The 57,671-nt window shown below is 59.9% G+C and carries 55 protein-coding genes (1 of these 55 running past the window's edge); 23 read left to right on the top strand and 32 right to left on the bottom strand.

The window, feature by feature from the left end:
* The first annotated feature begins 259 nt into the window (after positions 1-259).
* The 5 genes from IEV53_RS05830 to spt all read left to right on the top strand — a co-directional run bounded on the left by IEV53_RS05830 (position 260) and on the right by spt (position 5,073).
* Complete coding sequence (locus IEV53_RS05830; protein WP_188425877.1) at positions 260-496, top strand: hypothetical protein; 237 nt, start codon at positions 260-262, stop codon at positions 494-496.
* 12 nt (positions 497-508) lie between these two features.
* Positions 509-1,639 (top strand): sensor domain-containing protein, encoded by a 1,131-nt coding sequence (locus tag IEV53_RS05835; RefSeq protein ID WP_188426262.1) that lies wholly within the window; start codon positions 509-511, stop codon positions 1,637-1,639.
* A gap of 81 nt (positions 1,640-1,720) precedes the next feature.
* On the top strand, positions 1,721-3,454 hold the full coding sequence (locus IEV53_RS05840; RefSeq protein WP_188425878.1) for a fatty acyl-AMP ligase: 1,734 nt from the start codon (positions 1,721-1,723) through the stop codon (positions 3,452-3,454).
* A gap of 171 nt (positions 3,455-3,625) precedes the next feature.
* Positions 3,626-3,883, top strand: coding sequence for an acyl carrier protein (locus IEV53_RS05845; RefSeq protein WP_188425879.1), 258 nt, complete (start codon positions 3,626-3,628; stop codon positions 3,881-3,883).
* Complete coding sequence (gene spt, locus IEV53_RS05850; protein WP_188425880.1) at positions 3,880-5,073, top strand: serine palmitoyltransferase; 1,194 nt, start codon at positions 3,880-3,882, stop codon at positions 5,071-5,073. Before IEV53_RS05845 ends, spt begins: the two co-directional genes overlap by 4 nt.
* 69 nt (positions 5,074-5,142) lie before the next feature.
* Here the strand turns inward: spt and IEV53_RS05855 are convergent, their stop codons facing one another.
* The gene (locus IEV53_RS05855) at positions 5,143-6,087 is read right to left on the bottom strand and encodes a hypothetical protein (RefSeq protein WP_188425881.1); all 945 of its coding nucleotides are present in this window, start codon (positions 6,085-6,087) and stop codon (positions 5,143-5,145) included.
* Entirely contained in the window at positions 6,080-7,039 is a 960-nt protein-coding gene (locus IEV53_RS05860) for a diacylglycerol/lipid kinase family protein (RefSeq protein WP_188425882.1), read from the bottom strand. The genes IEV53_RS05855 and IEV53_RS05860 overlap by 8 nt, the downstream gene beginning before the upstream one ends.
* Before the next feature lie 167 nt (positions 7,040-7,206).
* On the opposite strand from IEV53_RS05860, the gene IEV53_RS05865 reads away from it, so the two are divergent.
* The 6 genes from IEV53_RS05865 to IEV53_RS05890 all read left to right on the top strand — a co-directional run bounded on the left by IEV53_RS05865 (position 7,207) and on the right by IEV53_RS05890 (position 13,039).
* A complete protein-coding gene (locus IEV53_RS05865) occupies positions 7,207-8,109 on the top strand; it encodes a metallophosphoesterase family protein (protein WP_188425883.1) in 903 nt (300 codons plus the stop codon).
* Positions 8,109-9,299 carry an LptF/LptG family permease gene (locus tag IEV53_RS05870; RefSeq protein WP_188425884.1) on the top strand — a complete coding sequence of 397 codons (1,191 nt, stop codon included), beginning with the start codon at positions 8,109-8,111 and terminating at the stop codon, positions 9,297-9,299. The genes IEV53_RS05865 and IEV53_RS05870 overlap by 1 nt, the downstream gene beginning before the upstream one ends.
* Positions 9,296-10,390, top strand: coding sequence for an LptF/LptG family permease (locus IEV53_RS05875; protein WP_188425885.1), 1,095 nt, complete (start codon positions 9,296-9,298; stop codon positions 10,388-10,390). Before IEV53_RS05870 ends, IEV53_RS05875 begins: the two co-directional genes overlap by 4 nt.
* A gap of 104 nt (positions 10,391-10,494) precedes the next feature.
* Positions 10,495-11,214: a sterol desaturase family protein gene (locus tag IEV53_RS05880; RefSeq protein ID WP_229719762.1), complete on the top strand. Its 720-nt coding sequence runs from the start codon at positions 10,495-10,497 to the stop codon at positions 11,212-11,214.
* Positions 11,211-11,969 (top strand): nucleotidyltransferase family protein, encoded by a 759-nt coding sequence (locus tag IEV53_RS05885; RefSeq protein ID WP_188425887.1) that lies wholly within the window; start codon positions 11,211-11,213, stop codon positions 11,967-11,969. Before IEV53_RS05880 ends, IEV53_RS05885 begins: the two co-directional genes overlap by 4 nt.
* Positions 11,966-13,039 (top strand): glycosyltransferase family 4 protein, encoded by a 1,074-nt coding sequence (locus IEV53_RS05890; RefSeq protein ID WP_188425888.1) that lies wholly within the window; start codon positions 11,966-11,968, stop codon positions 13,037-13,039. Before IEV53_RS05885 ends, IEV53_RS05890 begins: the two co-directional genes overlap by 4 nt.
* On the opposite strand, the gene IEV53_RS05895 is transcribed toward IEV53_RS05890, so the two are convergent.
* Positions 13,013-13,339 (bottom strand): hypothetical protein, encoded by a 327-nt coding sequence (locus IEV53_RS05895; RefSeq protein ID WP_188425889.1) that lies wholly within the window; start codon positions 13,337-13,339, stop codon positions 13,013-13,015. The two genes, IEV53_RS05890 and IEV53_RS05895, sit on opposite strands and share 27 nt — an antisense overlap.
* A 50-nt stretch (positions 13,340-13,389) precedes the next feature.
* On the opposite strand from IEV53_RS05895, the gene IEV53_RS05900 reads away from it, so the two are divergent.
* The 3 genes from IEV53_RS05900 (at position 13,390) to IEV53_RS05910 (ending at position 15,706) form a co-directional block, all read left to right on the top strand.
* Positions 13,390-13,941 (top strand): MmcB family DNA repair protein, encoded by a 552-nt coding sequence (locus tag IEV53_RS05900; RefSeq protein WP_229719697.1) that lies wholly within the window; start codon positions 13,390-13,392, stop codon positions 13,939-13,941.
* Positions 13,942-13,952: 11 nt separating this feature from the next.
* On the top strand, positions 13,953-14,747 hold the full coding sequence (locus IEV53_RS05905) for an inositol monophosphatase family protein (RefSeq protein WP_188425890.1): 795 nt from the start codon (positions 13,953-13,955) through the stop codon (positions 14,745-14,747).
* A 104-nt stretch (positions 14,748-14,851) separates the two neighbouring features.
* Positions 14,852-15,706: a lipid-binding SYLF domain-containing protein gene (locus IEV53_RS05910; protein WP_188425891.1), complete on the top strand. Its 855-nt coding sequence runs from the start codon at positions 14,852-14,854 to the stop codon at positions 15,704-15,706.
* Between the two features lie 52 nt (positions 15,707-15,758).
* Here IEV53_RS05910 and mltG read toward each other — a convergent pair whose 3' ends face one another.
* The 12 genes from mltG to IEV53_RS05970 form a co-directional block, all read right to left on the bottom strand.
* Entirely contained in the window at positions 15,759-16,766 is a 1,008-nt protein-coding gene (mltG, locus tag IEV53_RS05915; RefSeq protein WP_188425892.1) for an endolytic transglycosylase MltG, read from the bottom strand.
* A 30-nt stretch (positions 16,767-16,796) separates the two neighbouring features.
* The gene (fabF, locus tag IEV53_RS05920) at positions 16,797-18,059 is read right to left on the bottom strand and encodes a beta-ketoacyl-ACP synthase II (RefSeq protein WP_371869840.1); all 1,263 of its coding nucleotides are present in this window, start codon (positions 18,057-18,059) and stop codon (positions 16,797-16,799) included.
* Positions 18,060-18,228: 169 nt separating this feature from the next.
* On the bottom strand, positions 18,229-18,468 hold the full coding sequence (locus IEV53_RS05925; RefSeq protein ID WP_023978090.1) for an acyl carrier protein: 240 nt from the start codon (positions 18,466-18,468) through the stop codon (positions 18,229-18,231).
* Positions 18,469-18,708: 240 nt separating this feature from the next.
* Entirely contained in the window at positions 18,709-19,449 is a 741-nt protein-coding gene (gene fabG / locus IEV53_RS05930; protein WP_188425894.1) for a 3-oxoacyl-[acyl-carrier-protein] reductase, read from the bottom strand.
* 19 nt (positions 19,450-19,468) lie between these two features.
* Positions 19,469-20,440: an ACP S-malonyltransferase gene (fabD, locus tag IEV53_RS05935; protein ID WP_188425895.1), complete on the bottom strand. Its 972-nt coding sequence runs from the start codon at positions 20,438-20,440 to the stop codon at positions 19,469-19,471.
* A 74-nt stretch (positions 20,441-20,514) separates the two neighbouring features.
* Positions 20,515-21,279, bottom strand: coding sequence for a hypothetical protein (locus IEV53_RS05940; RefSeq protein WP_188425896.1), 765 nt, complete (start codon positions 21,277-21,279; stop codon positions 20,515-20,517).
* The gene (locus IEV53_RS05945; protein ID WP_188425897.1) at positions 21,276-22,154 is read right to left on the bottom strand and encodes a class I SAM-dependent methyltransferase; all 879 of its coding nucleotides are present in this window, start codon (positions 22,152-22,154) and stop codon (positions 21,276-21,278) included. The genes IEV53_RS05940 and IEV53_RS05945 overlap by 4 nt, the downstream gene beginning before the upstream one ends.
* Before the next feature lie 245 nt (positions 22,155-22,399).
* Positions 22,400-23,119 (bottom strand): glycine betaine ABC transporter substrate-binding protein, encoded by a 720-nt coding sequence (locus tag IEV53_RS05950; protein ID WP_188425898.1) that lies wholly within the window; start codon positions 23,117-23,119, stop codon positions 22,400-22,402.
* Positions 23,120-23,263: 144 nt separating this feature from the next.
* Positions 23,264-25,168, bottom strand: a complete 1,905-nt coding sequence (locus IEV53_RS05955; protein ID WP_188425899.1) for a sensor histidine kinase — start codon at positions 25,166-25,168, stop codon at positions 23,264-23,266.
* A gap of 179 nt (positions 25,169-25,347) precedes the next feature.
* Positions 25,348-27,432, bottom strand: coding sequence for a M13 family metallopeptidase (locus IEV53_RS05960; protein WP_188425900.1), 2,085 nt, complete (start codon positions 27,430-27,432; stop codon positions 25,348-25,350).
* A 96-nt stretch (positions 27,433-27,528) separates the two neighbouring features.
* A complete protein-coding gene (locus tag IEV53_RS05965; RefSeq protein ID WP_188425901.1) occupies positions 27,529-28,176 on the bottom strand; it encodes a Dabb family protein in 648 nt (215 codons plus the stop codon).
* Positions 28,177-28,265: 89 nt separating this feature from the next.
* Positions 28,266-29,090: an acyl-ACP desaturase gene (locus tag IEV53_RS05970; RefSeq protein WP_188426264.1), complete on the bottom strand. Its 825-nt coding sequence runs from the start codon at positions 29,088-29,090 to the stop codon at positions 28,266-28,268.
* 119 nt (positions 29,091-29,209) lie between these two features.
* On the opposite strand from IEV53_RS05970, the gene bioB reads away from it, so the two are divergent.
* Positions 29,210-30,241 (top strand): biotin synthase BioB, encoded by a 1,032-nt coding sequence (gene bioB / locus IEV53_RS05975; protein WP_229719699.1) that lies wholly within the window; start codon positions 29,210-29,212, stop codon positions 30,239-30,241.
* A gap of 463 nt (positions 30,242-30,704) precedes the next feature.
* Here bioB and IEV53_RS05980 read toward each other — a convergent pair whose 3' ends face one another.
* Positions 30,705-32,963 (bottom strand): TonB-dependent receptor, encoded by a 2,259-nt coding sequence (locus IEV53_RS05980; RefSeq protein ID WP_371869841.1) that lies wholly within the window; start codon positions 32,961-32,963, stop codon positions 30,705-30,707.
* 131 nt (positions 32,964-33,094) lie between these two features.
* On the opposite strand from IEV53_RS05980, the gene IEV53_RS05985 reads away from it, so the two are divergent.
* The 3 genes from IEV53_RS05985 to IEV53_RS05995 are packed head-to-tail and all read left to right on the top strand — an operon-like array spanning position 33,095 to position 35,156.
* Positions 33,095-33,373 (top strand): hypothetical protein, encoded by a 279-nt coding sequence (locus tag IEV53_RS05985; protein ID WP_188425902.1) that lies wholly within the window; start codon positions 33,095-33,097, stop codon positions 33,371-33,373.
* Complete coding sequence (locus IEV53_RS05990; protein WP_188425903.1) at positions 33,373-34,851, top strand: PepSY-associated TM helix domain-containing protein; 1,479 nt, start codon at positions 33,373-33,375, stop codon at positions 34,849-34,851. Before IEV53_RS05985 ends, IEV53_RS05990 begins: the two co-directional genes overlap by 1 nt.
* Complete coding sequence (locus IEV53_RS05995) at positions 34,848-35,156, top strand: hypothetical protein (protein ID WP_188425904.1); 309 nt, start codon at positions 34,848-34,850, stop codon at positions 35,154-35,156. Before IEV53_RS05990 ends, IEV53_RS05995 begins: the two co-directional genes overlap by 4 nt.
* Positions 35,157-35,230: 74 nt before the next feature.
* On the opposite strand, the gene IEV53_RS06000 is transcribed toward IEV53_RS05995, so the two are convergent.
* Genes IEV53_RS06000 through IEV53_RS06020 form a run of 5 tightly spaced genes read right to left on the bottom strand, consistent with a single transcriptional unit; the run spans position 35,231 to position 40,743 of the window.
* Positions 35,231-36,034: a hypothetical protein gene (locus IEV53_RS06000; protein WP_188425905.1), complete on the bottom strand. Its 804-nt coding sequence runs from the start codon at positions 36,032-36,034 to the stop codon at positions 35,231-35,233.
* Entirely contained in the window at positions 36,031-36,996 is a 966-nt protein-coding gene (locus IEV53_RS06005; protein ID WP_188425906.1) for an MlaD family protein, read from the bottom strand. Before IEV53_RS06005 ends, IEV53_RS06000 begins: the two co-directional genes overlap by 4 nt.
* A complete protein-coding gene (locus IEV53_RS06010) occupies positions 36,996-37,697 on the bottom strand; it encodes a P-loop NTPase family protein (protein ID WP_188425907.1) in 702 nt (233 codons plus the stop codon). The genes IEV53_RS06005 and IEV53_RS06010 overlap by 1 nt, the downstream gene beginning before the upstream one ends.
* The gene (locus IEV53_RS06015; protein WP_229719702.1) at positions 37,694-38,500 is read right to left on the bottom strand and encodes an MlaE family ABC transporter permease; all 807 of its coding nucleotides are present in this window, start codon (positions 38,498-38,500) and stop codon (positions 37,694-37,696) included. Before IEV53_RS06015 ends, IEV53_RS06010 begins: the two co-directional genes overlap by 4 nt.
* Positions 38,497-40,743, bottom strand: a complete 2,247-nt coding sequence (locus IEV53_RS06020; RefSeq protein WP_188425908.1) for a cache domain-containing protein — start codon at positions 40,741-40,743, stop codon at positions 38,497-38,499. The genes IEV53_RS06015 and IEV53_RS06020 overlap by 4 nt, the downstream gene beginning before the upstream one ends.
* A 217-nt stretch (positions 40,744-40,960) precedes the next feature.
* Between IEV53_RS06020 and ygfZ the strand changes: the two genes are divergently transcribed.
* A complete protein-coding gene (gene ygfZ, locus IEV53_RS06025; protein ID WP_188425909.1) occupies positions 40,961-41,758 on the top strand; it encodes a CAF17-like 4Fe-4S cluster assembly/insertion protein YgfZ in 798 nt (265 codons plus the stop codon).
* Positions 41,755-42,177 carry a phosphoribosyl-AMP cyclohydrolase gene (gene hisI / locus IEV53_RS06030; RefSeq protein ID WP_188425910.1) on the top strand — a complete coding sequence of 141 codons (423 nt, stop codon included), beginning with the start codon at positions 41,755-41,757 and terminating at the stop codon, positions 42,175-42,177. Before ygfZ ends, hisI begins: the two co-directional genes overlap by 4 nt.
* A 7-nt stretch (positions 42,178-42,184) precedes the next feature.
* Here hisI and lpxB read toward each other — a convergent pair whose 3' ends face one another.
* The 5 genes from lpxB to rpmI form a co-directional block, all read right to left on the bottom strand.
* Entirely contained in the window at positions 42,185-43,405 is a 1,221-nt protein-coding gene (gene lpxB, locus IEV53_RS06035) for a lipid-A-disaccharide synthase (RefSeq protein WP_188425911.1), read from the bottom strand.
* Between the two features lie 6 nt (positions 43,406-43,411).
* Positions 43,412-45,874 carry a phenylalanine--tRNA ligase subunit beta gene (pheT, locus tag IEV53_RS06040; RefSeq protein WP_188425912.1) on the bottom strand — a complete coding sequence of 821 codons (2,463 nt, stop codon included), beginning with the start codon at positions 45,872-45,874 and terminating at the stop codon, positions 43,412-43,414.
* A gap of 4 nt (positions 45,875-45,878) precedes the next feature.
* On the bottom strand, positions 45,879-46,949 hold the full coding sequence (pheS, locus tag IEV53_RS06045) for a phenylalanine--tRNA ligase subunit alpha (RefSeq protein ID WP_188426268.1): 1,071 nt from the start codon (positions 46,947-46,949) through the stop codon (positions 45,879-45,881).
* 118 nt (positions 46,950-47,067) lie between these two features.
* Positions 47,068-47,454, bottom strand: a complete 387-nt coding sequence (rplT, locus tag IEV53_RS06050; protein WP_147094196.1) for a 50S ribosomal protein L20 — start codon at positions 47,452-47,454, stop codon at positions 47,068-47,070.
* Positions 47,455-47,466: 12 nt separating this feature from the next.
* Positions 47,467-47,670, bottom strand: a complete 204-nt coding sequence (gene rpmI / locus IEV53_RS06055) for a 50S ribosomal protein L35 (RefSeq protein WP_023978115.1) — start codon at positions 47,668-47,670, stop codon at positions 47,467-47,469.
* Positions 47,671-47,957: 287 nt separating this feature from the next.
* Between rpmI and IEV53_RS06060 the strand changes: the two genes are divergently transcribed.
* A complete protein-coding gene (locus tag IEV53_RS06060) occupies positions 47,958-50,378 on the top strand; it encodes a glucose/quinate/shikimate family membrane-bound PQQ-dependent dehydrogenase (protein ID WP_188425913.1) in 2,421 nt (806 codons plus the stop codon).
* A 156-nt stretch (positions 50,379-50,534) separates the two neighbouring features.
* A complete protein-coding gene (locus IEV53_RS06065; protein WP_188426308.1) occupies positions 50,535-50,777 on the top strand; it encodes a hypothetical protein in 243 nt (80 codons plus the stop codon).
* A gap of 68 nt (positions 50,778-50,845) precedes the next feature.
* Here IEV53_RS06065 and IEV53_RS06070 read toward each other — a convergent pair whose 3' ends face one another.
* The 6 genes from IEV53_RS06070 to IEV53_RS06095 form a co-directional block, all read right to left on the bottom strand.
* Positions 50,846-51,292: a SufE family protein gene (locus IEV53_RS06070; RefSeq protein ID WP_188425914.1), complete on the bottom strand. Its 447-nt coding sequence runs from the start codon at positions 51,290-51,292 to the stop codon at positions 50,846-50,848.
* Positions 51,289-52,605 (bottom strand): ATP-dependent protease ATPase subunit HslU, encoded by a 1,317-nt coding sequence (gene hslU / locus IEV53_RS06075; protein ID WP_188425915.1) that lies wholly within the window; start codon positions 52,603-52,605, stop codon positions 51,289-51,291. The genes IEV53_RS06070 and hslU overlap by 4 nt, the downstream gene beginning before the upstream one ends.
* Positions 52,605-53,183, bottom strand: a complete 579-nt coding sequence (hslV, locus tag IEV53_RS06080) for an ATP-dependent protease subunit HslV (protein WP_188425916.1) — start codon at positions 53,181-53,183, stop codon at positions 52,605-52,607. The genes hslU and hslV overlap by 1 nt, the downstream gene beginning before the upstream one ends.
* An 88-nt stretch (positions 53,184-53,271) precedes the next feature.
* The gene (locus IEV53_RS06085) at positions 53,272-55,197 is read right to left on the bottom strand and encodes a response regulator (RefSeq protein WP_229719704.1); all 1,926 of its coding nucleotides are present in this window, start codon (positions 55,195-55,197) and stop codon (positions 53,272-53,274) included.
* Entirely contained in the window at positions 55,194-57,065 is a 1,872-nt protein-coding gene (locus IEV53_RS06090) for a response regulator (RefSeq protein WP_188425917.1), read from the bottom strand. The genes IEV53_RS06085 and IEV53_RS06090 overlap by 4 nt, the downstream gene beginning before the upstream one ends.
* On the bottom strand, positions 57,062-57,271 hold the full coding sequence (locus IEV53_RS06095) for a hypothetical protein (RefSeq protein WP_188425918.1): 210 nt from the start codon (positions 57,269-57,271) through the stop codon (positions 57,062-57,064). Before IEV53_RS06095 ends, IEV53_RS06090 begins: the two co-directional genes overlap by 4 nt.
* Between IEV53_RS06095 and IEV53_RS06100 the strand changes: the two genes are divergently transcribed.
* A protein-coding gene (locus tag IEV53_RS06100) for a hypothetical protein (protein ID WP_188425919.1) crosses the window boundary here: on the top strand, positions 57,270-57,671 show its 5' portion. The gene runs 9 nt beyond the window's last position; 402 of the gene's 411 nt are visible here — the first part of the coding sequence; its start codon is at positions 57,270-57,272; the stop codon falls past the right edge of the window. The genes IEV53_RS06095 and IEV53_RS06100 overlap by 2 nt on opposite strands.

Here is a 57,671-nt window from a genome sequence, read left to right on the forward strand (position 1 = left end):
AACCTTACCCTAACTCACTGATATCACTCAGTTCCCAAGGCAGTCACCGCGGCGTGTTCCGCTGCGGTGAACGGGCTTTTAGACCCCACACCCACACCCGTCAATCACAAAATTTCAAAAAAATGAAAAAACCGCCCCTCATCCTTCTTTGCAAAGATGCGTCATAAATTGTGTATTGTGCGGCAGCGCGTCGCTCTCCTTATAGATGGCCATGACAGCGCGATGCGTTATCCCGCCCTTCAAAGCTCTCAGCCTGCCAATGAAGCTGATCGCAATAATGGCTCCGGGTTTCCATCGATTGCGAAAAATTAAGCTCTCCCAGCATCACGTTTATAATACCTTGCCTTGTAACTTGCTGGGGAAAGCACAAAAAACAGCCTCAGGACGATACCGGATGCGTGTTTCTCCAAGTGACGGCGACATCAGGCGATTGGCACAGATCGAGGCACAGGATTTGAGGATACTTTCGATGACCATGCAGCGTATCGGTAATTGACCCTCAACCATGATGAAGATTGCATTTCCCTATATCGCGCAGCCTCACCAGACGCTGCACTCCTTGCCCATCGCCATGGAAATCGCCTCGCGGCACGCCGATACAGAGGTGCACGTCGCCTGCACGACGGAAGCCCATCTGGATTATGCGAAGACACTCAGCGCGCTTTACCCCCAGGCGCGGGCACGCTTCGATCTCTTGAAAATGCCCGAGATGCTCAGACGTCGTATCGAGCAATCCGGGCCAGGTGTTCTGGGCAAGATGGCCAGCCTGTTTTTCAACCGTGAGTATTTTTCACGTTTCGAGGCGATTGTGGTGCCGGAGCGTACCTCACTCTATCTGCGGCGGATGGGCATTCGCAAACCCCGGCTCATCTGGACGCGTCACGGTGCGGGAGATCGCGCCATCGGTTTTGCGCGCGACGTCAAGGAATTCGATTTCGTGCTGCTCTCAGGCAAGAAGATCGAAGAGCGGCTTCTCTCGCAGGGCGCGATCAGCCCCGGGCGCTATTATCGCGGTTCTTATGCGAAATTCGATATCGTGAGAAAAATGGCGCGCGCGCGCCCTGCCCTCTTCGACAACGGCAAGCCAATCGTTCTCTACAACCCGCATTTCTCGTCAAAGCTCTCTTCGTGGCCACTCATGGGCGAGCAGATCCTTCAGTATTTCGCCAATCAGGACAAATACAATCTGATATTTGCCCCCCATTATCGCCTGTTCGACAAACATCGGCAGGAAGGCGAGCAACTCGTCGCCCGGTTCGCCCACCATGATCATCTTCTGATCGATCCCGGTAGCCCGCGCAGTATCGACATGACCTACACCATGGCAGCAGATTTCTATCTGGGCGATGTGAGTTCGCAGGTTGCAGAGTTTCTTGTCCGCCCGAGACCTTGCGTCTTTCTCAATGCACACCACGTTCCGTGGCAGTCAGACAGGAATTACCACTTCTGGAATCTCGGCCAGGTGCTCGACAGCGCGGACGGGCTTTCCTTGGCTCTCGATGCTGCGGTAACAAAGCATGACGATTTTCTTGAGGCGCAGCGCCAATATATACTAGAGACCTTCGAATTCACCGGTGACGGCCCGACTGCCCCCGGAGCGGCAGACGCCATTGTCGATTATCTACGTAGCGCAGCCTAACCCATTACGCAGGGACGTGGCCGGGGTTTCTCCGGATTTCGCGGTCCATGACAGATTGAAAAGCAGAGCAGACCTATCAACATGACGCCTAACCAAACGCCCGTCCCCACTGCATCGAACCAGAAGCGCCGTCACGGTGACTTTCCGACGTTCAGCGCTGCCCTGGACTACGCGGCGCGGGGAACGGCGGGCTTCAATATCTATAATGGTCGAGGTCAGCTTCTCGAGGCGCTGCCCTATAAGCTTCTGCGCGAGCAGTCGCTTGAGACGGCCCGGCGTCTGCTCGGTGCGGGTCTCTCGGTCGGTGACCGTGTCGCCATCGTTGCCGAAAGCGACGGCGATTTCGCTCGCATCTTCTTTGGCTGTCAATATGCCGGGCTCGTACCCGCGCCATTGCCCCTGCCAATCGCGTTCGGTGGCCGGGAAGCCTATATTTCCACGCTGCGTGGCATGGTCTCGGCTTCGGGCGCCCGCGCTGTCGTCGTGCCGGAACTGATCGGATCATGGACAGCAGATATTGTTGCCGGACTTGATCTCGCTTTCGGCGGTTCGCCTGCCGAGTTGCTGGCCCTTGCCCCATCCGACCAGCCCCTCCCGTCGATTGGCGCTGAAGACCTCTCTTATCTTCAATTCTCATCAGGCAGCACGCGCTTTCCGATGGGGGTTGCCGTCACTCAATCGGCAGGCATGGCCAATGCTCGGGCAATCGCGCGTGACGGCCTCAAGGTCAGAGAGACCGGGGATCGTTGCGTCTCCTGGCTGCCGCTCTATCACGATATGGGGCTCGTCGGGTTCTTCCTGACGCCCATGACCTGTCAGCTGACGGTAGATCTTCTTCCGACGCGCGAATTCGCCCGACGCCCGCATGTGTGGCTCGATCTGATCAGCCGCAATCGCGGCACGATCGCCTATAGCCCCTCATTCGGATACGAACTCTGCGCGCGTCGCCCTGTTTCGGGCGATCTCGACCTATCCTGCTGGCGCATCGCCGGAATCGGCGGTGACATGATCCGCCACCATATCCTCGAGACCTTTGCCGAGCGCTTTGCCGCCTATGGTTTTGATGGCCGCGCCTTTGTGGCGAGCTACGGAATGGCGGAAGCCACGCTCGCGATCAGCTTTGCTCCGCTTGATACAGGCATCGTCACCGATACAATCGACCTGCGCAAGCTTGAGACCGACGGTGTTGCGATCGCCTCGAATGACCCCTCTCATGCGCTGCGCACCTTCGTCCTTTGCGGCGTCGCTCTTCCGGAGCATGACGTGCAGGTGCGCAATGCCGATGGCGCCCTTATGCCGGAGCGCCATGTGGGCATGGTTTATGTTCGTGGCCCCAGCCTGATGCGCGGCTATTTCGGCCGCAGCTCCGAGACTGACGAGGTGCTGGACAGCAAGGGCTGGCTGAATACGGGCGATCTTGGTTACATGCTTGACGGTCAGGTGGTCATCACCGGGCGCGCCAAGGACCTTATCATCATCAACGGTCGCAATATCTGGCCGCAGGATCTCGAATGGTCTGCCGAGCATGAAATTGCTTCGCTGCGCTCACGTGACGTCGCCGTATTTGCCGTCGAAGGCAGCGAGGGTGAGCGCGTTGTGGCGCTGGTGCAGTGCCGCGCCACCAATGACGATGATCGCGCAAAACTGCGCGAGGAAACCATGGGTCTGTTCCGCCGTCAGCATGGCATCGACGTTGATGTCATTCTGGTGCCGCCGCATACCTTGCCGCAGACATCGTCAGGCAAGCTGACACGCGCCCGGGCCAAGGCAATGCTTCTGGCAGGTCAGTTCGAAACCAGCCAGACCGCCGCCTGATGCTCGCGGGAGGGACGGCCGTGACGAACTGCTTCCTTCCCTGGTTTCCCGACAGACCCGCATGAGAAGCAGCCGAAGGGTCGCCCTCTGGCCATAAGGCCCACGCTGTCGCATAAGACCCACCATCACGGGGCGCCCGGCGCCCCAATGCCTCTACTCGGAGACCTTGAAATGGCCGATACGGTCGCCTCCATCGCCTCGATGATCATCGACAAATTGCTTGCTAATCCGAAAGTCCCCCGCGACATCACCGGTGAAAGTAAGATTGTGGAAGATCTCGCCTTCGACTCACTCGCCGTCATGAATTTCGTGATGGAGATCGAAGACGAACTCGATGTCTCCGTACCTCTCGACAAGCTGGCCGACATCCGCACGATCAACGATCTTGCAGCCTGTCTCGCGTCTCTCAAAGCCGGTACCGCCTCGTGACCGATATCTTCGCCAAATATGCGGGCCTCAAGACGGCAGCAGCCGGACTGACGGCGCATTCGCCCCGCAATCCGTTCGGGGTGGTGATCGATCATCCGGTTTCGGCCACGGTCGGTCTGATCGAGGGACGTGAAACCCTTCTTTTCGGCACGAACAATTATCTCGGCCTCAGCCAGTCGACAGCTGCCGCCGAGGCAGCCATCGGGACCGTGCGCCGCGAAGGTGTTGGCACAACGGGCTCGCGCATCGCCAACGGCACCTACGCGCTTCATCGCAAGCTCGAAACCCGTCTGGCTGAAGTCCTCCGCCGCCGTCACTGCATGATCTTCTCGACGGGGTATCAGGCCAATCTCGGGGCAATTTCCGCCCTGGCCGGCAAGGATGACGTGCTGCTGCTCGATGCAGACAGCCATGCCAGCATCTATGACGCAAGCCGTCTGGGCTATGCTCAGGTCATCCGCTTCCGCCATAACGACCCGGCCGATCTCGATCGTCGCCTGTCCCGGCTGAAGGATCATCAGGGTGCCAAGCTGATCGTCGTTGAAGGCATCTATTCAATGACCGGCAACGTCGCACCGATGCGCGAATTTGCCGAGGTCAAGAAGAAGCATGGCGCTTATCTCCTCGCCGATGAGGCGCATTCCTTTGGCGTTCTGGGCGAGAACGGCCGCGGTCTGGCCGAGCGCGACGGCTGTGAGGACGATGTCGATTTCGTCGTTGGCACATTCTCCAAAAGCCTCGGTACGGTTGGTGGATATTGCGCCTCCAACCTTGATGGGCTCGAACTGATCCGCCTCTGCTCACGCCCGTATATGTTCACCGCATCGCTGCCACCGGAAATCATTGCCGCGACGCTGGCTGCACTTGATGAGATGATCGCACGTCCCGAGCTTCGCACGCAGCTCTACGCCAATGCAAAGCAGCTCAACCATGGCCTGCATGCGCTGGGTCTGAAGACGAGTGCGCATGTCAGCCCGGTTGTGGCCGTCACGCTCGACAATGTCGAGCAGGCTCTTGCTTTCTGGAATCGCCTGCTGGAACTCGGCGTTTACGTCAATCTGTCGCTCCCGCCTGCAACACCTGACGAACACCCGCTGCTGCGCTGCTCTGTCATGGCAGTGCACACGCCGGAAGAAATCGACCGTGCTCTGGGCATTTTCGCCCAGGTGAAGAAGGACGTTCTGGGGTAATCAGCCGGTCAGCGACCACAGAAAAGGCGAGAGGTTCTCCGAACCCTCGCCTTTTTTTATGCCTGTTTCTTAGCCCTGCATCCCGCTGAGAAAGATCCTGCGGGCTCGCCAGAGCAGTCTCGGCAGGCAGATCAATGGATGTCGCGCCTCAAAGGGAGAGAGCTTCAACACGAAGCCACTATGGCGTTCGATTTTCCAGGCAAGATAGGCAGCCCCATTCTTGAAGGTGAAGGCTGCCTTGATAAGCCGGGCAACGTTGCGCCACCGCCCCTTGCGAGCCATGCGTTCCCATCGACGCTCTGCCCGCAGGCGCTGGGCTGTCGACAGCCTCGGGGCCACACAGCCGCCCGTCTCATCAAAAGCAAGGCCTGCACTTTGCCATGCCGGGCGGGTAAGCGCGGCGTAACGCGCGTCTTGACCCTGCATGATTACAGAACCTCGTGCCGATTGCTCGACACGCAATTCGGCGCGATAGGTACGCCTGAAAAGTGCCTCCCACCATTTTTCGGGGGGATGCGCTCCCTCTTCCAGACGTGCCGCCCAGCCAGCCGCTGTCGTCACGCAAGAGCGGATGATCGAGAGAAGGGTATCCGCAGCTTCAGGGTTTCTCACCCAGACGAGGCGCACCGGCTGGCAGAACCGTGCCCACAGCGTTGTGTCGGCCGAGCGCGGAGACGCCCCGGCACGAAGCTGCTGCATAGTCAGTACGGCAATTTTTGCCCGTAGAACCTGCCCGTCGATTTCATGCTCGGCATAAAAGACATTGGGGGGCAACAGATGATTGGCCAGCATCGCTGCGGGCGACGCCGGCCAGTCGGACAGACGCTCGAGCACGATATAAAAATCGAAAAGCCCTTCGGGGTCGAATTGTCTCAGACCGGAGCCGTAGAAAAGCACACCAAGTGGTCGGGCAATGCCAAGAATCTGCGTGACCAGCGTATGCAAACGCGGGTCGACCGGTGTCGTCAGTTCACCGATCAGGATCTGATCAAGCGCAGAGTCGGCCTCAGTCATGCACAAAACCGAATTCCGGCCCTTCGGAAAGCACAATGCGATGGCTGGCGCCCGGCGAGAAGCGTTCACCGTCCAGCACGAAATCGCCTTGGCAGGTCAGGACGAGCTCACTCGCCTTGCCGCTCGTATAATCGGGACTCTCACGCAGCCAGGCCGGCGCACGACCACGGAGCAGCGCCCAGGTCGCCTGCAGCAGCTTTCTGGGATGATCGGCAACGCGCAGGAAATGCAGGTCGCCGGTTCTCACCTTGCCGGTGTTCCAGAATGGCCAGATACCGAGATTGAGCTTCTGCAATGCGGTGGAGAGAAAAAGAAAACTCAGTCCATCGACCAGCGGCGTGCCATCCACCTCAAGGGTAAGGCGATCTCCCGCCAGCCAGGTCTCGCGCTGTCGTCGCCAGAGCAGGCTGCCAAAAGCACCAACCAGAGTCGCAGCTACCGCCAGATTATGCGGCGCGTAGCGCAGCACATGCGGCGAATGGGCTATGGCAATGGCGCGTGCGTAACCCGAACTGCCCTGAAACATGCCAAGACGCGTCTCATGCTCACCCTCAGGCCAGGAAATCTTGAGAGGACGGCGGGTCTTGCGCGGCAGAACCGCACTGTTTCGATACAGAAGCTTGAGCGCCTCGATACCGCGTGTGGAAAAACCGATATCCTGGGCAATCAGATTGGTATTGCCTGAAGGAAAGATCGCGATATCGGGCAGCGCATCCTCGGGATAGATACGCGCAATGGCGGTCATGACATCGCTGACCGTACCATCGCCGCCGTTGATGGCGACCAGCGGGACATTGCGCCGGGCGAGTTCCGTCACCATCTCCTGCATCTCGTCATGAGAAGAAGGCACGAGAAACCCGTCACCAAGAAGGTCACTCGCCTGGCGCGCGAATTTTCTGCCATCCCGACGGTTCTTACGACTACGCGGGTTATGGATCAGGGCTAGGCGCACGGCAGTATCATTTATGTTACGGTAATCCCTTCAGCCCGACGGAACATCGGGGGTCCGCCTTGCGCGGCGCCATAGCATGACTTAGGCAGCGGGACCAGAAACCGATTGGTCATTTTTAACTTTTGCCGTTACCGGCCTTTGACCTGTCGCTAGGAAGAGAAAGGTTGATGACCCTGACCGAAACCCCCTCTGTGGTTCTGGCGCATCTTTCCGACGTGCATCTTCCACCCCCTGCTTCCCTGCCCTCGTGGCGCCATTTCACCAATAAGCGGGCCCTCAGCGTCGCCTCATGGAAGCGCCATCGCGTCCATCATCACCTGCCCGCGCTTTCGGATGCTGTCCGCGATGACATGCATGCCGCCCGGCCCGATCTGATCCTCAATACCGGCGACCTGACGAATTTCGGCCTGCGGGAAGAATTTTCGAATGCTGCCTCCTGGCTTGGGACCATGGCGGCCCCCTGCCTCGTGGTGCCGGGCAATCATGACGCCATGGTACGCGAACCATGGCACGACACCGCAGCCAAATGGGCGGACTGGACGGAAAAGACGGCCGAGGGCGCCTTTCCCTATCAGCGCGAAGAAGGCGATCTCGCCATTATCGGCGTAAACAGCGCCATACCGACCCCGCCCTTCATGGCCTGCGGGCGTGTCGGCGCAGCGCAACGCGCGCGTCTGGCCGAAATTCTGGATACGACACGAGACAAATGCCGCGTGGTCATGATCCATCATCCCCCACGCGCCGGACTTGTTCCTTGGCGAAAATCCCTGCTCGATCTCAAGGCAGTCGCTGCCATTATCGCGCAGCACGGTGCCGCCTTGGTGCTGCATGGCCATTCGCATGACGCCACACTCTCGACGATTCCAGGCACATCCATTCCGCTTATCGGCGTGCCATCGGCCTCTTTGCAATCATCCAGACCTTGGCGCCATAGTGGCTGGAACCGGATAGCGATTGCCCGCCAGAGTGCCGGATGGGAGATCGACCTGACGACACGCCAATTCACTCAGGCAGAGGGGTGGCGCTGCAGCCGTCATCGCAACTGGCTCATTCGGGATGGACAAGGCTGATGCGTCTTCCCCATTTTCCGACGCTGGACCGCTATCTTCTTGCCCAGCTTCTTCCCCCCTTCGTCGTCTCGCTGGCTGCCGTTCTGGCGGCCCTTCTGCTGGAACGCCTGCTCGTCCTGTTCGACGATCTCGCCGCAGAGGGGAGCTCACTGGCCACTTTCGTCTCGCTGCTGACCGACCTGTTGCCGCATTATCTTGGCCTGGCGCTGCCCGCGGCTCTTTGCGTCAGCGTTTTCCTGATCATCCGGCGAATGAGCGACAATAACGAGATCGACGCGCTTATGGCGAGCGGCGTCTCGCTGCTTCGTATCGCCCGGCCTTATATGTGGTCAGGTGTGGTGCTGGGGCTCGGCAGCATCCTGCTCTATGGCTATATCCAGCCCGTAGCGCGTTACGATTTCCGATCCGGATTTTACTATGCCGCCCATTCGGGCTGGGCACCTCATCTGCAGGCTGGCATGTTCGCCACGACGTCAGGCGACTCGATGCTCACAGCCGACCGCGTCTCGCGCAACGGGACGGTGTTGCATGAGGTCTTCATCCGGCAGCGTGAACCCGACGGCGCGGTCCGGATCATCACTGCGCATCGTGGGCTGATTACTGCCGTCCCCTCTCTCAAGCAGACCCGCCTCGATCTGTGGGATGGGCTGATCGTCTATGATCCGCGCGACGAGAGCAACAAGGCCAATCAGACCCGCTTCGAGCACAGCATGCGCACTTTCGATCAGAGCCATGATACGGCGGCGTTCCGCTCCCGCGGGATCGACGAACGCGAACTGACACTGGTGGAGCTGGCAACCCGTCTCGAAGCCTCTCATCAATCGGATGCGCCTGCCGGCGACGGCGTCATTACCCGCTCCAGCCTGCGTGCAGAACTCGATTTCCGCCTGGCACGCGCACTCGCCATTCCCTTCATACCGCCCCTTGCCGTGGCACTAGCCATTGGCGCCAAACGACGTCGCCCGATCATGGGTCTCATCGCGCTCGCGCTCGTGCTGGTGGGCTTTGACCACACACTGCAATTCGGTCACGGCCTGATCGCGACCGGCAGGATGAAGGGTCTTTATGCCATCTGGCTGCCTGAAATCCTTTTCTGCACGATCTGCATGGCGTCCATCTTCAGACGCTCACGCGGGTCGTGGCGCCGACGTCAGGCGATCCCCCTCAACAAGGCGAGGCGCCCGGCATGAGCGAGACCCAGGCATCACGCGCGGTGCTGCGCACCCATCTGACACGCTCATTTCTGAGCCGGACCCTGATCTGTGGGGCAATTCTGGTGTCAATGATGGAAATTCTGGGCCTGCTCGAAATGACCACGCCCATACTCGAGCGCCATCTCGGTGCCATGGGCATGGTGCGCTACGCCCTGCTCAGACTGCCAAGCCTCATTTATCAGACGCTCCCTCTGAGCACGCTGATCGGCGCGCTTTTTCTGCTCATGCAGATGACGCTCAACAGCGAGACAGCAAGCCTGCGTGCCGCCGGGCTCTCGACAAGACGACTGCTTCTGCTGCTCCTGCCTGCAATCGGGATCATCAGCCTGGTCGGCATCGCGACGCAGGAAGTCGTTGCTCCACGCGCCGAACTGGCTCTCGCCAAATGGTGGAACAGAACCGACCCTCACGCCGCAGGCAGCGGCCACGGCTTCTGGTTTCACGCGGCGGGTGACGTCGTGCATATCGACAGCTTCAGCGATGGCGGGCGGCGTATCACGAAGGTTGCCGTCTATCACCGCATCCCTGGCGGCGATCTGGTCGCCGCCGATACGGCGCCGGAGCTGCTCTACGACCCGAAGACCGGATGGCAGGCAACCCATGTGCGCAGCCTTGCGCTCAGAAGTAACCGTGTCGACATCGACCAGCGCAGCAACATCACGCTTCTGCCTGCGAGTGTGACACCCGATACGCTGATCCAGCTTTCGCAGAATTATCCGGTGCTGTCTTTCTGGTCACTCTGGAGCATCCTGCATCGTGGTGGGGCCTCAAGCCTGCCGAAAGCGACGTATCGCATGGCGCTTTTTGCGCCGTTCACTTTGCCGGTCTCACTCTGCGCAATGCTGTTCCTGGCCTTGCCGGTCATCTATATTCCCCCGCGCACAGGGACGCGCAGCCTGCTGCCGATTGCGGCGCTGGCTGCCGGTTTTGGTTTCATAGTGCTTCAAGGCCTGATACAGGCACTGGGCAATGCGGGAACCCTGCCTGCGTTAATTGCCGTCACGGCGCCTCCCGCCCTGGCATTCCTCCTCGGAGGGGCATGGATAGTGAAGATGGAAGAAAAATGAGCACGTTCAGTGGTGAACAGGCCGAAGGCTTCTGGAAAGCCTTCTGGAATGCCCGGAAAAACCAAGGCTCCCTTCGCACCGGCAGAAGCTTCGACCTTGGCAAGATGAGCCTGCCGCAGCTCTGGATGGCCTATCTCACCTACCCGACCATTCTGTTCTATTTCACCCTGATCGCAATCTCGACCGGGGTCGCCCTGGCTCTCGCGCCGAAGCTCGGGCCGACCCTGATCACTATCCTGCTGGTGGTGGGGATCTATCCCTTCGCCTGGTACGCCATCCATCGCTTCATTCTTCATGGCCGCTGGCTCTATCGTAACCCGGTCACGGCCTCGCTGTGGAAGCGCGTCCATTTCGACCACCATCAGGACCCGCATCTGCTCGACGTGCTGTTCGGCTCGCCGCTCAATACGCTTCCGACAATCGCAATTATTGTCATGCCTATCGGATGGGGCATCGGCGGGGCCAGCACGGCTTTTGCCGCACTGGCGACAGGCCTGGTCATGACCTGCATCTATGAATTTTTCCACTGCATCCAGCATCTGGCCTACAAGCCACGCTGGGCATGGGTCAGCAAGATCAAGCAGTTGCATGTGCTGCATCACTTCCATGACGAGGACGGTAATTACGGCATCACCAATTATGCTGCCGACCGTCTTTTCGGCAGCTTCTACAAAGATGCCCGCGCCCGCGCCCGCAGCGCCCATGTCTTCGATCTCGGCTATGATCTCGACGAGGCAAAGCGCTATCCCTGGGTCATGAAACGCACAGGGGCACCGCCCAAGCAGCGTCCGGACGGCGCGAGAAGTGGCAGCAGCGCACGGTGAGTCTTCCCGTTCTGGTTCTTGCCGGGTCACGCGACGGCGCGCAGGACCCGCTGGCCCGCCATGGAAACGTTGCTCATAAGGCCCTTCTCCCTGTCGCAGGCCGGCCCATGATCGATCGCGTTCTTGAGACGCTTTCTGCAACGCCGAGTCTTGGCCCTGTCTACGTCAGTATCGAGACACCCGAAGCGCTTGATGCGCTCGACAGGGCGTTTACCTGCGTCCCCACGGCCAAAGGCCCGAGCGGCAGCGTTGCCCTTGCGCTTGACCGTATCGGCGCACCCCTACTGATAACGACGGCGGATCACCCGCTTCTTCAGCCGGTCTGGATCACCGACTTCCTTCGCGATGCCGACTTGTCAGGTTGCGACCTGGCGGTGGGCGTTGCCTTGCGTGCCGTCATAGAACGCGACGTGAAGGGAACGAAGCGCACCTATATCCCGCTGAGCGACATGAGTTTCTCGGGCTGCAATCTCTTCCTGCTGCGCACCGATCGTGCCCGCGCCGTCATCGAGCTGTGGCAGAAGCTCGAACGCGACCGCAAGCATCCACTCAGAATGGCCCGCACTCTGGGCTTTGGCACCCTGCTGCGGGCATTGTTCAGGCGCCTCGACAGCGCGACACTCACGTCACGCATTCATGCCCTGACCGGTGCCCGCGTCAGCCTCGTGCCCATGGCCCACGGACGGGCGGCGGTCGATGTCGACAAGCCAGAGGACTTGGCTCTGGTGGAAAAGCTTTTGGCTGAAGCGCCATGAAAATTGCCTATGTGATCAACTCGGTTGAAGGCGGTGGTGCCGCCCTTCCCGTGCCCGCCATCACGCAGGTCATGCGTGAAAACGGTCATGAAGTGATTGTACTCGCCCTGACACGCCGCGATGGACGCGCCATCAAGCCCATGCTGCAGGCCGGACTGACCGTGCATGTGCGCGAGGGCAGCAAGACAGATCATCTGGCAGCCCTACTCTGGCTCAATCGGGAAATAGGCGAGCAGAAGCCCGATCTGATCTGGACCTCACTGACGCGCGCCACCCTTCTCGGACAATTGGTCGGTCTTCGACGCCGGCTGCCGGTGGTAAGCTGGCAGCATTCTGCCCGCCTCAAACCCGCCAATGCCAGACTGTTGCGCCTTATGCGCAGTCTTTCGAAGCTCTGGATTGCCGATTCCACCTGTGTGGAGCAGGAAACAGAGCGCAAGCTTGGCCTGAGTGGCGATAAACTGACCTGCTGGCCGATCTTTCGCGCCAGTGACAGCTTTCCTGTGGCCGTCCCCGGGTCTGAGGCCGCACCGATCCGTATCGGCAGTCTGGGGAGACTGCATCCGGTCAAGGGATATGACACGCTGTGCGAGGCGGTGCGTCTTCTTGGCAAAATCGCGAATCTGCCGGGATACGAGTTCCATATCGCTGGCGAGGGCGAGGAACGTGACCGTCTGGCGGCACTGATCGCTCGCGACAAGCTGCCGATCGTTCTCGATGGCTATAACGCCGAGCCACGACAGTTTCTCTCGACGCTGCAGATCTACGTCCAGCCTTCGCATTGGGAAGGGCTTTGCCTGGCCGCTCATGAGGCCTTGCTCTGCGGCGTTCCTGTGATCGCGTCAGAGGCAGGAGAACTGCCTCATACGATCACCGAGGCCTGCGGCCGTATCGTGCCCCCCAAAGACCCCGAGGCTCTGGCGCTCGCTCTGGCAGACCTGCTGCGTCAGCCAGAACGCCTTGCCACAATGGGTCAGATCGGGCGCAACCGCGTTCTTTCACGCTTCGACGCCGCATCCTTCGACCGGCGGGGCGCAGAAATCCTAGCGCGCCTCGAAAGAACTCTCTGAACGGGTCTGGGTCAGGTGGCTCGAGAGACGAAAATCCATCTGCGCAAAAACGACTGACGCCGCCAGAAGCAGTATCCAGACCATGCGCGCCGCTGCCTGATGCTCAAGCCAGGCAGCAGCACCGAAAGCGATGACGGCAAGCATGTCGAGCCCGAAATGCAGTCGCTCATCGAGATGACCGCACAGAAACCCGATCAGAAACAGAACAATTCCGAAAATGGCGCAACTCAGAGCCTTTTCCCGACGCATCCAGTCAAGAACAGGCATAACCCGATCGGTTGTGTCGCGTTTGTCAGACAAGAGTTTCTCCAGACAGGTGAAAGCAGGGTGCCTTCGATGAGTAACCACAAGTGAGCGACAGGCAAAGTTACGAAGACGACAAGCGGGGCATGACCGATGCGACACCCCCGCCTCTGAGCCTGCCGGAAAACCAGTTTGCCATCAGGCGCGCCATGCTCGGTCTGGCCCGGAATCTCAACTGGGCATGTCTGAACGAGTTCTCCCTGCCCGCTGCCGGTCGCCGGGCCGATATCATGGCCCTTGGCGCCGATGGGCAGTTGCACTGCATCGAGATCAAGTCAGGACCACGCGATTTTCTGACAGATCGCAAATGGCCGGAATACCGCGACTGGTGCGACAGGCTGTATTTCGCAGTCGATCAGCATTTCCCTCAGGCCCTCATTCCGGACGATGTTGGGCTCTTCGTCGCGCATGTGATGGAAAGCCCCTCAACCATCGTGCCGGAATGTGCCATGATCCGCGAAAGCCCGCTTGCCAAGCTGGCAACGGCCCGCAGAAAGACCCTGATGCAGCTTTTCGGCCATAACGCCGCGCTGCGTCTCATGGCTCTGGAAGACCCTGCCATGACAGCGTCTCTCCGTGCGGCCCGACGTGTCGAATAAGGAGTGTCTGCATGACCGATCAACGTCTCATCGCCCAACGCCTGGAGGTTGCCCGCGCCGTCGTCGCCGATGCCGCCGCCCTGGCTATGGCAATGAGGCCGCCGCCGGGTGGACCGGTCGGCAGCATGAAAGGCGTGCAGGATTATGTCACTGAAGCCGATATGGCAGTCGAGGCCCTTGTCTCGAAACGGATCGAGGCCCTTTTCCCTGAAGATGGCTTTATGGGCGAAGAGGGAGGACGCCAGCGTGAGGGTGGGCTGACCTGGGTTATTGACCCGATCGACGGCACATCGAACTACGCTCGCGGACGCGAGCGCTGGTGCGTCTCACTTGGCCTGATGGATGGCGCAGTGCCAGCTGCGGGTGTGATCAATGCCCCGGCTCTGGGCGAGGTCTATACGGCCCAGCGCGGCGTGGGTGCCTGGCTCAATGGCAGGAAGCTTACCGCCTCCCCCGTCACAGACCCGAAAAATGCCATGGTGGAAACGGGATGGAGCGCGAAAGTGTCGCCGGAAACCTATGCCAGCCGTGCGAAGGCGTTTCTGGAGCTCGGTATTGCGCCGCGAACAGGCGCCTGTGGCGCTCTGGCTCTTGCTGACGTCGCCTCGGGTCGCAGTGACGGCTATCTCGAAATCGCCATCAATCTCTGGGATGTTGCCGCCGCCCTCGTCATGATTGAGGAAAGTGGCGCGCGCGTCTCACCGTTCCTGCAGGATGGCGGGCTGACCGGATGCATTTCCATTCTCGCAGCAGCACCGGGTGTCGCCGAGCCAATCGCTGCGGCTGCCGGAATGCGCCTTCTCTGACATCCGGTCCGGTTGCCTGATGACAACCATTCTCACGCCATAATTTCCCGTCAGGGCTGGCAGCTCCTGCCCCCTGACGGTTCACGATACGAGGCCCCTCATCCATGGTTTCTCTCTCACGCCGACTCGTCGCTTCCACGGTCTTGCTGGCCGCAGGTCTGACGGCTGTGCCTGCCATGGCGACGCCAAAACAACAGGCTCTGGTCGACCGGGCGACGCTCGCGGTTCAGGATATCTTCCAGGGTACGACACCGAATTCGCGCGCCCAGCGTTACCTGGCCAAGGCGCGCGCCGTGATGGTGTGCCCCTCGGTCTTTCGCATGTCGATCGTTTTTGGTGGCGCAGGAGGCGGCTGCCTTCTGCTGTCACGCGATGCCCGCGGCTCGTGGTCAGACCCGGCCTTCTATACGCTGAGCTCTGCCTCAATGGGACTTCAGCTCGGCGTTGAAAGCTCTGAGCTGATGTTTTTCGTCATGTCCGATCGTGGTCTTCAGGCCCTGCTCGACAGCCAGTTCAAGTTCAGCGCCGGGGCTTCGGCTTCATTCGCCAATATGGGGAGCGGTATCGAAAGCGGCTCTGCCGGTGCCTCAAACACCGATATTCTCGCGCTTCAGAAATCATCCGGACTTTTTGCCGGCGCCTCGCTCGGTGGTTCCAAGCTGACTATCGACAGCGCCTCCAATCGCGCCTTTTACAATCAGCCCGTCGGCCCGGAAGATATCGTTATCTCGATGCGCGTGAACAATACTGGCGCTGACCCGCTGCGACGCGTCCTGATGCAGGTCGTGCAGCAGCAAAGCGCAACACCGGCCCAATCAGCCATCACGGGCGCTGCAACCTCCGCCGCAAGCGGAACGGTAGGCAACAGCCCCTATCCGGCAAATTACGACAGCAGCAAATCATTCACCAGCCAGTCGCATGGCGCCGTGAAGAGCGAAACACTCTCGGCACCGAAGTAAGACGCAAGCGCCAGGGCGGATTTCCTGCCGTCCTGAGCCTGGCCTGTTGACCTCAGGGATGATGGGAGGGGGTCTTGCCCTGGCCAGTTTGCCCCGCCCTGAGGGCTCTCAGAGCCTCGATCCGCGTGTTATGCTCATGCAGATCATGTGAAAATCCGTGCTTGCCTGTACCGTCAGCCACGAAATACAGCATGTCTCCGGTGGCAGGATGCGCAACCGCATTCAGGGCAGCAAGGCCGGGGGAACAGATAGGGCCTGGCGGCAGAGCCGCAATCTCATAGGTATTATGCGGGCCTGCCACATGCAGGTCATCATGGGTCACCGGATGATCCAGCACACCCAGCCCCTCGCTCAGATCGTAGATCGCTGTTGGATCTGATTGCAGCTTCATGCCGAGCGCCAGACGATTGAGGAAGACGCGCGCCACTTGCGGCCGCTCGGCGTCGTCACCTGTTTCCCGCTCGACAATCGAGGCCAGAACCAGCAGATCCCTCGGTGTGTTCAAGACAGGGTCAGGCTCCCTGCCAGCCCAGACGCGGGCGAGAGCCTGCGTCATGAGCGCTTCGAGACGATGCACGATCTGCGCACGCGGCTCACCACGCTCATAGGCAATAGTCTGGGGAAGCAGCGCGCCTTCCTCAATCGCGGGCATGGGACCGGTAAGCAGCGGGTCCTGCGCGATGAGCGTCGCAATCTGCCGCGCCGTGCGTCCTTCGGGAATGGTGAGATGATGGCTGACTGGCGTACCGTGACGCAGCACATCAAGAACATCGAGTATAGAGGCGCCCGTAGCAAAATGCAGTTCTGCAGCATGGAGGGCACCATGCGATCTTGTCAGCCTGGCTATGAGCCTGAACTGACGTTCAGACATTGAACCACCTGGGATAATCCCGGCAGAGGCCAGATCATGGGCGATCATGACGGTGCTGCCGTGAGGCACGACATGATCGACAGGGTTCTGGAGAGGCCCGGGGCGATGTGCGAACAGCCACAGCGCCGCAGCCCCCCCTGCCCCTGCAAGGACAAGAAGCAGGAAAAGGGCAAGAAAGACGCGCTTCATGCCCGCCCCTTCATGATTTCAGGGCGTGGATCAGACGCCCTTGACGATCAGGCTGGCATTGGTGCCGCCAAAGCCGAAGCTGTTGGAAAGCGCAATGTTGATCTTGCGCTGCTGGGCTTCATGCGCCACGCGATCAATCACGCTCTCACGTGCGGGATTGTCGAGATTGAGCGTCGGCGGAGCGACATTGTCACGGATCGCCAGCATCGAGAACATGGCTTCGACCGAACCCGCCGCGCCGAGCAGATGGCCCGTGGCAGACTTGGTTGAAGACATGGCGACACGTTTGGCGTCATCACCGAAGAAACGCTCAACCGCATCAAGCTCGAGGTCATCGGCCATGGTCGAGGTGCCATGCGCGTTGACGTAATCGATATCGGCCGGGGTGATGCCCGCCGAGCGCAGGGCGGCCTTCATGGCGCGGAACGCCCCTTCATGACCCTCTGCAGGGGCCGTGATGTGATGCGCATCGCCCGAGAGCCCATAACCGATGATCTCGCCATAGATCTTCGCACCACGTGCCTTAGCGTGCTCGTATTCCTCAAGCACGACAATACCCGAGCCTTCGCCCATGACGAAGCCGTCACGGTCGCGATCCCAGGGGCGCGACGCTTTTTCGGGAGTATCATTGAAGCCGGTGGAGAGCGCACGAGCGGAGGAGAACCCTGCAATGCCCAGCGGGCAGACAGCGGCCTCGGCTCCACCTGCAATCATCACATCGGCATCGCCCAGCATGATGAGACGCGTGGCATCGCCAATGGCATGCACACCTGTCGCACAGGCGGTCACGGCCGAGTGGTTCGGCCCCTTGAAGCCATAGCGAATCGACACATGGCCCGAAATCAGGTTGATCAGGGCGGAGGGAATGAAGAAGGGCGACAGGCGACGGGCCTTGCCGCTCGCGACTGTCAGAGAGGCATCATAGATGGTCTGAAGACCACCAATGCCCGAGCCGATCATCACGCCGGTCGCGCAACGGTCTTCCTCGGATTCCGGCTTCCAGCCTGAATCCTCGACGGCCTGAATGGCAGCCGCCATGCCGAGATGGATGAAACGATCCATCTTCTTCTGGTCCTTCGTCGGAACCCAGTCCGAGAGCGTCAGGCCGCCTTCTGCTGTCGGGCCTTCAGGCACCTCACCCGCCACATGGGCAGGAAGATCGCTCGGGTCGAAGCAGGTGATGCGGCCAATGCCGGTCTGTCCGGCAATCAGACGCTGCCAGGTCTGGTCCACGCCCACCGCCAGTGGCGTGACAAGCCCCATACCGGTGACGACGACGCGTCTTTCTTTCATTGCCGATAGGTTTGCCATCATGGGCGGACGAAGCTCCAGTCATAAAGGCCAGCTCCCGGCGGGCTGCCATGAGGGAGCGGCTGTAAATCTCGTCGTATGCTCCGGCTCCACTGAAACGGGAGCCGGAGAAAGATCAATGCATCAGGCCGAATGGCCCAATGCAGCCGGATCAGGCGGCCTTCTGCTTTTCGATGTAGTCGATGGCGTCCTTGACGGTCGCGATCTTCTCGGCTGCATCTTCAGGAATTTCGACGCTGAAGGCTTCTTCGAAAGCCATGACCAGCTCGACCGTGTCGAGGCTGTCGGCGCCGAGATCGTCGATGAAGGAAGCGTCAGGGGTTACCTTGCTCTCTTCAACGCCGAGATGCTCAACAACGATTTTCTTAACCTTATCGGCGATTTCGCTCATCTGTTCTGGCTTCCTGTGTGCCCTTATTCGGGCGGTTCGAATCTGTTTTACCATCCGTCTGGTCGCCCAGTCGGTCCCCGTCTTTACTTCAGAGACGGCCTATACTGCCAGTACCCTGAATCGCGGACCGAAGTTCGGACCCCGGCGGGCCTGGACGCCCACGCTTCGGACGAAGCAGCGGGCGCTTAGCATGGTTTACCCTCCCACGCCAAGCTTTGCGTGTCGAAGGCGCTTTTGCCCTCAGGGCATGGCCATCCCGCCATTGACGTTCATGGTCATGCCGGTCACCCAGCCTGCCTCTTCAGAGGCGAGATAGACGACGGCTGCAGCAATATCCTCGGGCTTGCCCATGCGACCGAGCGGGATGGAACCCAGCAGCTTGTCACGCTGCGCATCCGGCAGCACGGCTGTCATGGCAGTCTCGACAAAGCCAGGCGCGATCACGTTGACCGTGACGCCGCGCGAGCCGACTTCCTGAGCCAGCGACTTGGTCATACCGATCATGCCGGCTTTGGCTGCGGAATAATTGGCCTGCCCGCCATTGCCCGTCACACCGACAATCGAGGCGATATTGATGATGCGGCCGCCGCGACGACGCAGCATGCCCTTGAGAGCGGCACGACACAGACGGAAGGGCGATTCCAGATCAACCGTCATGACCTGTGACCAGTCTTCATCCTTCATGCGAATGATGAGGCCATCGCGCGTGAGCCCGGCATTATTGACGAGAATATCGAGCGGCTTGCCAAGCAGGGCCTCAGCCTTGCCCACGAGCGCATCGGCTTCCTCACCGCTTGAGAGATTGGCGGCGCAGACATGCACGCGCTCGCCAAGGCTCGCCGCCACTTCAGCCAGAGCCGGTTCACGCGTGCCGGAAAGCACGAGCTCGGCACCCTGGGCATGAAGGGCGCGTGCGATGGCAGCGCCCAGACCGCCCGAAGCGCCCGTCACGAGCGCCGTCTTGCCTTGCAGATTGAACATTGTCGTTTTCTCCAGGTTTTCAGAGGTCGCGAAGCAGCGCCTCGATTTCTTCCGGGGTACCCGCGTTGCGCGCCGTCATGTCAGGCACGATGCGACGCACCAGGCCTGTCAGCACCTTGCCCGCACCCAGTTCGATCTGTGATGTCACACCCATGGCCGCCATCGCCAGTACGCTCTCGCGCCAGCGCACCGAACCGGTCACCTGCTGCACCAGCAGATCGGCAATGCGGGTTGCGTCCGTATTCTTGCCTGCCGTGACGTTTGTGATGACGGGGATAGCCGGCACCTTGATCTCGGCGCGTTCCAGAGCCTCTGCCATCCTCTCGGCTGCCGATGCCATCAGCGACGAATGAAAAGGCGCAGAGACGGGCAGCAGCACAGCGCGCTTCACACCCTTGGTCTTGGCGAGCGCAATGGCACGCTCAACGGCTGCGAGACGACCCGAGATTACAATCTGCCCGCCGCCATTGTCATTGGCGAGTTCAAGCGTCTCATGAACGAGATCGCCACCCTCGCTTTCGAGACGCGCGGCTTCACGGCAGATTTCATGGGCCAGTTCAGTCTCGACACCGAGCAGGGCCGCCATGCCGCCCTCGCCTGCGGGAACGGCCTCCTGCATAGCCAGACCGCGCAGACGCAGCAGGCGTGCCGTCTGGGCAATGCCCAGCGCGCCCGAAGCCGCCAGAGCGGAATACTCGCCAAGCGAGTGACCAGCCACAACCGTAGCCTTGTCAGAAAGGGCAAAACCGCCTTCGGTTTCGAGCACACGCACCGTCGCAAGCGAGACGGCCATCAAGGCGGGCTGCGCGTTTTCGGTGCGCGTCAGCTCGCCGGCATCACCCGTGAAAATGAGCTTCGACAGATGCTCATCGAGCGCATCATCGACTTCCTGAAATACTTCGCGCGCAGCAGGGAACGCTTCGTAAAGCCCCTGCCCCATTCCGACAGACTGGCTGCCCTGGCCCGGAAACACGAATGCATGCACTGACATCAGTTCTTTCTCACCCTAAGCTTTGAGCAATTCCGGGTGGGTGATGGCGGAGGCCATGCATCGCTGTCAAATTGTTACTTTCGCTCAAGGGCACCATGCAGCGGAAAAGGCAGATCGAGGACGATGCGGGCCAAGGGCTTGCTCGCCTGAAAAACCGCATCACGTGGATAATCCTGCGGCCGGAAAACAAAGCGATAGGGCGTGCCCCCCTGATTGACGACCAGCGGGTGCATCGTGCCGTTCTCGACCACCTCGAACCGGCTGTTCGGGGCAATCTCGACGGTCAGCTTGTGCGTGTCAGGCAAAAGCAGGGCTATCAGAAAACCGCCTTCATCTTCGATGCATCGGTCAAGCTGGTTCAGCCAGTGCTTCGCCTCGCCCTGAGTAAAGCGCGTGGGATCTGCAGGCGTGACGGTAAAGAAAAACCCCACGCTCACCGTCTCTCCCGGGCGCAGCCTTGCGTAAAGCGGGGGATTTGCGTCCCATAATCCTGCGTCACGTGGGAAGACGATCTCGTTTCCGGGCTCGGGAATCAGCCTGATCATTTCATCGCCATTGCGCAGCATCAGACCTGAGCCATAGCCGGGACGATCCCCCGGCTGGATCGTCGCCTTGAGATGCAAGGTGAGACCGCTTCTGTCGGCAGCAGGATAGGAATCAAAGCGCCGGAAAACACGCTCAAGCCGCTGATAGCGTTTCGAGAGAACCACAAAGGGCTGACCGGTAACCTCAATGGTCTCGTCAGAGGCATGGTTTGGCGGCTGCGCCTGTGCCCTTGCCAATCCGACGGCGGAAACGAAAGCGATGACCGCTGCCAGCAGAACTCTGTTTTTCATCACGCGACCTTCTGCAACACAATGAAGACCTGGGGCACACGGGTCGGATCGTCCAGAAACTCGATCACCCTGAACAGCTGCCCCCATTTCTGGACAATATACGCGCGCGGGATGATTGCCTCGCCATAATGCGCCCCCGGATGCGGACGCCTGACAGACGAGGCATGCAGGAAGCGCCCGGCATCATAGCGGGCATTGGCACGCGCTTCATCCGTGAAACTGTCGGCGCAGGCCTCATGCCATCCATGCTCAAGCCTTATCCCGGAGGCACGGCGCAAACGCTGTTCGGCACAAAAAGCGATAAACCGCCTGCTCTGGGTCGTGATGACCGCAAGCCCGCCCGGACGCAGAAGACGGTGAAACTCGTTGATCCATAACCCAGCGATGAATTCATCCAGATGGGAGAATACCGAAAACGAGACAATGAGATCGAAGGTGCCCGCACCGATCAGGGTCGGCGGTGCCAGTCTGGTATCAAGGAAACACAGCGCCGGGTTGCAACGACGCGCCTCCATCAGAAACCGCGATGTCGAATCGATTCCGAAAAGATTTTCCGGGCGGATGTCCTTCATGAAGAGACGCAGGATACGCCCCCAGCCACAGCCGAAATCGAGCACTCTCGTTTCCGCAGAGAGCGGTCTGCCGACATAGCGGCAATAAGCCTTGATCTCCCGAAAGAACATGGAGGCCTCGTGAAGCGACACCTCGCCCGAATGTCCGTGAATTTCACTTTGAAGCGACGGAGCGGGAAAATCGGGCATTCTCACGCCCTCGATTTCGGGAAGCTGGAGTGAAGCGACCAGTATCTGCAGCCAGGCCTCATCGCTGCAATGCCTGAATTTTTCGTAAAGATCTGACGCTTCTGGATAAGAAGACATGCGCTGCCTGCAAAAAATAGCGAATTCATGTCTATAATATAGATTAACGATTTATGAAAACATCATCGCCCACAGATCGTATTTACAAGAATAAAAGTGCCGGACGATCTCTTTTCCGTTCAAACCTGCAACTCTGTTCAGGGCATGGGACAGAAAACCACCTTGCATTGCCTCCACCCGCCAAGCGCGAAGAGTGCCCCATATGCCGCCTTGCCGCAGAAAAGCGACAAGGCGGCAAAAAAGCCTTATCGCGCCACCAGACGCCCGCGCTGCCATGCCTCGGCTGCCTCTTCAGGGTCCATATTATCGACCTGAATGGCATATTCGAGAGCGCTCATCACCTTGTTGCCCAACGTCATCTCGGACAATTCATCGAGCATATCCTGATCGGCACAGGCAGCGACAGACTCACGCACAAGCAGCGCCGCTTCCATCTCTTCCGAAAAACGCGGATCGCTCACCGGCTGGAATGCCTCGTCGTGAAAAAGCGCATGGGGTTGCGCCAGGAACACGACAAATTTCCTGCCAGCTTCGCGCGCGCCCTGCACCGTGCCGAAAAGGACCTCATCTTCACAAATTGTCGGCGTCAGACCCGACAGGTTGGGCGCCTGAGCCAGAACCTGCTGCAATTTCTCCGCATCAGAGCGGGCAACGAACAGGGCTTCCAGCGTGTCGCCAGACAGCTCGGCCGCTGACGACACAGCCTCATAGCTGCCCCAGCAATAATAGGGGCGATAGATTGTGCCCAGAACGCGCATGCCATGCTGGACCAGATCTGCATCACGCGGCAGCCAGGCCGAAACAAGCAGATCGATCGCGCCTTCATCAAGCAGACCAGGCAGCTCCCCCGGATCGGCATCGACGAACTCGACCTCGGCCTCATGGGCATCGAGAACGCGTGCGACCGCGCTCGCACAGCCAGCGTGCAGGGCATTACGCAGATAGCCCAGAGAGATCGTGGTCATGGCGTATCCTTCAGCAAACGAATATCAGGCGAATTGCCTGTGTTCGATCACTTCAGGGCAGGAATGGCAAGAGGATAGTCCGGGTTTGACGCTTTTGGAGCCTCTTCCGGCCATCAACATTTTCATCCCCTGCCCTCATCTCCCTCAATTGCTCTGCGCCTGACGCAACGGAAGGGTAAAGAGCGCATCGCACCCCGTCTCGGGATAGGCTACGGCTGCCGAGCCCTGATGACCGAACCCGGCCTGAAGCAGCCTCGACCCGAACCCTTTCGATTGAGGGGCCGCAACAGGTGGTCCCCCTTCCTCCCGCCAATGCAGGGAGAGGTTTCGACGCGCCTCTTCGTTCACGACCGACCAGACGAGGCTCACCCGCCCCGCCTCGGCGCTGAGTGCCCCGTATTTGGCTGCGTTGGTCCCGAGCTCATGCAGCATCAGACCAAGCGTGGTCGCTGTATTGGGCCCGAGCGAGACCGGGGGGCCCGCCAGATGAAAGCGTTCAATCGGCGCGATGCGGGCCAGCACCTCACGAGCAAGCGTTTCAAGATCACCGCTGCGCCATGCCTGACGCATCAGCAGGTCATGCGCCGACCCCAGGGCCACGAGGCGCTTTTCAAAGGCCTTTACCGCATCGCGATTATCGACCCCGCGCAGACTCTGATTGGCCAGAGCCTGAACCAGAGCCAGCGTGTTCTTGAGACGGTGGGCAAGCTCCTGATGCATTGTCTGCTGGTGGGCGCGTGCTTCAAGAGACGCCGCTGCCACCTGGGCACGGTCAGAGACGGCCCTCAGAAAGGCAAGCTCCTGATCGGTCCAGTCGCGCGGCGTGCAGCACTGGATATAGAGACAATGCGTCAGATGCCCCTGGCTCAGAACCGGCATCAGAAGCTGCGACCTGATCTGGTCTTTGTAGCCATGCTCGGGGACAAGGCAGGGCAGCCAGACATTCTCATGCGCATCGCGCACCGAGAACAACACCCCCTGCTCGAGCATATTAAGGGCAACGCTGTAATCGGACCGGTCGTATGTCCCAGCCGCGCTTGGCAAACCGGCACTGTGCCAGTCCTGCACGATGCGAAAATGGGTCTCGTCACTGGCCTCGAACAGGGCCCAGCCCGCCCGATCGGCACCGAGCGCATCGGCCAACGCTGAAGCCGCCGCGTGATAGGCTTCCGCGGGCGTGTCCACCTTGCGCAAGGCATCACCAAGAATGACCATTGCCGAAAGCCGGTTGGTTGCCACCCTGTCTCGCGTGATATCCTCGAGCGTACCGATGAGGCGCCAGGGTGTTCCTCTTTCATCGGCCTCGATCTCTGCCCTGCGCCTTACCCAGCTTCTGGTCTGGTCTGTCAGGTTCTCAATCGCAAAATCCGTCTCCGGAAACTGGATTTCGTCGCTGATACCCTCTGCAAAATGCAGCAGATCGGTATCCGGCACCGGCATGCAGTTCTGGAACACTTCTATCGGGCATTGCGTGCCGGTCGGCACACCGGTCAGGCGCATCAACTCGGCAGAAAGCGAAATGAGATTGCTCCCGAACCTGATCTCGAACGTGCCGATCCCGGGGAGATCCTCAATCGAGGGCAGCGCCGACGGCGTTTCGGCCCGTCGCGAGCGCCCTCCCCTCGGGGCTGGAGCCGTGACTGGGCTTTCCTCCGGACTGTCATCATCCGGTCTGGACAGGACGAGCGCAATCTGCCGCTTCAGGGCGTCCATTCCTTCCCGGAACGAGATGGAATCAGGGTCCAGAAACCCATGTGTCAGGAAACAGAGCGTCCCTGCTTCCTGCTCCCGGACGAGCGGAACAGGGACGCGTATCTGAAACACGTAACGCCAGGGGGCCTGCGCCAGCTCGTTCAGCGGTGGCAGCAATTCCTGAACCAGGGGCTGCTGCGGTGCCTTTAGCGGCACTGAAAGACGTGTAGGGAGCGGGCCATAACTGGCCGCCACACTCTGCCGACCGCGATCGGGGAGAGTCACATAGGCGGCAGGGGCCCGCACCAGAGCGGCCGCGACCGTCAAAAGGTCGTGGAGATCGTGCTGGCGCCTCATGAGGCGCCAGGCTTGCAGAAGGTGAACGGATCGGTCGTCTCTTCTGTCGGAGACTGTTCCCTCGCCGTTCCTTGAACGTACATGAAGTTTATTGCACCTTTCGGGCCGTTCGCGGCTGCGTCATGGCGACGCAGACCAAAAAACGGCATCAGGGATATTTAACGAACAACGCGAAAAAATCACCATATTTTAACGCGATCCTGCGGGGCGAGGTAGAGTTTGTCGCCCGGCTTGACGCCAAAGGCCGCATACCACGCATCGATGTTATGCATCGGCAGATTGACGCGGGCTTCCGGTGCCGAATGCGGGTCTGTCACGGCGCGATTACGAATGGAATCCTCACGCAGCTTCTGACGCCAGACCTGAGCCCAGCCCAGGAACACGCGCTGATCGCCGGTCAGACCATGCACGACAGGGGCGGGCTTGCCATGCAGCGAGGCATGATAGGCGTCGAGTGCAAGCGTCAGACCACCGAGATCGGCGATGTTTTCGCCCATCGTCAGCTTGCCATTGAGATGCACGCCGGGCAGCACCTCAAACGCATCATACTGCTTGCCGTAACGATCGGCGAGCGCCTGGAAACGCTTGACGTCATCTGGCGTCCACCACTGGTGCAGACGGCCATGCTCGTCATACTGACGCCCCTCATCGTCGAAGGAATGGGTCATTTCATGACCGATCACCCCGCCGATTGCGCCGTAATTGACTGCTGAATCACCATTCGGATCAAAGAAGGGCGGCTGCAGAATAGCTGCCGGGAAGACGATCTCAACCTGGTTGGGATCATTATACGCATTGACCGTCTGCGGGGTCATGAACCACTCGTTGCGGTCGACCTTCGTGTCGAGATGGCCAAGGTTGTACTGCCACTCAAAGGCGATGGCGCGCGCACCGTTGCCATAGAGGTCACCCGGCTTGATCGTCAGCCCTGCATAGTCGCGCCATTTGTTGGGATAGCCAACCTGGATCTCAAAATTCTGCAGCTTGCGACCTGCTGCCTCTCGGGTGGCAGGCGCCATCCAGGTATTATGGGCCAGACGATTGGCAAACGCTGCCTTGACGTCCTGCGTGAGCCCCGTGATGCGTGCCTTGGCTGCGGGCGGGAAATAACGCTCGACATAGATCTTGCCGATCGCCCAGCCCATCGCGTCTTCCGTATGGCTGACGGCCTGCTTCCAGCGAACGGGAAGCTGCGGGGAACCCTCGAGCTCATGATCGTAGAAATCGAAGGCCGCCTGCACAAAGCCCTGGCTCAGATAGGAAGAGGCATCGCTGGCAAGATGGAAGGCAAGCCAGGAGCGGATCGTCCCGTAATCTGCGGTCGACAGCACCTTGGCCATTCCCGCAAGCGCTGTCGGCTCACCCACAATAATGCGGCGGTTTTCGAGGTTCGACGCAGGGATACCGGCTGATGTCAGGAACCCGGCCCAATCGATACCCGGTGCTTTTTTGGCTAGCTCAGCCACGGTCATCGGGTTGTAGACCTTCACGGGGTCACGCATTTCCGTGCGCGACCACTCAACCTTCGCGAGTTCGGTCTCGAGCGCCACGATCTTTGCGGCTTCCTGCTCGGCACCCGCCCAGTCGATCATGGTCAGGGTCTTGGCGATATAGGCCTGATACGCCTTCTTCTTGGCTGCGAAATCGGGCTTGAGGTAGTAATCGCGATCCGGAAGACCGAGCTTGCCCTGATGCAGGAGCAGCGCATATTCGCCGGGATTATTGTCATCCGCGTTGATGATCAGAGAAAAAGGAGCGTACTGAAAGCCGAATGCTGCCTGGCCGAACAGATGTGCCAGCGATGCAGCGTCTTTCACGCCCCGCACGGTGTCGAGATCAGCCTTGAGCGGGGTCGCACCCAGCTTGTCTGCCTGAGCCGTATCAAGAAAAGTCGCATAGAATGCGCCGAGCTTTTCCTCGGTTGTTTTCGGATCGGCGGCAGGATGCTTGCCCGCCTCGCTCAGGATCTTCTGCACGCGCTCACGCGCCGTCTCAGCAAGAATGATGAACGGACCGAAAGAGGCACGATCTGCCGGAATGACGATGTTCTTCAGATACGTGCCATTGGCATACTGAAAGAAATTGTCGCCCGGTCGTACCGCCTTGTCCATGCCAGCCATGTTGAAGCCCCAGCTCGGATCGTAAGGCTTGACGCTGGCGTCATCGGCCTTGGCTTTTGGAGCGGTCGTCTGGGCCGAAGCAGACTGCACGGTCAGAGCAAGAACGCTGACAGCACCGAGCCAGAGCGAGGAAGCGCGTTTCATTTTTCTGGTCACTAGGCAGCCTTTTCCACAAATAAGCTTCAGGTCCCGCCTTCCCGTAAGGCGGGACACATTATGCAACGTTATGACAGTTTTTGTTCAACGGCGAGTCTGGCTGCCAGCCTTGTGCGACGTGCCCTTGTGCCCGCTCGGCTCGAGACTGGCCGTGGCCAGAACATTGAAATCGAACACCACCACCTTCTCCAGAGCCGGGGCTGCAAATGTCTTGAACGCCTCATGCGCCGGATCGAACCAGGCCGGATCCATGATCACGGGTTTGCCGACATAGAAGTTGCGATCACCCTCGGAGGCAAAGGTCACGATAAAGGCCTGCTGCAACCCGGCATCGACCCCCTCGCCGCTGTTCTGCACGCCCATCTCGATCGACTTGACCGGATGCGTACCATCGGGGCGACGTGAGTCCTGCACGAGCCTCAGGAAACGCGATGTCACCTCGGCGCGCATGGCGGCCGTCGCGCTCGATTTATAGCGGAACATCACGATATGGCGCACCAGACCGGGGCGCCAGCTTGGCGAAGTAAACTGCGGCAGACCGACCTGCGCAGCGAGGCCGCGTGCGGCCATTGTGCCGCCATCGGCGACAGGAGGCAGGGCAACCGGCCCCGATGAGGCGATCGGCAGGGAATATGGGTCTGCCATGACAGGCGTTGCTGCGAGCGTCAGCACGCCACCGGAAATGATCGCCCCCATAAGGGTAAGGCGTGAAAGATGAGACAGCACAGCCATAACGCTCCACGGTGTTGGTTCTGATCCATCTTAGAGCAGGAACGCACCGTGACAGGGCTTAATTTGTCGTAGGACATAAAACGCTTTCGTTATGAAGCGGCCAGAGACCGCCTGAAACGCTTCGCCTTGAACTGGATCAGCTGATACATCGCCTTGGCAACCAGCACCTGAACCTTCGAATGCGGTGTAAAGCCGATGGTCTTGAAGATCATGCTGGTCACGCGGTTGATATGCTTGAGCTGATAGCACCCCATTGCCCGCGCCATATAGGCGGCGATGCATTTCTTGTGATCATAGGGCGTGTTGGCTGACATATTGGTGGTGTAATAAGCCGTCGCCAGCTCGTCATCCTCACTCTCGGTCACACGACCAAGCGCGATCTTCGTGCGCTGCCATACGCTCAGCTTCTCGCGCTTCAGATAGCGATGCATGTGGTCGTAGAAGAGCTTGAAATGCCGGTATTCATCGGCAGCGATCTGCTTGCAGATCGCCTTGAGAACCGGCTCATCTGTTGCATCGGCCATGGCGGTATAGAAAGACGATGTCCCTGTCTCGACCATGCAGCGCGCGATCAGCTCGCCCGTGCGCGACCCACGGATTGAGGCATCGACATCCTGCTCGATATGATACGTGCCGCGATAGCGTTCGAACGCCTTCATGTAGTCCCAGCTCGGGTCAGCGAGCATGGCCCATTTGCCAAGCGCATCGCCGTGCTGCACCTCTTCGACCGCCCAGTTATCCGCTGCCTGACGGAAATCCGGGTCGCCCACGAAGACGTTGCCGAGATAGACCGCATAATCGAGCCCGTTCCGCTCGACCACAGCCGCCGCCTTGATGACCGGAATGATGTCCGGGTCCACGCGGGATGCATCGAAAGCATCCCAATCCATCTGATCGATGCGCCAATGTTTCATGACGCAGTGATGACATGAATGCGCCATTTTGGGTAGACATCTCGCGCAGATGGGTGACAAGCGCCCCCTTGCTGTGGCATCGCTGCCGGAGCTTTTTCATTTTCAAATATTTTGGAGCCATGCCCCGCATGTCCCTCGATACGCTGACCCGTGATCCGGTCCTTCCCCGCGAAATCCGCACCCAGGCAAGCTGGAAACCCGAGATCAGGCATGACTGGACACGCGACGAAGTGGCGGCCCTGATCGACCTGCCTTTTCCGGAGCTGATCTTTCGCGCCCAGATGGCGCATCGCGCCTATTTCGACCCGACGCGCGTGCAGATCTCGACCCTGCTTTCAATCAAGACGGGCGGCTGCCCTGAAGACTGCGCCTATTGCCCGCAAAGCGCCCTGCACGAAAAGAGCGTGAAGGCCGAGCGTCTGATGGCCGTGGAAAAGGTGCTGACGGAAGCACGTGCCGCCAAGGCTGCGGGTGCCGGTCGCTTCTGCATGGGCGCCGCATGGCGCTCGCCCAAGGAACGTGACCTCGATACGGTCTGCGCCATGATCGAAGGCGTGAAATCGCTTGGTCTCGAGACCTGCGTCACGCTCGGCATGCTCGATGGCGACCAATCACGCCGTCTGAAGGAGGCCGGTCTCGATTATTACAACCATAACCTCGACACCTCGCCCGAGTATTATGACAAGATCATCACAACCCGCACCTATCAGGATCGTCTCGACACGCTCTCGAATGTGCGCGAAGCTGGCATCAATGTCTGCTGTGGCGGCATCGTCGGTATGGGTGAGGATGAGAGCGACCGCGCTGGCCTGATCGCCACACTGGCTTCCCTGCCCCAGCATCCTGAGAGCGTGCCCATCAACCTGCTCGTACGCGTCGAGGGCACGCCACTCGCCGAAGCCGAGGCTGTCGATCCCATCACATTCGCCCGCATCGTGGCAGCTGCGCGTATCACCATGCCCGCCAGCCATGTGCGTCTGGCGGCAGGACGCGAACTGATGAGCGACGAAGCCCATGCTCTGGTGTTTCTCGCCGGCGCCAATTCGATCTTCTGTGGTGACAAGCTGCTGACCACCCCCAACCCTGCAGAGCACCGCGACCGCAAGCTTCTGGCCAATCTCGGCATGAAGCCGATGACCGAAGGGCACTAAGCGCCTTCGCTTGATAGAGACAGGAAAGGCCGGCTCCGAGACGGACTGGCCTTTTTCATGCCTCATCTCCGACTGATCGGCACGGATCACGGAAGGAAATTGTCCCTTCCCTGATCATCCCGCGCCTTATGGCCTGTATGGGTGCTGTTATTTGCCTGCCATGTTTGCGGGAAGAGTGCGCACTGCAATCGCCAGAGTGAGCCACCAGCGCAGGTCAAATCGTGCCCCCAGGGTTTCTGCTATCCTGCCTCAAAAGGCCTCCCCCCCTAGGCCGCTTTGTCCATGACCGCGAGGCACCCGATTTCTCTAGCCCGCCCTGCCCCCTCCCCGCCCGGGAAGGAGGGGCACAAGGCGGCACAAAACAAAAAAGCCAACCTAAAGGTTGGCTTTTCGACAAACGGAAGACCTGTAGCGCCTTAGTAAAAACGAGAAGTGCATCAACACCCCTCTCGTCTTCCGTGGCTCAGAAATCGGCCGTGACAGAGAATTTGAACGTGCGCGGCAGGCCCTGAAGCAGATAGCCACCGAAAGCACTCTCCCAATAGCGCGTATTGGCAAGGTTATCGACACCAAGACGGGTCGTGATGGCCTTGTGCTCGACCACGAAGCTGTAACGTGCCCCGACATCGAAGCGTGTCCAGTTCGGTACGCGCAGCTTGTTGAGGTTGTCGGCATATTGGTGACCGGTCTGGATCACACGCCCGGTAAGCGTCGCGCCACGAATGAACGGCAGATCATATTCAAGATTGCCGTTGATCGTATAGCCCGGCACGCCGATGGAGCGATTGCCGTCATAAAGCCCCCCCGATGTGCGGCGCTGGCTGGCATCAATGATCGACGTGCCACCATTGAAGCGCAGACCCTTCATGATCTCGCCATTGACGGTGAATTCGATACCCCGGTTACGCTGCAATCCGTTGACCGAGAAAATGCTGTTGCTGGTGCCTGCAATGGCAGAGGTATAGGCATTGGGCTGATCGATCTGGAAAATCGACACAGCGGTCGAGAACCGGCCGATATCGTATTTTGCCCCGAGTTCGTACTGTACCGTCTGATAGGGCGGGAAGATCTGACCGAGATTGACGACCTGACCGGTGGCCTGCGGGCCGGGGGCCAGCCCTTCGATACGGTTGAAATAGATTGAGGTCTGTCGCGTGGGATGCACCACAAGACCGACAACCGGCGTGAACGCGCCCTGATCGTAAGACGTCGTGCTGGCACCGTAATTATAGGCAACCGTCTTGATTGCCTGATAGCGGAAGCCCGCCGTCAGCGCCACGCGGTCATGAAAAGCAGAGACGGTGTCAGAGAAGAAAAGGCTCCAGAGCCGCACCCGGTTGTTCAATTGGGGATTGTCGATATTTCCGCCAATCCATGTCTCAGGCTGTGCCGTGGCATGACGTATCGGATTATAGATATTATTGGCCTGATTGGTGAGGGCGAAAGCGTATGCAGTCGCTGTATCTTCCCACAGGCCCGAACCACCAGCATTGACTTCATGCTTGATGCCACCAGTGTTGAAATGCGCGCGCAGCCCGGCCTGTGTGCTCTTGTTGGTCTGCACATAGGGCACATACATCGCCCCGTTATAGCCTGCGCCGGTCTGGCTGTTGGTTACGTAGGTGCTGCCGTAATTGCCCTTTTCGTTGCCACCCAGACCACCGAACTGCGCATACGCGGTCAGGTATTTGCTGAAATCATGCTCGACCTTGAGCTTGCCATAGATGTAGTTGAGCTCGGTATAGGTCCAGGGCTGACCATAATTCGTCCCTGCGCCCGGGACCTTCGGTACCGAGGTGACGCCGCTCAGAAACACGCCACCGCGACCGCCATTCACGCCCTGGTTCTCATAGGCCATGTCGATGGTCACCCGCGTGCGGTCGGCACGATCATGCCAGTCGAAACCACCACCTACGGCCACCTGATGCCGCTTTTCACGGTCAATGGCCGTAACACCGCTGCGACCAGCCACATTGATGCGCACGCCGAACTGCTTGTCCTGACCGAAACGGCGCCCCACATCGACGGCACCGCCGCCCATCGACGAGCTCGTATAGTCGCCCGTGACACGCGTCAGAGGCGTATCGCCCGCATGCTTGAATTCGAGATTGATGTTGCCGCCCTGCGCCGTGCCACCAGGCGCCGCACCGTTCAGGAAGGCACTGGCACCGTTGAGAACCTGAACCTGCTCATAAAGCTGGGGGGAGACAAGCTGGCGCGGCGTGATGCCATACAGCCCGTCAATCGCGACATCATCGCCGTAAACGGGAAATCCACGGATGACAAACTGTTCCGAGAAATTGCCATAACCCAGCGTCGTGCGCACGGTCGGGTCGTTCATCAGCACTTCACCCAGCGTCTGTGACTGCTGGTTCAGGATCAGGGCTGAGGTATAGCTGCGTACGTTGAAGGGCACATCGAGCCCCTTCTTGTTACCCAGTGCACCGAGATTACCGCCAGACTTCACTTCCATGCGGTTCTGGCGCTGTGCCTTCACCTCGATCTGCTCATCCGACGAAAGCTCTCTACCCCCGGATGATGCGGCGGCCTGTTTCTGGGCGGGTTTACCTTGTTTTTGTTGTGCCTGTGCTTGAACATTCGTCTGATCCTGTGCGCGCGCCTCGCAGGCAAGAGCGGCAGACATCATCAGAAGGGCAGAAAATGCGATGCGCTGTGAGCGCTTACGCAGAGGATTGACGGTAATCAGGGCCGAACTGTTCAAGAGGGTGATCTCATTGACAAGGGGTAAATGACGCGGTCAAATAGACGCGATTAAGAAACGCTCGCAACTAAACTTTGGCCCTTCCGACGGTCTTTCGTCAGGAAAAGCAGGCCCTGTTGCACAGGAACCACATGCGAAAGAGTCTCAAAAAAAAACATGACCGAAAGCTGATCCGTGCCTGGACCCTGCGGCTCATACTGGGCACCGCGTTCGTCTATATTGCGGGTATCGGTATGCTCTCTCTCTTTCGCCGCATGGGCGGAGAGCCTTTCTTGAATGTCGGGTTTCTGTGCGCCTTTGCCCTCATGCCCGCCCTGCTACTCGTGATTTTCTCAATCCCGCCCCGCCGAAAGCGTAATATCGTGCCCAGCCTGGCCCTGCTCGCCCCCTGTCTCGGATGGCTCTTCTGATGCGAGACACGCTTCGCATCCGCATGGGATGGCTTCATGAATGGGTTGGGTTCATCGGCGGGCTTATTCTGGTTGTCGTCTTCACCGGGGGCTCACTGGCTCTGTTCGATACCGAACTGACCCACTGGATGCAGCCGGAACTCTCCCGCTATCAACCGTCCCCCCTAAGCGATGACGCGCTCAACCGGATCGGCAGACTGGCGCAGGATCTGCGCAGCCAGGGTCAGAACGCTTTCATCACCCTGCCGACGCCACGCGACCCCATGCTGCGCGTCCAGTATTTCAACGGCCACGCCTTTATCGGCACAGTCTATAATCCGGCGGACGGCTTTCCCATTCTCACGCGTGAGACTGGCGGCGGGCAGCTCTTTTTCGACCTGCATCACTCCCTCTATTACGGCCCCTTCTGGGGGAACATGCTCACCGAAATCGCTGCAATCGGCCTTCTTGTGGCCGTCGTTTCAGGGATCATCATCCATTTCCGCAGCATTCTGACCGATCTCCTGCTGTTCCGACCCTTCGCCTCGAAAACGCGCGCCTGGATGGATGCGCATATTCTGGCAGGTCTGCTGTTTCTGCCTTTCATGGCGATGATGGCCTATACCGGCGCCGTCATTCACGCCCCGCGCCTCTTTCCGATGTTCGGCATGGGGCATCATGGCAGGCCGGGCCACGAGCGACCGGCACATCCTCAGGGCGGCAGGGCACCCGGGAACGGGCAGAACGCTCCTGCCCTCGCGCCCCTCGCACCGATGCTGCACAAGGCCGAAGCCGTTCTTGGAGCCGATACAGTCGGTCTGATCCTGTTCGAACGGGGCACGGTATCGATGACAAAAGCCGATTCCGCGTCTTTCGCCCTGTCACGCGATCACGTGACCTTTTCCGAGAAAGACGGCAGCCAGATCGCCGTCGTCCAGATACCGGATAATCTTCACCGCATCGGCGGCGTGCTGCGGGGTCTGCATTTCATTCGCTGGGCATCCTTGCCCATGCGCTGGCTCTATTTCATTTCCGGTCTCGTCGGCAGCATCATGATGTCTGGCGGCCTGATCCTGTTCCTGATGAAACACCGCCCCAAAAAGGCACGGAGCTTTCTGTTCCGCCTGGCCGAGACGCTGACCATTGCCGTAACGACGGGCCTGCCACTTGCCTGTCTTTCCTATCTCTGGGCCAATCGTCTTTTCTGGTCGGATCTGCCTGCTCGCGGCGCCTTAGAGATCCGGACCTTCTTTATTGTCTGGGCTCTGGCCCTCATTCATGCTGCCTTACGCAGCTTCAGTGCAAAACCGAGACGAGGCTGGAACGAGCAATGCGCAGTTTTTGCGGCTTTCGCGCTGACGCTTTTCCCGCTCGATCTGCTGACGCGCAGCGCAAACGGTTTTCTCAACGGTTTCGATGTTTATAAATCTGTCGATCTGACGGTTTTCTGCTTCGGTCTTGCAGCGCTTTTCATCCATCGCAGGCTTGTCGCCCTATGATCATCATCATCATCGCCACATCCTTCTGGGCCGTTGCCCTCTTTGCCCATGCGATGCTGCAACCCAAATTCCTGCGGGTGCAGGGCATCGCGCCGGTGCCCCGCCTTCCCCTGCATCTCTGCCGGATTGTCCTGCCCGTTCTGGCTGCCTTCCTGTGCTGCCAGCTTGACCTGATTTCCGGCGTGCTCGTGTGGTTTGGCTCTGCCTCTATCGCCGGGCTTTTTGCCTCTGCCTTTCTGACGATCATGTCCGTCAGGGCCATGAAACGCCCGACACTGACGAATCAGCCAACGAAGATTGCCTGAAACCGGGTCCGTCCGCCTTTGGCGGACGCTACCGGTTCAACAGGGCGTCCCAACAGGACCGCACGAGACCGGCCTCAGGGCTTCTTTTCTGCCTGAGCCCGGCTTTCTGCAGCACGCTGGGCATAGGAAGCAGCCTTGTTCAACTGACCTGCCCCTCTTGCTGCATTGGCTGCGCAGTCGAGACCGCGCGCCATACCGCGATAATCCAGAATATCCCGACGCAGGGTTACAGCCTTCAATGCCTCGTTCTCGGCCACGTCATAGGCTCCCTGACGCAGCGCCAGGCGAGACTCGATTTCAGCGCGATCGGCCTGTTCGAGCAAAGGAGGTTTGGCAGAATGCGGCAGGGCATCGCGCGCGCTGGCGAGAGTTTTCACATCCCCCAGCCCATCTGCGGCAAGCCCCGTAAGGAAGGCGCGCCGCTCACCCAATGCCGGATCGCTGGTCTGGATACGCCCGCCAGCGTCAAGGGCAGCCTGATACTGACCGAGGCGACAATAGGCCGCCATCGCAACAAGCTCCAGCTCTGCGCCAGCCGTCGCCCCACGCAGATTCAGGGCACGATGCGTCTGCGCAACGGTGCCCAGAGCCGCCTGAGGGTCGCCCATTCCGAGCTGCGCCACGGCCAGATTATAGCCTGCATCGTCGATCGCCACGGCATCGTCACGCAGCAGGGCACGATCATAAGCCGTCTGGAACTGCGCCCGGGCCTGTTCGGCTCGGGTCATGTCGAACGCTTCGCGCCCGACATCCATGGCATTGGCGTAGTCCTGATCGGTGCGTACCCCGCCATGATCGCCCGCGCCGCCGCAGGCGGTCAGGCCAGCAAGAGCGCTGACCGCGACAAGAGCCCGATATCTCCGGGTTTGGGATCTCATGGCTTGATATCTCCGGCGCGCAATTTGCGTGGCGTTGCCTTGCCTGAGCTGCCTCCAAGAATCCAAAGGCTGCGCAATTGGTCGGTCAGTTTCTTCAGGCTGTTCGCCGTTGCCTGGGCCTGGGTTAGCAGAGCGGGAAGCTGGGCGCTCGCCTCATTCATATGCGCCATCGTCTCCTTGAGTTGCGGCGTGGCCTTCTTCACGTCATTGCTGCTCGAGCGCAGATTACTCATTGTGCCTTCGGTCTGCTTCAGCACGCCCGAAACCTGTGCCTCGATGGGCTTCAGACGCTCGATTGAGTCCTGCAGCGACTTGAGAACGTCAACGGCATGGTTGAGCAGCTTGTCATCCATGATGATCCCGCCAACCGATCCCTTCCCTGCACGAATGGCGTTCGTGACCGTTGCCAGATCAGCCATGATCCTATCGGCATTATGCAGGCTGGGCATCATACCAGCGCGGATATCAGCAATGGTCTTGGTGATCATATCGGCAGGGTTGGGCTCGACCGTAGCCTCCAGCTCGGCAAACTCCCAGTCCATTGCCGGCCCCTTGCTGCGCTCCAGCTCGATATAGCTCGCGCCGGCGACGACAAAGCGATGACGGATGATCGCGCGACTATCCTTGCGAATATAGGGCTCAAACTGCGGATCAATATCGGCAATCGCATACATGTTGCCATGAGGATTGATCTTCACCGAGCGGATAGACCCGATACGAATGCCCATGAGCTCGATATCGTTACCGACAGCGAGCCCGGCGATGCCACTTTCAGGCAGGTTGAAATGCAGCTTGCCGGAAGGCGTCAGCCAGTCGCGCAGCACACCCGCCTCGATGATCGCGAAAATGAACAGACCGAATGTCGCCATCACGAGAATGCCGACCCATTCATCTGCGTAACGGATACGCATCAGCGGTCGTGAACGGCCATCGGCCTCGGAATTGGAGCGTACGCGAAACATCACACCACCTGCTTCATTGGCATCAGACCTTCATCCAGCAATCTGAAACGCTGCGTGCCCATGGCATTGTAGCCATGCCAGAGTTCCGGCTCCCGCGAGAACCAGATGACACCACAACCGCGTTCCCGTGCTGCGGTCAGTTCGGCAAGAAAGGCCGTCATCATATCGGCATTCTCCTGTTCGACAGGGTCTTCCAGCAGGAGCAGGCGTGGCTCCCCCAGAAAGGCCCTGACGCAGGCAGCCTTTGCCCGGTCAGCCTTGCTCAGCCTGCCGGGCGCCAGGCTTGGCAAACCCGGAAGTCCGAAGCGTCGGGCCAGAGCCGTCGCTTCATCAACGAGATCCTGCGTCGGCGTGCGCGTGTGATGCAGCTGCTGGACAAGGATATTCAGATCGGTCCCGAAGAGATCGATCCATGCCCCCTGCTGCATCACCCGCCCGATCCTGCCACGCAACGCCCAGGCGCGCGTCTCGGCGAGCTTCTCCCAATCAAGGCCCAGACACAGTGCATGACCCGACACGAGTGGCGTCAATCCGCTACACAGATCGGCAAAGCGCGTCGCCCGCAGCGGATCGCGGCAGGCGATCAACAGGCAATCGCCGGGCATGAGACGCAAAGAATAAGGAATGGACGCCAGTCCGCTTTCTTCAAAAACCGGCAGGGCTTCTCTCAATTCCAGCACAGCAGAAAGATCATCGCTCATGCGACAGCCACCCCGAGAACGACATTCACGATCATGATCACCATAATGCCACGGGCAAAGCCACGCGGCAGCAGCGTTGCCAGCGTATCGCTGCGCGTGGCGTCGAGACCGGTCAGCTGGGTAGCCAGGCTGAGCAGAAATCCGCTGAGAACCAGTTTGAGCGGAATGCCGATATAATCGATCGGCTTCATGGCGCCGACGATGTCGTAAAGAAACGTCCAGAGTGGCATCGTGATGATGGCGTGCAGTCTGCATACGCCATAACCCACTGAAAGCGCGATAACACTGAACACAACGCCAAGTGTGAACGAAGCGAGCATTGTCGCCAGAGCGCGCGGCATTACCAGAGTCAGAAACGGATCGATGCCCTGAGCCTGGAGTGCACGAAGCTCTCCTCCGATCGTCAACTGCCCAAGCTGTGTCAAGCTGAGCATGGCGCTCCGGCCGAGAAGGATGATGCCGACCAAAACAGGCGCGATTTCACGCACCAGAACCGTCGCAAGGAGGGAATCCGTCGTATCCGCCATTCCCGCAATGCCGAGCCAGTAGATAGCTTGCGCCACAATGCCGAACCCCGTCAGCGCTGCCGTAAAGAGCGTGCTGAAAAGCCCGCCTCCTGCCGACTGACGCAGCGTGCTCTTGAACTCGTAGATGACGGTGCGACGCCATGAGGTGGGGCGAGAAGCTTCTCGCACAACCCCCCAGCTTGCGCCGACGAGCATGAGTGTGAAGCGAAGCTGTCGTCGCGTCAGCCCGCCCAGACGGTGCAGAAAGCGCCGATAAAAAGGTAGCTCTTCTCTCACCGCCGCGCCGCCAGCACATAAGTATTGGTGATACCTAAGGCAGGCAGATAAAACATGCCGCGCGGTCGGAAGAGATAAAAATCGCGCAGCAGCGCATGGGCCGCTTCCGATACCTGGATAGTGCCCGCATCGGGTGCGCTGACTGCCAGAAGCTCGGACGTTTGCGGCGCCTCTCCCCAGACGTTGAACACCTCCGGCTCCTTGCCGAGAGTTGCTCCGAAGGCACGGCCGACATCAAGGCCGATCCGGAAATTGGGCGTCAGATCGGCATCGGACAAAGTGATCAGAGCCAGCTCGCGCAACGCAAGAAGCGCATCGGCCACACGACGCGCGGCCTCTGGATCAGGCTCCTGCGAACACCCGCCGATCAGAACGAGGCGGCTCCCCAGAACCTGAGCGGAAAACAGATTCTGCTGCTGGACCACCTCCTGAAATTTTTCGACGAGATCCTGCACGATCGGAATCAGGGCAACGTCGCTTTCGGTCGTGGAGTCCTGAAACAGCACCGTTGCGACAGGCACCATGGCGTATTGACCCGAGGCAAGCTCACCGGCACCCCGCCTCTCTGGCGCAGCGATAAACCCCTCGCTCAGGCGCGCTTTAATGCTCGCGGATTCCTCACGGCGTTGCGGGGCCGGCTTTGCGGTACTGCTTTCATCTTCGCGCATGGCCGCAAACCGTATGGCCGCGACCTCAGCAACAATGGCGATGATATGCGACACTGCGTGGGGCCGGATCGCATCTTCAAGCACGACCATACCGATAACAAGGCCGCGCGCGAGGATGGGCTGGATATAGACCGATTTTGAGCCGATCTGCGCCATGACCATGCGCTGGAACGTACGCAGGCCTTCCTGACTTGCGGCATGATCGCTCTCGATCACTTCGCCTGCCATCAATTGGGTAAAGAAGTTCTTCAGATCGCTATGCGACAACTCCATGCCAGCACTATGCGCTTCGGTAGCACTGTCATAGGAATCCTCGCAAAGCAGCCGTTCATCGTCACCGACGGAGCGCCAGAACCCCACACGTCTTGCCTTTGCGAGTTCAGCCAGTCTCTGGGTGAGCAAGGGGGCGTCCTGCGTCGGATCGAGAAGATGAGGTGTCCCCGCCATCGCATTGAGAGCCCGGCTCTCGGCTTTCACCTGCGCACGCTCAAAGCCGATCTGCCGGCGCAGACGCTCGGTCCTGCGATTCTGACGCACCAGAAAACCCGCCAGAAGCGCGGCAAGCACAACAATCACAAGCGAAAAGAGAAGTCCCTGTCGTCCAGCGGCCGCCGCAAAGGCGGCAAAATCGTCTTCGGGCGCATTCAGCAGCAAGACCCAACCCGGCCTTATCTTGTGCAGCGAGGCCATGATGGTGACATACTGCGTGTCATGCGCCTTGATGAGGTGTACCCCCGCGCCATAAATGTGGAACAGGGAGAGCGCTCTGGTGAAGACGGGTTGCGTCTGCGGATCGAGCAGCATCTTGTCGAACTGCCAATCGGCCTTGCGTGCCACATCCAGCAGATTATTGCCCGCTATCATGCGGCCTTCCTTGTCGACCACGACCGCCTTGCCGCTTTTTCCGATCTTGATGGCCGCAAGGAAATCAGTCAGCCGGTTAAGGGAAATATTGATCGCAAAAACTGCCTGATGACCGTCAGATGTATGGAGAACGCTCGCTGCAGTAACAATCAGCTGCTCGGTCGCGACGGTCGGATAAGGATCGGACCAGTTCAGATCGGGATGCTCGAAGGCCCCTTTGTACCAAGGGCGCTGACGCGGGTCATAATCCTTTCCCGGCGTATCCATGACGCGAACGAGCTTGCCGCCCTTGTCGTAATACCAGTGTCGGAAAACGTTCTTGTCGCGCAGCAGATGCACCCATTCCATACCATCGCTGATTGCCTCTGGTGCGCGATCAATAAACCAGAAGGACCCGCGATCATCAGCCAGATAAAAGCTTTCAACCTGGGTGACATTGCGTAGCATGGAGGCGCCATACGCCAGGAAGACCCGGGGAGGTTCATCGGTAACAGGGTCGGTCAGCAGATCACGTGCCACAATGGCGGTTGCCGGAGCTGGCGCGAGATAATCCGACACTTCTTGCGTGATGTTTTTCTGTTCTTCGCTGAGCAGGTCCTGGGAAAGCGAGATCACGCCATTGCGTGTCTTGTGGTAGGAGTGCAGCGTGACGATGACGATCACCACAATAACGAGCACAACCCCAAGAATGGGGGCGACGAGCTCGATCAAACGGCGCCTTCTTGTTTCGGCTTCCGGATCAGCCGGATCTATAATCTCGGAAACAGGCAAGAATCACGCCTCCCAGGATCTCCCCTTCCGAGGGGAATGACTTGCGTTGACAACCTAACGTGCGAATAACCTATGCGTCGCGTTCACATCTTCTCTCTTGTTTCATGACGCTGCAATCCGCATCTCCTATCAATACTGTCCGAAATGGAGAACCTTAATGGCAAGAGCATGGCTCACGGATCGCTCGGTCCTCTCCGTAAGCGGTCAGGACAGGGTGAGCTTTCTACAGGGGCTCGTCTCGAATGACGTAACCCTGGCTGATTCCGAAAAACTGGTCTGGTCAGGCTTCCTGACGCCGCAAGGGCGTTACCTCTCGGATTTCTTTATCTGGCATAGTGGCGATGTTCTTCACCTCGATGTCCCCGCAGATCACGCGGCCTTTCTCTGCACGCGGCTTTCGCGCTTCCGTCTGCGGGCCGATGTCCAGATCGAACAGACTACCCTTGCCGTCGAGGCGCTCTGGGACGGCGAAACCGCCAGCGATGCACGGCCTGATCCGAGGCTCGACACGGCCGGTTCTCGCCGTATTGCCCCGGCCGAGAGCGCAGGCAATGTCGAGGCCCTCGCCGCCTATCACAGCCACCGCCTGTCCCTCGGCCTGACCGATTCAAGCGATTGCGAGACTGAAAAGACCCTGTTGATCGAAGCCAATTTCGACTGGCTCAACGGCATTTCCTTCCAGAAAGGATGCTATATGGGTCAGGAGCTCACAGCGCGCACCCATTATCGCGGGCTGGTCAAGAAACGCCTTGTGCCCGTACGCAGCGATCACACCCTGCCGCCACCCGGTACGCTGCTGATGGAGGGTGATCGCGAGATCGGTCAGATGCGCAGCAGCATCGGCACGCACGGCCTCGCCCTCCTGCGGCGCGAAGTCTGGTCAAAAGACTTCCTGCATGAGGGGCTGACCCTCACCCCCCAACGACCCGACTGGTTCAGAGAAGAGACACCATGAGCTACTCCCCCCCCGACCAGCAGACGCTGGAAGGCATCCTCGATACGGTCAAATTCGACAAAGACGGGCTGATTGCTGCCATTGCCCAGTCTGCAGAGGCGCCGCATGAGATCCTGATGCTCGCCTGGATGAATCGCGAGGCTCTGGCTGAAACGCTGGCAACAGGGCGGGTCTGCTACTTCTCACGCAGCCGCAACGCGCTCTGGCGCAAGGGCGAGAGTTCGGGTCAGACGCAGCATCTCGTTTCTGCGCGTATCGACTGCGACCGCGATGCCGTGCTGGTGCTTGTTCAGCAGAAAGGCGTCGCCTGTCACACCGGACGCCGGAGCTGTTTCTATCACGAAGTCACGCCCGAGGGGCTGCGCGATACCACCGCCCCCGAAATCTCGGCCGAGGTGCTCTACGGCAAAAGCCACTAGGGGGGCGCTACTCCCGCTCTGCGGCTACGTCTTTGCCTGCGCTGCGTGACTTTTCGTTCAGAATTCGCAGTACAGCTTCCGCTGCAGCATCGGAAGGCGTTCCGTTGTGCTTGTCCGATTCCGTCGGTCTGAGTTGGGCCATGACGGCGTCGAACGCCGTTTTCTGCGCCTCGCCCAGAGCGGGATCAGTCAGAAGCGCATAGGCCGAATCGGCAAGATGCTCTGGCGTGCAGCGTTCCTGAAGCAGTTCAGGCACCACCTCGCGCCCGGCGAGCAGATTGACCATGGCGACATATTTCACCTTTATCATGCGGCGCGCCATGAATGCCGTCACCGGGTTTACGCGATAAGCGACCGCCATGGGCACATGAGCCAGAGCGAGCTCAAGCGTTGACGTGCCCGATTTCGTCAGCGCCGCCCCGGCTGCGGCAAAGGCATCATGCTTGTCATGCAGCTCGGTCACGATGATCGGCTTGACCGGCCATTTCGCAACAGCGGCCTTCACTGTCTGGGCGACGAGAGGAGAGAGCGGCAGCACCGGGCAGATATCCGGCAGGCGCTTCTTTAGCAGCGACAGCATACGGCCATAGACCGGCAAAAGGCGCGGTACTTCCGAGCGACGGCTACCCGGCATCAGGATCAGCACGGGCGCCTTATCGCTCAGCCCATGACGCAGCCTGAAACGCTTCGCATCGCCCTGATCGGCGCCGGATTGCAGAACGGGATGGCCTACGAAATCGACCGCCACCCCGCGCTGGGCAAACCACTCGACCTCAAAGGGCAGAAGGCAGAGCAGCCTGTCCCAGAGTTCGGGAAAACTATGAACGCGCTTTTCATGCCAGGCCCAGACCTGAGGGCCAACATAATGGATCTTCGGTACATTCTGATCGCGTAGCCGCTTGAGAAAGCGCAGGGCAAAACCGGGGGAGTCGATCGTGACGATCATGTCCGGTTGACGCAGCACCACATCATTCACCGCCTCATTGAGGCGCTGCGATAGCTGCCTGATTCGAGGCAGCACCTCGACCAGTCCCATGACGGCCAGATCACGCATGGGGAACAGGCTGTTGAGCCCCAGAGCCTCCATGCGTGGTCCGCCGATCCCGACAAAGATCAGATGCGGGTCGCGCGCGTGCAGCGCCTGCATAAGATGGGCCCCGAGCACATCGCCACTGGCCTCACCTGCCAGAAGCCAGATGACACGAGGGGCGATGAGCGAATGGGGCATGAGCGTTCAGCGCCTCAGGGTTGCGCCGGTTGCCTTGGCAACAGCAGCGATGATTTTCTCGGACACGGCGTCGATCTCTTCATCAGTCAGGCTCGCCTTGACCGGCTGAAGGGTCACTTCGATGCCGAGGGAGCGATGACCGGCTTCGAGCGGCGCCCCTTCATAAACATCGAAGAGGCTGACATCGGTAATGAGCGCCCGCTCCGCCCCGCGCGCTGCCTTGAGCACAGCCTGCGCTTCGACACCGGGCGCCACGATGAAGGCGAAATCACGGCTGATCGGCTGGAAGGCAGACAGAGAGGGTGCCTGACGACGCTTCACCTTCGGTAGCGGTACGGCATCGAGCCAGATCTCAAAGACAACGAGCGTGCCATCGATCCCCATCGCCCGGGTCACCCGGGGATGCAGCTCGCCAAAACAACCGAGAGCCATTTTGGGCCCCTGACGCACGACGCCCGAACGGCCAGGGTGATAATAGCCCGGCGCATCCGTTGTGATGCTGAGCGCCTCGGCTGGGAGCTTCAGCGCGTCAAGCGCCGCCATCAGATCGGCCTTGGCATCCCAGAGCGTTCTGGCCTGAGCCCGCGCACCAGGGCGACGCGGCGTTTCACCACCACGAAGACCTGCCAGCACCAGTTTCTGACCATCGGCGTGGAAGGACGGTCCAATCTCGAAAAGGGCTGCATCGGCAAAACCGCGCGCCGCATTGCGCTGCCAGGCACGCACCAGATTGACCAGAGGTGTCGGGCGCATCTGGTTGAGATCGGAGGCGATCGGGTTCAGCAGACGCAACCCTTCCGGAGCGCCACCGAACAGGAGCGCATCTTCATGCGAGACAAAAGAGAATCCGACCGTCTCGACAAGGCCGCGCATCGCGCAGAGGCGGCGCAGCTCGCCGAGACGCTTCTGTGCGGGCGTCAAGGCAGGGCCCGCAATGGCGGTCTTTTGCGGCAGGGCCTGTGGCGGAATCAGATCCAGACCATGGACACGCAGCACTTCCTCGATCAGGTCGTTCTCTGCCTCGATGGCGTGAACAGAAGACGCTGCCGTCCGGGCCTGATCCGGGTCGAGATGCGGCGCCTGGTCGAGCATCACCCCCATGGCCACATCGTTACGCCATGACGGCACGGCAAAGCAGGCACGTGCGTCGTCGCGCTCCTTCACCTCGAAGCCCAGATGCTCGAGAATGCGCACCGCCTCATCGGACTCGATCTGTGCGCCGCCCAGGCTTTCGAGACGCTCGAAACGCAGCCAGGCCTCGCGATGCCAGTCAGGAAGATTTCCGGCAGTGGTCACTTCGCTCGCCTCGCCGCCGCAAAGCGACAGGATCAGCCGTGTTGCTGCCTCAAGCCCGGACAGCACCAGTGCCGGGTCAATTCCACGCTCGAAACGCTGACGCGCATCCGTGTGCACAGCAAGACGGCGCCCGGTCAGAGCGATGCGCACGGGGTCGAAAAGAGCTGCTTCGATGAACACGTCGCAGGTTTCGTCTGAGACGCCCGTCGATTCACCGCCGATCAATCCGGCGAGGGACTGAACACCAGCCTGATCAACAATGACGAGATCATCGGTGCCGAGCACCAGATCGCGTCCGTCGAGCGCGCGGAAAGTCTCACGCGCGGCGCGCGTCAGGGACAGACTCGTCCCGCTGATCTTTGCCGCATCGAAGACATGAAGCGGGCGTCCGAGATCGAAGGTAAGGAAATTGGTGATATCCACCAGCGCGCTGATGGGCTTCAGTCCGATCGACTCCAGCCTCTGACGCAGCCAGTCGGGGCTCGGGCCGTTCTTTACACCGCGAACCAGTCGTCCTGCGATGAAAGGGCAAGCCGTTTCGTACTGAATATTCCATGAAATCGGGGAAGGAAAACGACCTTCGACCGTCTCCACAAGCCAGGGCTTGAGATGACCGATTCCGTAGGCTGCCAGATCGCGGGCAATGCCGCGCACACTCAGCGCATCACCACGATTAGGGGTGATGGAGATATCGATCACCGGATCGTCCAGCTTTGCATAATCGGCATAGGCCTGACCCAGCACGACCGTCTCTGGCAGTTCGGCAATACCGTCTGACTCAGCGCCCAGACCCAGCTCACGCAGCGAGCAGAGCATGCCGCCACTTTCTTGACCGCGAATCTTGCCAGCCTTGATGGTGATATCGCTTCCCGGAATATACGTGCCCGGCGGGGCAAAAATCACATGCAGCCCGGTGCGTGCATTGGGAGCGCCGCAAACGACCTGCACTTTTTCATAATCGCCGCCAGCGGCCACGACGCAGACCTGAAGACGATCGGCATCAGGGTGGCGATGCGCTTCGAGAATTTTCGCAACACGAAATCCGCGCAGGCTGTCAGCCGGATTTTCAACGCTTTCGACCTCAAGACCGATCGTATTGAGGGCGCTCAGGATCTCGTCGAGCGATGCGGTGAAATCGAGATGCTCACGCAGCCAGGAAAGAGTGAATTTCATGGTCTCAGACTCCTTCTGCGAGGCTGGCGGAAGACAGGGAGGAGAAGCCGTAATGGCGCAGCCATCTCAGATCGCTCTCATAGAAGGAACGTAGATCGGGAATGCCGTTCTTGAGCATGGTCAGACGCTCAATTCCCATTCCGAAGGCAAAGCCCTGCCAGATGGCTGGATCAAGGCCGCAATTGGCCAGAACACGCGGATGCACCATGCCCGACCCCAGAACCTCCAGCCAGTCCGTGCCACCGCCGATCTCGCCCGTCTGGCGCGACCAGCCGATATCGACCTCCATCGAGGGTTCGGTGAACGGGAAATACGACGCGCGAAAACGCACCGGCAGATTCGGCTTGTCGAAGAAAACGCGAAGAAACTCGATCAGACAGCCCTTGAGATGACCAAGCGTGATGCCCTTGTCGATAACGAGCCCTTCGCACTGATGGAACATCGGCGAATGGGTGGCGTCATGATCGGCGCGATAGGTGCGGCCCGGCGCGATGATGCGTATGGGCGGTTCCTGGGTCAGCATGGTGCGAATCTGAACGCCAGATGTCTGGGTGCGCAGCACGCGCGCCGGAGCGTCTTCGTGCGTGGCGGGCAGATAGAACGTATCGTGCTCGGTGCGTGCCGGATGATGGTCAGGCGTATTGAGCGCAGAGAAGTTATGCCACTGGGACTCGATATCCGGCCCTTCGGCAACGCTGAATCCCATCGCCCCGAAAATGGCCGTCATTTCCTCAATGGTGCGGCTGATCGGATGGACAAGACCGAGCGGAGTCGCCGGTGCCGGCAGGGTCACATCGACCTGCTCGGATTTCAGACGCGATTCGAGGGCTGCCTCGGCAATTTCCTGGCCACGCTGCTCGACCGCAGTGTTGAGCGCATCACGCAGGCGGTTCAGCGCCTGACCGCGTTCCTTGCGCTCTTCCGGGCTCATCTTGCCCAGTTCCTTGAGCAGTCGTGTCAGGCGGCCGGATTTGCCCAGCACACCGACACGAATGGCATCCCAGGCGGCGTGATCCTGCGCCTGCGCCAACGCTTCGAGAGTTTCGCTTCTCAGCGCTTCCAGATCATCGCCCATCACTGCCTGTCCCATCGTTCGTCTGGTGGTACCGTCAAAAAAGAAAACGGGCCGTCCTGATACAGGACGACCCGTTTTCTATCAAATCTGCAAATCGGCAAATCCGAAAAGCGGCAGATCAGGCCTGAGCCGTCTGCTCCTGGGCAGGCTGCTCGAGAGCCATCTGCGCCAGCTTCACGATTTCGGCGAAGGTTGCTGCGTCATCGAATGCGATGGCGGCCAGAACCTTGCGGTCGATTTCGATGCCAGCCTTTGCAAGACCATTGATGAACTTGCTGTAGGTCAGGCCCTGCTCGCGAACGGCAGCGTTGATACGCTGGATCCACAGAGCGCGGAAATCGCGCTTCTTGTTGCGACGGTCGCGATAGGCATAACGAAGAGCCTTCTCGACGCGCTCAAGAGCGATACGATAGTTGGTGGAAGACCGGCCGCGGTAACCCTTGGCGAGATCCAGAACCTTCTTGTGACGGGCGTGCGTCGTTACGCCGCGCTTAACACGTGCCATTTATATTGCTCCTCAAGCCAGTCCGTAGGGGGCCCACTGCTTCACGGTCTTCGCATCCATGTCCGTCATGGTCTGCGGGCCGCGATTGGTGCGCTTCATTTTCTGCGGACGGTTGATGAGGCCGTGGCGCTTGTTGCCGGGACCGCACATCACCTTGCCGGTCGCGGTGATCTTGAACCGCTTCTTGACCGACGACTTGGTCTTCATCTTGGGCATTTCGTTCTCCTCTCGACATATCAGGCAGCTTGTCGCAATCACTCGCAACCACCACCAAGCGGCCAGGCATGCCCTACCATCGCCTGGACGCGCGTTCGAAAGGGGGCACCTATAGGATATCCTGCCTTCGCACAACCCGTTTTAACGCGCATAAACATTTACTTTAGGTTAGACGGGACCTTAACCATGATGTGGGACGTTCTTGACGTAGATCAACATTTGCGCCTTTTACCACGCGGTCTCTTTTCACAACGTTTCCGACCACGAAACCTCATATAGGACGACGCATGAACACGGTTTCCCGGCCGCGGTTCTGGGCAGCCCTCACCGCCGTCATATTTGCCCTCGTTGGCATCTATCTGACACTCGGCGGTGTCTGGCTCCTGAGCTATGGCGACACCCCTTATTATGCAGTCTGCGGTATAGCCCTTCTGGCCACCGCGTATCTTGTCTGGACCGGCCGCCCTGCGGCTTTTTGGCTCTACACCCTTATCATCCTCGGCTCCCTTGCCTGGGCGATTGGCGAAATCGGCATCGATTTCTGGTCTCTCGTCCCCCGCGGTGACGTCATCGTCATCCTCGGCATCTGGCTGCTTCTGCCCTTCGTCAGCCGGCAGATCACCACGAGCCGCCTGGCCACCTTCCCCCTCGCCGGCAGCGTTCTTCTCGCCCTGATCGTCGTGATCGTCGCGTTCGTGCAGGACCCGGGCGACAAGGAAGGCAACCTGCCGACAGACAAGATCGCCGCTGCAGGCAGCGATGCGTCGCAGGTGCCCGATGGTGACTGGCATGCCTATGGCCGTACCCAGTATGGCGATCGTTTCTCGCCGCTGACGCAGATCAACTCGGACAATGTGAGCAAGCTCAAGGTTGCCTGGACCCTGCGCACGGGCGACCTGAAGGGGCCGAACGATCCGGGCGAAGCCACCAACGAAGCCACACCGCTGGCAGTCGACGGCACGCTGTATTTCTGCTCGCTTCACCAGAAGCTCTGGGCTGTCGACGGTGCAACCGGCAAGACGAAATGGGTGTTTGACCCCCATCTCTACGTCAACCCCGGCTTCCAGCATCTCACCTGCCGTGGCGTGACCTATCACAAGTCCGACGCCAGCGCCGTGACGTCCGATGGGACGCCCGCGCCGGATGAGTGCCATGAGCGCCTCTTCCTTCCGGTCAATGATGGTCGCATGTTTGCCGTCGACGCCCAGACAGGCAAGGCCTGCCCGAGCTTCGGCAAGAATGGCGAAATCGATCTGCGCACGCCCTTCATGCCGTATGACCATGTTGGCGGCTATGAGCCGACATCGCCTCCGGTCGTGACCGACAAGGTTGTCATCGTCTCCGGTGCCGTGACCGATAACGGATCCACCAAGGAGCCGTCAGGTGTCACACGCGCATTCGATCTGTTCACCGGCAAGCTGGTCTGGGTATTCGACCCGTCCAACCCCGATCCGAACGAAATGCCGGCGGGTGACCACAAATACGTCGCCAACTCGCCCAATTCCTGGATCACCGCGTCCTATGACGCCAATCTGGGTCTCGTCTACATCCCGACCGGTGTGCAGACGCCTGACCAGTGGGGCGGCAACCGTACGCCTGACGCAGAGCGTTATGCCTCGGCCATTCTCGCCCTTCATGCGGATACCGGCAAGCTGGCCTGGAGCTACCAGACCGTTCACCACGACCTGTGGGACATGGATCTGCCGGCCCAGATGAGCCTTGTGGACATCACGCAGAAGGATGGCACCGTCATCCCGACCATCTACGCGCCGGCCAAGACGGGCAATGTGTTCGTGCTCGATCGTCGTGACGGCAAGCTGGTCGTGCCTGCTCCCGAACTTCCGGTTCCCCAGGACGTGGTCAAGGGCGATCACGTCGCACCGACCCAGCCCTTCTCTGACCTGACCCTTCGTCCCAAGGCCCTGCTGACGGGCAAGGATATGTGGGGCGGCACCGTGTTCGACCAGCTGATCTGCCGCGTGGCATTCCATCAGCTCGACTACAAGGGCACGTTCACTGCCCCTTCAGAACGCGGCTCGCTTATCTTCCCGGGCAATCTCGGTATCTTCGAGTGGGGTGGCCTTGCGGTCGATCCGCAGCGTCAGATCGCCATTTCCAACCCGATCGCCCTGCCCTTCGTGTCGAAGCTCGTTCCCCGTGGTCCGGGTAACCCGCTCTGGCCGGAAGATGGCAACAGAAAGGGTTCCGGTGGCGAGACCGGTCTACAGCATAACTACGGCGCACCTTATGCCGTCATGCTCAGCCCGTTCCTGAACCCCATCACCACCAAGCTGGGTCTGCCCATCCCGTGCAAGCGTCCGCCGTGGGGCTACATGGCCGGTATCGACCTGCGCACCAACAAGGTCATCTGGCAGCACCGCAATGGCACGCTGCGTGACAGTCTTTACAGCAGCTCGCTGCCCGTGCAGCTTCCGCCGCTGAAGATCGGCGTGCCGAGCCTCGGTGGCCCGCTCACCACGGCTGGCAACGTCGCCTTCCTGACCTCGACGCTGGATTTCTACATCCGCGCCTATGACGTCACGACCGGCAAGACACTGTGGCAGGACCGTCTGCCCGCTGGTGGCCAGTCCACCCCGATGAGCTACTCTGTCAATGGCAAGCAGTACATCGTGACCTATGCTGGCGGCCATGGTTCGTTCGGCACCAAGATGGGCGATTACGTCATCGCCTACGCTCTGCCGAACTGATCCGGTTCAGCAGACCAACGGAAAAACCCGCCTTCTGGCGGGTTTTTTTGTGTCTGCTCGTCGGGACGGAAGGGTTTTGTGACGCAGGCAAAAACCCTTGCACCTGCGCAAATAATGTCAGAGTGTTTCAACACTCTCAAACGAAGGAAATGAGCCATGCTCCGTGGATTTCTCGCCCTGACCCTTCTGTGCGGCGCGATCGCTGCACCAGTCGCCTATGCCAAGCCCTGTCGTGACGCCACCACGGGCAAATTCACGAAATGCGAGAAGCCAAAGGCTGAGAAATGTCGTGACGCCAAAGGCAAGTTCACGAAGTGCAAGGCTGATACTGCCGCTAAGGACGATACCAAGGCGGCCCCGGCAGCAACGCCCGCCGATGGCGCGCCCGGCAAGAACTGACCCGGACGCGAAAGCGTCTTTATCGGACCAAAAACAAAAAGACCCGGCAATGCCGGGTCTTTTCTCGTTCAGGCACGGGCGCGGGCGCGTATCGCCTGCGCCATGGCTTCCACACCATTGCCCCTGTTTGTCGAGAGCGCTTTCACCAATCCCAGATCATGCAGGAATTTCGGATCTGTTGCCTCGATCTCGGCCTTGCTGCGTCCTGAATAGACACGCAGCAAAAGCGCAACGAGCCCGCTCACGATAGCGGCGTCCGAGGCTCCGGCAAAATACAGCCTGCCATCAGCCTCATGCGCCTCCAGCCATACCTGGCTCTGGCAACCCGGCACGCGATGGGAGTCATTCTGCCACTCGGCAGGAAAACCCGGCAATCCGCGCCCCATCTCGATGATATATTCGTAACGATCCATCCAGTCGTCGAACATGGCCAGTTCGTCGCTGATCGCGGCAATGGCCTCTTCTGCCGACCCGTCGACCGGCTGCACCCACGGTGCCAGAACCGCGCCGCTCACAGGATGAACCTGCTCAGATCGCCCTTGCTGGCAAGGGGAGCCACACGCTCCTGAACATCCTGCGCTGTGACGGTAATCGTTTCACCACCACAATCGGAAGCGCGGAACGAGATATCTTCCAACAGGCGCTCCATCACCGTTGCCAGACGTCTGGCACCGATATTCTCGACGCGCTCATTGATGTCCGCAGCCAGCTCGGCCAGCGCTTCGACAGCGCCGTCCTCAAAAATCAGGGTTACCTTCTCGGTGCCCAGCAGCGACACATATTGCTTGAGCAGCGAGTGCTCCGGTTCGAGCAGGATACGCTTGAGATCATCACGGGTGAGACCCGCCAGCTCTACACGGATCGGCAGACGCCCCTGCAGTTCAGGCAGCAGATCGGAGGGCTTCGCCAGGTGGAACGCCCCGGAGGCGATAAAGAGGATATGATCCGTCTTGACCGGACCATATTTGGTGGTGACCGTCGTGCCCTCGATCAGCGGCAGCAGATCGCGCTGGACGCCTTCACGAGAAATATCGCCACTGCGCCCCCCGCCCTCGCCGGAGCGGGCGCAGACCTTGTCGATTTCATCGAGAAAGACGATGCCGTGATCCTGCGCGTGGCGCACGGCGTCCTGAGTCAGGGCGTCGCTGTCGACCAGCCGGTCGGCCTCCTCGCGGATCAGCAGCATACGCGCGGCCTCAATGGTCAGACGACGCTTCTGCGGCGAGCGATTCATCAGATTTTTCATCAGATCGCCGAAGGCCGCCGCATTCATGACGGTACCGCCTGCCATTTCCGGCATGTCGCCCGGGCCCGCCTCGCGACCGACCTGAATCTCGATTTCCTTGTCCTCGAGTTTCCCATTGCGCAGCATCTGGCGGAACTTGGTCTTGGTGTCAGCCGAAGCACCCTCGCCCGTCATAGCATCGATAAGGCGTGCCTCGGCAGCCAGTTCGGCCTTGGCATTCACATCCTTGCGCCGCGCTTCGCGCAGCATGGTCAGCGAGACTTCGACCAGATCGCGCACGATCGATTCCACATCACGACCGACATAGCCGACCTCGGTGAATTTCGTGGCCTCGACCTTCAGAAAAGGCGATTGCGCGAGACGGGCCAGTCGGCGGGCAATTTCGGTCTTGCCGCAACCGGTCGGGCCGATCATCAGGATGTTTTTGGGCACGACCTCTTCACGCAGCCCGTCAGCAAGCTGCGCCCGGCGCCAGCGATTACGCATGGCAATGGCCACGGCACGCTTGGCCTCGTTCTGCCCGATGATGAAGCGATCAAGCTCGGAAACGATCTCGCGCGGCGAGTAATTCGGAATTTCCATCAGAGCGTCTCCCCGCCGAGCAGTTCCACCCGAACGGAGTGGTTGGTGTAAACACAGATATCGCCTGCAATTCTCATGGCCTTGCGCGCCACATCCTCAGCTGTCAGCCCCTCGATATCGATCAGGGCACGCGCCGCCGACAGGGCATAATTGCCCCCGGAGCCAATAGCGATGATGCCGTCTTCAGGCTCCAGAACATCGCCATTGCCAGTAAGGGTGAAAGAGCGATGCGCATCAGCTACTGCCATCATGGCTTCAAGCCGACGCAGATAGCGATCGGTCCGCCAGTCCTTGGCCAGATCCACACAGGCGCGTTCGAGCTGGTCAGGATAACGCTCAAGCTTGGCTTCGAGACGTTCGAGCAGCGTGAAGGCATCGGCCGTCGCACCGGCGAAACCAGCCAGAATGGCACCTTTCGGGCCAATACGCCGGACCTTGCGGGCATTGCCCTTGATGACAGTCTGGCCAAGCGTCACCTGCCCGTCACCCGCCATGGCCACCTGACCATCACGACGAACACAGAGGATGGTGGTGCCATGCCAGCCAACAGGGTCATGGGGAGAAGATGAGTTCTGCATGCTCCTTCACATAAGCCGTATGCGCCGTCAGACAAGATCGAAACCTCTTCTGACGGCACGACTGCACGGCGCTGTCAGATGCTACGCCTCAGCCTCGCTTGCGCATTGTCGTGCAGATCGCCTCACGCAATTCCTGCGGGGTGAAAGGCTTGCCGAGCACGAAGGCCTGCGCAGGCAGATTCTGCGGATCGGCATAGCCACTGACATAAAGCACCGGCAGGTCAGGATAACGCGCCGCCACGATCAGCCCGCATTCCCGCCCACCCATGCCGGGCATGAGAAGATCGAGCACGACCAGATCGACTGGGTCACCCTTTTCGAGATAGCTGATCACGTCGGCGCCATCGGGCACGCTGACAACATGATGACCATCCTGTGTCAGGAACTGCGCGGTGACGAGTCGGACACCGGGCTCATCATCCGCCAACAGAATACGCAAGGGCCTGGAGGGCTGCGTCTCTGCCCTGTCGGGAACGGCCCCATCCTCTCTTTCGGGCGCACAGACGGGCAGTGTCACGATCATGCTCGTGCCACGATCGGGAACGCTTTCCACACGGATGTCGCCGCCACTGCGCTGCAGGAACCCATAGATGGTCGAGAGACCAAGACCCGTTCCGCTTCCAAGCCCCTTGGTGGTGAAGAAAGGCTCGAAGATACGACGCACGACTTCCGGCGGCATCCCGCAGCCCTGATCTTCCACCGTAAGGATGACGCATGGAGCCCCTGCCGCATTGGTCTCGCTGGCAAGGCGGATACTGATCGTCCCTCCCTTGGGCATCGCATCGCGCGCATTGATACACAGGTTGAGCAACGCCATTTCCAGCTGCCCCGAATCGCTGAGCACGGGCGCAACTGGCAGATCACGCGGTACGGCATCGAGGTCCAGCGTGCACCGCCCCGTCTCGCCACGCAGGTCGCTGGGGCGGCTGAGGCTCTGCACGATCAGGTCGCGCATGCTCCAGATCAGCTCGACCAGATCCACAGGCTTGAGCGCCACCGGCTTGGGACGACCGAACTCCAGCAGGCGTCGAGTCAGCACGGTGCCCCGACGCGCCGAGTCGAGTGCATTATCGAAAAGTTTGGTCACCATCGGGTCGCTGGCAGGCGTCATATCCTGCAGCAATTCAAGCGATCCCAGCATGGCGGTCAGCAGATTGTTGAAATCATGCGCGATACCGCCAGCCAGAGTGCCAAGCGCATGCATCTTGTCATCCTGACGCAGGCGCTCTTCCATGGCCAGACGCTCGGTCACGTCCCTGTCCAGGCTGAGCTGCCATCGTTGCGCCGAAGGATAGGGCACGCCTGAGGCATTGCGTGGCCAGGGTAGCGTCTGACGGGATATCTCGTGCCAGCGCACGCCTGCCGGTGTCGTCTCGGGTACGAGACGCATCACCTCGTCACGCTCCTTTGCCTCCTCGCGCATGGCCGATATCTCGGGGCGAAGCGCTTCATCGAAAAGCGTATCCTCCTCGATATCGCCCCGTGCGTTGACGGGGGCATCGACGTCGAAATTATGGCGCAGCACCGTGCCATCGGCTTCCGAAAACACGACATTCATAGGCACGGATTCCATCGCGCCATGCAGCAGCACGCGCTCGGTCATCAGCGCTCGCTCAAGCCTGTGATGAGCGGCCACCTCACGCACCATTGCGCGTAGCGAGTCGGACTCCCACGGCTTATGGGCGTAAAACTGGATGCGTCCCTGATTGAGGGCGGCAACGACCGCCGCCAGATCGGCGTAGCCGGTCAGAAGAATCCCGCGTGCGTCCGAAAATTCGCGCGCCTTGCTGAGCAGCACATCGCCCGTCATGTTCGGCATGCGCTGATCGGAGACGATCACGGCAATATCGGGCGATTTCTGCAGAAAACTCAACGCTTCGACAGGATCCGTGCTCGACAGGATATCGAATTCGTCTTCCAGCAGGTCCGTCAGCGCCACGAGGATTTCCGCCTCGTCATCAACGATAAGAATACGGCTGCGCCCGTACGGGACAGACATCTCTGTGCGTTTCATGCGCTGCGTCCTATCGTAACCGGGCCGGTAGGGGTCAATCGCACAGGAACGGAAAGTGTGAAACACGCCCCTACTCCATGACCGCCATCGAGATTGGCATCTTCAATATCAATCGAGCCTCCATGAGCCTCGATAACGCCATAGGCAATTGCCAATCCGAGACCCGTCCCCATTCCTACCGGCTTGGTAGTAAAGAAAGGCTCAAAGACCCTGGCGCGCAAATCAGCCGGCACACCAGGGCCGTCATCCGCCACGCTGATCACGTAATTCGCGCCCTGTTCATTCTGCCTGAGCTCCGTCTCAATCACGATCTTGCCGCTCGGCGCCCCGGGCTCGAGCCCTTCGACTTCGGCGCGTGACCGGATGGCATCGGCTGCATTACTCACGATATTCATAACGACCTGATGCAGCAGGGCTGGCTGACAGACCAGCATACGCGGCGCGGTCAAATGCCGCTCGACCGTAATTTCGCGTCCAAATTTATGGGCGAGTAGCGCCAGCGCCGTGTCGATTGCCTCGACCACATCCGTATCCTGAAACGCGCTCTCGTCGAGGCGGGAAAAGCGGCGCAGGCTAAGGACAAGATTCTGGATGCGCTGCAGGCCAAGACGCATCGCCCCGATACGATTGGCGCATTTTTCAAGCAAGGTGAGCTGGGACGGCTGAAGCGGTCCTTCCGTGTCGATCAGCTTGCGAAGGGCACGCGCTATCGTCTCCTCATGCGCCAGCGTGAACGCGAGCGGGTTGTTGATCTCATGCGCGATACCGGCCACCAGTTCACCGAGCGACGCCATCTTGGCAGTCTGAACGAGCTTCGCCTGCGTTTCAATCAACCGTGCATTGGCATCGGCGAGCTCCGCATTGGCATGAGCCAGTGCCTCCGCCATGGCCGCTTTCGCCGCAATGGCCCGTGCCTCGCTCTGGGCGGTCTGCAACGCGACCTCGCGCACCTGACGCTTGATTTCCTGCTGCCTGATCTCGTCCTGGGCAAGCTTCCGACGCACCAGCACCCTGATACGCAAGGCGAGCACATCCGGCGCGATATCACTGGGCACAAGATCATCGAGCCCGGCATCGAACAGATCCGCCGCAGAATGACGCCGGAACCGATCCGCATCGACAATGCCAAGAATGCGAAAAGACGTTCCGCCGGCCTCAAGCACATCCTGACGACGCGCATCGAGACGCCGACAGAAATTGACCCCATCGAGCAGGCGCGAGGTGAGATCGAGCACGAGGCAATCGGGCCCCTCTTCTCCCCCAAGCCATGCCCCGTTGATCAGCTCGCTAGACGCTGTAACCGTGGTAACTGTATGTCCATCACGCCAGAGCAATTCACCAAGGGAAGCCCCTGCGGCATCGCGCGCCCAATTGGCGTTCTCGCTGGTTTCTTCCTCGCAATCGTCGCTTCGTGGACTGGTGACGATGACGATGCGCGCGCGCCTGAAACGCCCGGCCTCTTCCGCCTGCAGAAAATCGGATCCCTCGCGCAGCAGAGCCCTGATGCGCAATACCAGCAAATCGGGATGGGCGGATTTCGAGATATAAGCATCCGCCCCGCTTTCGAGCCCCTCGCGCTCAAGACCCGGGGCCTCGTCTTCGGTGAGCATCAGGATCGGGATCGAACGTGTCTGGGCGTTCATGCGGAACTGCCGCGCCATCTGCCCGCCATTCATGCCCGGCAGATGATAATCGGAAACGACCAGATCAGGCAGACCGCTATCGAGGCAGGAGAGCGCTTCTTCACCACTAGCCACGCGCCGGACGGCAAAACCTGCGTTGTCGAGCAACGAGATCAGAGCCTGTGCCTGGCTGTCGGATTCCTCGACAATAAGAATCAGGGGAAGTTGCGTGTCTGAAAGGGTCATACAGTATCGGGGTCCATCATATCATGCACGCCACAAGGAACGACTGTGACCGTGCAAGGTCTGGAATGGGTGATTGTCAGGATCGGCTTTTGCCAATCATTGCATTTCGGCGCGCCGACAGCTACCTCAACGACAGACAATGTAGCCAGCTTCGACTGGACGCCATATTTTCCCGTGCCCGTTACGACAAGCTGAAAGCGCCCCATGGAAGCTCCGTCCCGCCCTTCCCTGTCACGTCTGGCCCAGGCAAGCGAAGATCGTGAGACCCGCCGGTCCACGGGACTCGGCTTTATCCGCACGACATTCTGGGCAATCTGCCATTTTGTCTTCTACTTCGCCCAGCAGGTGGCTGAGGTTCTGGCACCGCTCTGCCTTGTGCTCGGCATTGGCTGGATGGCCCTCCCCCGTGCGCTCGCGGCCATCACCACGGGTAGCGCCTCAACCGATCCGCAGGCACAGGATGTCATGAATCATGTGGTCGGCAGCATTCCTGACCATCTGACAATCGGCAGCCATGTCATGACACCGGGTGGTCTGATTTTTGATGGTTTCCTGCTGATGGCCATCGCCGCAGTCGGCGCGACGATTTCCGCCGTCGCTGCCCGG

It is taken from the genome of Asaia siamensis (genome assembly GCF_014635085.1).
In the GTDB taxonomy this organism is placed as follows: domain Bacteria; phylum Pseudomonadota; class Alphaproteobacteria; order Acetobacterales; family Acetobacteraceae; genus Asaia; species Asaia siamensis.

Bases quoted from the DNA above. Each gene is read 5' to 3' on its own strand.
- rpmI (WP_023978115.1), bottom strand. From the start codon at position 47,670: ATGCCCAAGATGAAGACCAAGTCGTCGGTCAAGAAGCGGTTCAAGATC.
- IEV53_RS05955 (WP_188425899.1), bottom strand. From the start codon at position 25,168: ATGAGGCGCCAGCACGATCTCCACGACCTTTTGACGGTCGCGGCCGCT.
- IEV53_RS06090 (WP_188425917.1), bottom strand. From the start codon at position 57,065: ATGACCCTTTCAGACACGCAACTTCCCCTGATTCTTATTGTCGAGGAA.
- hslU (WP_188425915.1), bottom strand. From the start codon at position 52,605: ATGGAAATTCCGAATTACTCGCCGCGCGAGATCGTTTCCGAGCTTGAT.
- IEV53_RS05945 (WP_188425897.1), bottom strand. From the start codon at position 22,154: ATGTCTTCTTATCCAGAAGCGTCAGATCTTTACGAAAAATTCAGGCAT.
- IEV53_RS05965 (WP_188425901.1), bottom strand. From the start codon at position 28,176: ATGGCTGTGCTGTCTCATCTTTCACGCCTTACCCTTATGGGGGCGATC.
- bioB (WP_229719699.1), top strand. From the start codon at position 29,210: ATGCCCCGCATGTCCCTCGATACGCTGACCCGTGATCCGGTCCTTCCC.
- IEV53_RS06085 (WP_229719704.1), bottom strand. From the start codon at position 55,197: ATGAAACGCACAGAGATGTCTGTCCCGTACGGGCGCAGCCGTATTCTT.
- IEV53_RS05905 (WP_188425890.1), top strand. From the start codon at position 13,953: ATGACCGATCAACGTCTCATCGCCCAACGCCTGGAGGTTGCCCGCGCC.
- IEV53_RS05950 (WP_188425898.1), bottom strand. From the start codon at position 23,119: ATGACCACGATCTCTCTGGGCTATCTGCGTAATGCCCTGCACGCTGGC.
- IEV53_RS05890 (WP_188425888.1), top strand. From the start codon at position 11,966: ATGAAAATTGCCTATGTGATCAACTCGGTTGAAGGCGGTGGTGCCGCC.
- IEV53_RS05875 (WP_188425885.1), top strand. From the start codon at position 9,296: ATGAGCGAGACCCAGGCATCACGCGCGGTGCTGCGCACCCATCTGACA.
- IEV53_RS05855 (WP_188425881.1), bottom strand. From the start codon at position 6,087: ATGACTGAGGCCGACTCTGCGCTTGATCAGATCCTGATCGGTGAACTG.
- IEV53_RS06000 (WP_188425905.1), bottom strand. From the start codon at position 36,034: ATGAGATCCCAAACCCGGAGATATCGGGCTCTTGTCGCGGTCAGCGCT.
- IEV53_RS06095 (WP_188425918.1), bottom strand. From the start codon at position 57,271: ATGGGGCGCTTTCAGCTTGTCGTAACGGGCACGGGAAAATATGGCGTC.
- IEV53_RS05970 (WP_188426264.1), bottom strand. From the start codon at position 29,090: ATGAAACATTGGCGCATCGATCAGATGGATTGGGATGCTTTCGATGCA.
- fabG (WP_188425894.1), bottom strand. From the start codon at position 19,449: ATGTTCAATCTGCAAGGCAAGACGGCGCTCGTGACGGGCGCTTCGGGC.
- IEV53_RS05870 (WP_188425884.1), top strand. From the start codon at position 8,109: ATGCGTCTTCCCCATTTTCCGACGCTGGACCGCTATCTTCTTGCCCAG.
- fabD (WP_188425895.1), bottom strand. From the start codon at position 20,440: ATGTCAGTGCATGCATTCGTGTTTCCGGGCCAGGGCAGCCAGTCTGTC.
- IEV53_RS05880 (WP_229719762.1), top strand. From the start codon at position 10,495: ATGAGCCTGCCGCAGCTCTGGATGGCCTATCTCACCTACCCGACCATT.
- IEV53_RS05865 (WP_188425883.1), top strand. From the start codon at position 7,207: ATGACCCTGACCGAAACCCCCTCTGTGGTTCTGGCGCATCTTTCCGAC.
- mltG (WP_188425892.1), bottom strand. From the start codon at position 16,766: ATGAAGCGCGTCTTTCTTGCCCTTTTCCTGCTTCTTGTCCTTGCAGGG.
- pheT (WP_188425912.1), bottom strand. From the start codon at position 45,874: ATGAAATTCACTCTTTCCTGGCTGCGTGAGCATCTCGATTTCACCGCA.
- IEV53_RS05910 (WP_188425891.1), top strand. From the start codon at position 14,852: ATGGTTTCTCTCTCACGCCGACTCGTCGCTTCCACGGTCTTGCTGGCC.
- IEV53_RS05995 (WP_188425904.1), top strand. From the start codon at position 34,848: ATGATCATCATCATCATCGCCACATCCTTCTGGGCCGTTGCCCTCTTT.
- IEV53_RS06010 (WP_188425907.1), bottom strand. From the start codon at position 37,697: ATGAGCGATGATCTTTCTGCTGTGCTGGAATTGAGAGAAGCCCTGCCG.
- fabF (WP_371869840.1), bottom strand. From the start codon at position 18,059: ATGAAAGAAAGACGCGTCGTCGTCACCGGTATGGGGCTTGTCACGCCA.
- rplT (WP_147094196.1), bottom strand. From the start codon at position 47,454: ATGGCACGTGTTAAGCGCGGCGTAACGACGCACGCCCGTCACAAGAAG.
- IEV53_RS06060 (WP_188425913.1), top strand. From the start codon at position 47,958: ATGAACACGGTTTCCCGGCCGCGGTTCTGGGCAGCCCTCACCGCCGTC.
- IEV53_RS05835 (WP_188426262.1), top strand. From the start codon at position 509: ATGAAGATTGCATTTCCCTATATCGCGCAGCCTCACCAGACGCTGCAC.
- pheS (WP_188426268.1), bottom strand. From the start codon at position 46,949: ATGGGCGATGATCTGGAAGCGCTGAGAAGCGAAACTCTCGAAGCGTTG.
- IEV53_RS05990 (WP_188425903.1), top strand. From the start codon at position 33,373: ATGCGAGACACGCTTCGCATCCGCATGGGATGGCTTCATGAATGGGTT.
- IEV53_RS05960 (WP_188425900.1), bottom strand. From the start codon at position 27,432: ATGAAACGCGCTTCCTCGCTCTGGCTCGGTGCTGTCAGCGTTCTTGCT.
- IEV53_RS05925 (WP_023978090.1), bottom strand. From the start codon at position 18,468: ATGAGCGAAATCGCCGATAAGGTTAAGAAAATCGTTGTTGAGCATCTC.
- ygfZ (WP_188425909.1), top strand. From the start codon at position 40,961: ATGGCAAGAGCATGGCTCACGGATCGCTCGGTCCTCTCCGTAAGCGGT.
- hisI (WP_188425910.1), top strand. From the start codon at position 41,755: ATGAGCTACTCCCCCCCCGACCAGCAGACGCTGGAAGGCATCCTCGAT.
- IEV53_RS06065 (WP_188426308.1), top strand. From the start codon at position 50,535: ATGCTCCGTGGATTTCTCGCCCTGACCCTTCTGTGCGGCGCGATCGCT.
- IEV53_RS06005 (WP_188425906.1), bottom strand. From the start codon at position 36,996: ATGTTTCGCGTACGCTCCAATTCCGAGGCCGATGGCCGTTCACGACCG.
- lpxB (WP_188425911.1), bottom strand. From the start codon at position 43,405: ATGCCCCATTCGCTCATCGCCCCTCGTGTCATCTGGCTTCTGGCAGGT.
- IEV53_RS05830 (WP_188425877.1), top strand. From the start codon at position 260: ATGAAGCTGATCGCAATAATGGCTCCGGGTTTCCATCGATTGCGAAAA.
- IEV53_RS05840 (WP_188425878.1), top strand. From the start codon at position 1,721: ATGACGCCTAACCAAACGCCCGTCCCCACTGCATCGAACCAGAAGCGC.
- hslV (WP_188425916.1), bottom strand. From the start codon at position 53,183: ATGCAGAACTCATCTTCTCCCCATGACCCTGTTGGCTGGCATGGCACC.
- IEV53_RS05985 (WP_188425902.1), top strand. From the start codon at position 33,095: ATGCGAAAGAGTCTCAAAAAAAAACATGACCGAAAGCTGATCCGTGCC.
- IEV53_RS05845 (WP_188425879.1), top strand. From the start codon at position 3,626: ATGGCCGATACGGTCGCCTCCATCGCCTCGATGATCATCGACAAATTG.